Origin of the sequence: Paeniglutamicibacter psychrophenolicus, from assembly GCF_017876575.1 — a bacterium.
In the GTDB taxonomy this organism is placed as follows: domain Bacteria; phylum Actinomycetota; class Actinomycetes; order Actinomycetales; family Micrococcaceae; genus Paeniglutamicibacter; species Paeniglutamicibacter psychrophenolicus.
In genome coordinates, this window is record NZ_JAGIOE010000001.1 from 2855301 (window position 1) to 2911709 (window position 56409).

Annotated in this window: 56 protein-coding genes, 1 tRNA gene and 1 pseudogene (2 of these 58 running past the window's edge); 35 read left to right on the forward strand and 23 right to left on the reverse strand. The window is 67.5% G+C overall.

Going from position 1 to position 56409, the window contains the following annotated elements; translation table 11 throughout:
- Positions 1 to 342 carry the 3' portion of a GNAT family N-acetyltransferase gene (locus JOF46_RS12915; protein ID WP_209907693.1) on the forward strand. It extends 126 nt beyond the left edge of the window, so 342 of the gene's 468 nt are visible here — the last part of the coding sequence; its start codon lies off the left edge, out of view; the stop codon is at positions 340 to 342.
- 28 nt (positions 343 to 370) lie between these two features.
- Here JOF46_RS12915 and JOF46_RS12920 read toward each other — a convergent pair whose 3' ends face one another.
- Genes JOF46_RS12920 through JOF46_RS12930 form a run of 3 tightly spaced genes read right to left on the reverse strand, consistent with a single transcriptional unit; the run spans position 371 to position 2190 of the window.
- Positions 371 to 1297: an SURF1 family cytochrome oxidase biogenesis protein gene (locus JOF46_RS12920; RefSeq protein WP_209907694.1), complete on the reverse strand. Its 927-nt coding sequence runs from the start codon at positions 1295 to 1297 to the stop codon at positions 371 to 373.
- Between the two features lie 15 nt (positions 1298 to 1312).
- The gene (locus JOF46_RS12925; protein ID WP_209907696.1) at positions 1313 to 1570 is read right to left on the reverse strand and encodes an acetone carboxylase; all 258 of its coding nucleotides are present in this window, start codon (positions 1568 to 1570) and stop codon (positions 1313 to 1315) included.
- A complete protein-coding gene (locus JOF46_RS12930) occupies positions 1567 to 2190 on the reverse strand; it encodes a DUF3099 domain-containing protein (protein WP_209907698.1) in 624 nt (207 codons plus the stop codon). Before JOF46_RS12930 ends, JOF46_RS12925 begins: the two co-directional genes overlap by 4 nt.
- A gap of 247 nt (positions 2191 to 2437) precedes the next feature.
- Here JOF46_RS12930 and fabG point away from each other — a divergent pair, with 247 nt between their 5' ends.
- From fabG to JOF46_RS12950, 4 genes are all read left to right on the forward strand, one after another.
- The gene (fabG, locus tag JOF46_RS12935; RefSeq protein WP_209907700.1) at positions 2438 to 3157 is read left to right on the forward strand and encodes a 3-oxoacyl-ACP reductase FabG; all 720 of its coding nucleotides are present in this window, start codon (positions 2438 to 2440) and stop codon (positions 3155 to 3157) included.
- Positions 3158 to 3637: 480 nt separating this feature from the next.
- Entirely contained in the window at positions 3638 to 4102 is a 465-nt protein-coding gene (locus JOF46_RS12940; RefSeq protein WP_209907702.1) for a GatB/YqeY domain-containing protein, read from the forward strand.
- 125 nt (positions 4103 to 4227) lie between these two features.
- Positions 4228 to 6297, forward strand: a complete 2070-nt coding sequence (locus JOF46_RS12945; protein WP_209907704.1) for a hypothetical protein — start codon at positions 4228 to 4230, stop codon at positions 6295 to 6297.
- A gap of 190 nt (positions 6298 to 6487) precedes the next feature.
- Positions 6488 to 7234: an SDR family oxidoreductase gene (locus tag JOF46_RS12950; protein WP_209907706.1), complete on the forward strand. Its 747-nt coding sequence runs from the start codon at positions 6488 to 6490 to the stop codon at positions 7232 to 7234.
- A gap of 111 nt (positions 7235 to 7345) precedes the next feature.
- On the opposite strand, the gene JOF46_RS12955 is transcribed toward JOF46_RS12950, so the two are convergent.
- The 3 genes from JOF46_RS12955 to serB all read right to left on the reverse strand — a co-directional run bounded on the left by JOF46_RS12955 (position 7346) and on the right by serB (position 11243).
- Positions 7346 to 8152 carry an isocitrate lyase/PEP mutase family protein gene (locus JOF46_RS12955; RefSeq protein WP_209907708.1) on the reverse strand — a complete coding sequence of 269 codons (807 nt, stop codon included), beginning with the start codon at positions 8150 to 8152 and terminating at the stop codon, positions 7346 to 7348.
- A 325-nt stretch (positions 8153 to 8477) separates the two neighbouring features.
- Positions 8478 to 10175, reverse strand: a complete 1698-nt coding sequence (locus JOF46_RS12960; RefSeq protein ID WP_209907710.1) for a VanW family protein — start codon at positions 10173 to 10175, stop codon at positions 8478 to 8480.
- A 162-nt stretch (positions 10176 to 10337) separates the two neighbouring features.
- Positions 10338 to 11243, reverse strand: a complete 906-nt coding sequence (gene serB / locus JOF46_RS12965) for a phosphoserine phosphatase SerB (RefSeq protein ID WP_209907712.1) — start codon at positions 11241 to 11243, stop codon at positions 10338 to 10340.
- Positions 11244 to 11405: 162 nt separating this feature from the next.
- On the opposite strand from serB, the gene JOF46_RS12970 reads away from it, so the two are divergent.
- The 5 genes from JOF46_RS12970 (at position 11406) to lplAB (ending at position 15607) form a co-directional block, all read left to right on the forward strand.
- The gene (locus tag JOF46_RS12970) at positions 11406 to 12191 is read left to right on the forward strand and encodes an ABC transporter ATP-binding protein (protein ID WP_209907714.1); all 786 of its coding nucleotides are present in this window, start codon (positions 11406 to 11408) and stop codon (positions 12189 to 12191) included.
- A 96-nt stretch (positions 12192 to 12287) separates the two neighbouring features.
- Entirely contained in the window at positions 12288 to 13091 is an 804-nt protein-coding gene (locus tag JOF46_RS12975; RefSeq protein ID WP_209907715.1) for a sulfite exporter TauE/SafE family protein, read from the forward strand.
- 11 nt (positions 13092 to 13102) lie between these two features.
- Positions 13103 to 13963: a TrmH family RNA methyltransferase gene (locus JOF46_RS12980; protein WP_209911891.1), complete on the forward strand. Its 861-nt coding sequence runs from the start codon at positions 13103 to 13105 to the stop codon at positions 13961 to 13963.
- 162 nt (positions 13964 to 14125) lie between these two features.
- Positions 14126 to 14383, forward strand: coding sequence for a type B 50S ribosomal protein L31 (locus JOF46_RS12985; RefSeq protein ID WP_105551416.1), 258 nt, complete (start codon positions 14126 to 14128; stop codon positions 14381 to 14383).
- Between the two features lie 156 nt (positions 14384 to 14539).
- Complete coding sequence (gene lplAB / locus JOF46_RS12990) at positions 14540 to 15607, forward strand: lipoate-protein ligase LplAB (RefSeq protein ID WP_209907717.1); 1068 nt, start codon at positions 14540 to 14542, stop codon at positions 15605 to 15607.
- Between the two features lie 46 nt (positions 15608 to 15653).
- On the opposite strand, the gene mtnN is transcribed toward lplAB, so the two are convergent.
- From mtnN to JOF46_RS13015, 5 genes are all read right to left on the reverse strand, one after another.
- Positions 15654 to 16424, reverse strand: a complete 771-nt coding sequence (gene mtnN, locus JOF46_RS12995; RefSeq protein WP_209907719.1) for a 5'-methylthioadenosine/S-adenosylhomocysteine nucleosidase — start codon at positions 16422 to 16424, stop codon at positions 15654 to 15656.
- Positions 16421 to 16888, reverse strand: a complete 468-nt coding sequence (locus JOF46_RS13000; RefSeq protein ID WP_209907721.1) for an S-ribosylhomocysteine lyase — start codon at positions 16886 to 16888, stop codon at positions 16421 to 16423. Before JOF46_RS13000 ends, mtnN begins: the two co-directional genes overlap by 4 nt.
- Positions 16889 to 17101: 213 nt before the next feature.
- Complete coding sequence (locus tag JOF46_RS13005; protein ID WP_209907724.1) at positions 17102 to 18475, reverse strand: NAD-dependent succinate-semialdehyde dehydrogenase; 1374 nt, start codon at positions 18473 to 18475, stop codon at positions 17102 to 17104.
- 109 nt (positions 18476 to 18584) lie between these two features.
- The gene (locus JOF46_RS13010) at positions 18585 to 19298 is read right to left on the reverse strand and encodes a VOC family protein (protein WP_209907726.1); all 714 of its coding nucleotides are present in this window, start codon (positions 19296 to 19298) and stop codon (positions 18585 to 18587) included.
- A 109-nt stretch (positions 19299 to 19407) separates the two neighbouring features.
- Positions 19408 to 20061 carry a dihydrofolate reductase family protein gene (locus JOF46_RS13015; RefSeq protein ID WP_209907728.1) on the reverse strand — a complete coding sequence of 218 codons (654 nt, stop codon included), beginning with the start codon at positions 20059 to 20061 and terminating at the stop codon, positions 19408 to 19410.
- A gap of 230 nt (positions 20062 to 20291) precedes the next feature.
- On the opposite strand from JOF46_RS13015, the gene JOF46_RS13020 reads away from it, so the two are divergent.
- From JOF46_RS13020 to JOF46_RS13030, 3 genes are read left to right on the forward strand one after another with little or no spacing between them, the layout of a single operon-like run.
- Positions 20292 to 20735: a hypothetical protein gene (locus JOF46_RS13020; RefSeq protein WP_209907730.1), complete on the forward strand. Its 444-nt coding sequence runs from the start codon at positions 20292 to 20294 to the stop codon at positions 20733 to 20735.
- 59 nt (positions 20736 to 20794) lie between these two features.
- On the forward strand, positions 20795 to 21226 hold the full coding sequence (locus JOF46_RS13025; RefSeq protein WP_209907732.1) for a VOC family protein: 432 nt from the start codon (positions 20795 to 20797) through the stop codon (positions 21224 to 21226).
- Positions 21227 to 21277: 51 nt separating this feature from the next.
- Positions 21278 to 21955, forward strand: coding sequence for an NADPH-dependent F420 reductase (locus tag JOF46_RS13030; protein ID WP_209907735.1), 678 nt, complete (start codon positions 21278 to 21280; stop codon positions 21953 to 21955).
- 67 nt (positions 21956 to 22022) lie between these two features.
- On the opposite strand, the gene pepN is transcribed toward JOF46_RS13030, so the two are convergent.
- Positions 22023 to 24662: an aminopeptidase N gene (gene pepN / locus JOF46_RS13035; protein ID WP_209907737.1), complete on the reverse strand. Its 2640-nt coding sequence runs from the start codon at positions 24660 to 24662 to the stop codon at positions 22023 to 22025.
- Positions 24663 to 25350: 688 nt separating this feature from the next.
- On the opposite strand from pepN, the gene JOF46_RS13040 reads away from it, so the two are divergent.
- Positions 25351 to 26406, forward strand: coding sequence for a beta-propeller fold lactonase family protein (locus JOF46_RS13040; protein WP_209907739.1), 1056 nt, complete (start codon positions 25351 to 25353; stop codon positions 26404 to 26406).
- A gap of 276 nt (positions 26407 to 26682) precedes the next feature.
- Here JOF46_RS13040 and JOF46_RS13045 read toward each other — a convergent pair whose 3' ends face one another.
- The 4 genes from JOF46_RS13045 to JOF46_RS13060 all read right to left on the reverse strand — a co-directional run bounded on the left by JOF46_RS13045 (position 26683) and on the right by JOF46_RS13060 (position 29470).
- Complete coding sequence (locus JOF46_RS13045) at positions 26683 to 26937, reverse strand: putative sulfate exporter family transporter (RefSeq protein ID WP_281070170.1); 255 nt, start codon at positions 26935 to 26937, stop codon at positions 26683 to 26685.
- Positions 26938 to 27079: 142 nt separating this feature from the next.
- A complete protein-coding gene (locus tag JOF46_RS13050; RefSeq protein WP_209907743.1) occupies positions 27080 to 28594 on the reverse strand; it encodes an SDR family NAD(P)-dependent oxidoreductase in 1515 nt (504 codons plus the stop codon).
- Positions 28595 to 28769: 175 nt separating this feature from the next.
- A complete protein-coding gene (locus JOF46_RS13055) occupies positions 28770 to 29102 on the reverse strand; it encodes a helix-turn-helix domain-containing protein (RefSeq protein WP_209907745.1) in 333 nt (110 codons plus the stop codon).
- A gap of 50 nt (positions 29103 to 29152) precedes the next feature.
- Entirely contained in the window at positions 29153 to 29470 is a 318-nt protein-coding gene (locus JOF46_RS13060) for a type II toxin-antitoxin system RelE/ParE family toxin (RefSeq protein WP_209907747.1), read from the reverse strand.
- A 321-nt stretch (positions 29471 to 29791) separates the two neighbouring features.
- Here JOF46_RS13060 and trpS point away from each other — a divergent pair, with 321 nt between their 5' ends.
- Positions 29792 to 30904, forward strand: coding sequence for a tryptophan--tRNA ligase (trpS, locus tag JOF46_RS13065; protein WP_209907749.1), 1113 nt, complete (start codon positions 29792 to 29794; stop codon positions 30902 to 30904).
- Between the two features lie 84 nt (positions 30905 to 30988).
- On the opposite strand, the gene JOF46_RS13070 is transcribed toward trpS, so the two are convergent.
- Both JOF46_RS13070 and JOF46_RS13075 read right to left on the reverse strand, forming a co-directional pair.
- Positions 30989 to 31816: a hypothetical protein gene (locus JOF46_RS13070; RefSeq protein WP_209907751.1), complete on the reverse strand. Its 828-nt coding sequence runs from the start codon at positions 31814 to 31816 to the stop codon at positions 30989 to 30991.
- Positions 31817 to 32037: 221 nt separating this feature from the next.
- Positions 32038 to 32850, reverse strand: a complete 813-nt coding sequence (locus JOF46_RS13075; protein ID WP_209907753.1) for a PspA/IM30 family protein — start codon at positions 32848 to 32850, stop codon at positions 32038 to 32040.
- Between the two features lie 199 nt (positions 32851 to 33049).
- Between JOF46_RS13075 and JOF46_RS13080 the strand changes: the two genes are divergently transcribed.
- On the forward strand, positions 33050 to 33694 hold the full coding sequence (locus tag JOF46_RS13080) for a maleylpyruvate isomerase family mycothiol-dependent enzyme (protein WP_209907755.1): 645 nt from the start codon (positions 33050 to 33052) through the stop codon (positions 33692 to 33694).
- A 165-nt stretch (positions 33695 to 33859) separates the two neighbouring features.
- Here the strand turns inward: JOF46_RS13080 and JOF46_RS13085 are convergent, their stop codons facing one another.
- The gene (locus JOF46_RS13085; RefSeq protein ID WP_209907757.1) at positions 33860 to 35941 is read right to left on the reverse strand and encodes an acyl-CoA dehydrogenase family protein; all 2082 of its coding nucleotides are present in this window, start codon (positions 35939 to 35941) and stop codon (positions 33860 to 33862) included.
- A gap of 108 nt (positions 35942 to 36049) precedes the next feature.
- Positions 36050 to 36763 carry a TetR family transcriptional regulator gene (locus JOF46_RS13090; protein ID WP_209907759.1) on the reverse strand — a complete coding sequence of 238 codons (714 nt, stop codon included), beginning with the start codon at positions 36761 to 36763 and terminating at the stop codon, positions 36050 to 36052.
- A 71-nt stretch (positions 36764 to 36834) separates the two neighbouring features.
- Here JOF46_RS13090 and JOF46_RS13095 point away from each other — a divergent pair, with 71 nt between their 5' ends.
- The 3 genes from JOF46_RS13095 to JOF46_RS13105 are packed head-to-tail and all read left to right on the forward strand — an operon-like array spanning position 36835 to position 40378.
- Entirely contained in the window at positions 36835 to 38133 is a 1299-nt protein-coding gene (locus tag JOF46_RS13095) for an acetyl-CoA C-acetyltransferase (protein WP_209907761.1), read from the forward strand.
- A gap of 2 nt (positions 38134 to 38135) precedes the next feature.
- Complete coding sequence (locus JOF46_RS13100) at positions 38136 to 39473, forward strand: 3-oxoacyl-ACP reductase (RefSeq protein WP_209907763.1); 1338 nt, start codon at positions 38136 to 38138, stop codon at positions 39471 to 39473.
- On the forward strand, positions 39470 to 40378 hold the full coding sequence (locus JOF46_RS13105; RefSeq protein WP_209907765.1) for a MaoC family dehydratase: 909 nt from the start codon (positions 39470 to 39472) through the stop codon (positions 40376 to 40378). Before JOF46_RS13100 ends, JOF46_RS13105 begins: the two co-directional genes overlap by 4 nt.
- 120 nt (positions 40379 to 40498) lie before the next feature.
- On the opposite strand, the gene JOF46_RS13110 is transcribed toward JOF46_RS13105, so the two are convergent.
- Complete coding sequence (locus tag JOF46_RS13110) at positions 40499 to 41737, reverse strand: glycosyltransferase (RefSeq protein ID WP_209907767.1); 1239 nt, start codon at positions 41735 to 41737, stop codon at positions 40499 to 40501.
- 361 nt (positions 41738 to 42098) lie between these two features.
- On the opposite strand from JOF46_RS13110, the gene JOF46_RS13115 reads away from it, so the two are divergent.
- The 9 genes and pseudogenes from JOF46_RS13115 to JOF46_RS22270 all read left to right on the forward strand — a co-directional run bounded on the left by JOF46_RS13115 (position 42099) and on the right by JOF46_RS22270 (position 48688).
- Positions 42099 to 42181, forward strand: a tRNA-Leu gene (locus tag JOF46_RS13115).
- A 161-nt stretch (positions 42182 to 42342) separates the two neighbouring features.
- The gene (locus JOF46_RS13120; protein WP_209907769.1) at positions 42343 to 43668 is read left to right on the forward strand and encodes a M20/M25/M40 family metallo-hydrolase; all 1326 of its coding nucleotides are present in this window, start codon (positions 42343 to 42345) and stop codon (positions 43666 to 43668) included.
- Positions 43669 to 43756: 88 nt separating this feature from the next.
- Positions 43757 to 44914, forward strand: coding sequence for an acyl-CoA dehydrogenase family protein (locus JOF46_RS13125; protein ID WP_209907771.1), 1158 nt, complete (start codon positions 43757 to 43759; stop codon positions 44912 to 44914).
- A gap of 123 nt (positions 44915 to 45037) precedes the next feature.
- Complete coding sequence (locus JOF46_RS13130; RefSeq protein WP_209907774.1) at positions 45038 to 45262, forward strand: helix-turn-helix transcriptional regulator; 225 nt, start codon at positions 45038 to 45040, stop codon at positions 45260 to 45262.
- The gene (locus JOF46_RS13135) at positions 45255 to 46019 is read left to right on the forward strand and encodes a HipA N-terminal domain-containing protein (RefSeq protein ID WP_209907776.1); all 765 of its coding nucleotides are present in this window, start codon (positions 45255 to 45257) and stop codon (positions 46017 to 46019) included. Before JOF46_RS13130 ends, JOF46_RS13135 begins: the two co-directional genes overlap by 8 nt.
- Before the next feature lie 263 nt (positions 46020 to 46282).
- On the forward strand, positions 46283 to 47296 hold the full coding sequence (locus JOF46_RS13140) for a hypothetical protein (protein ID WP_209907778.1): 1014 nt from the start codon (positions 46283 to 46285) through the stop codon (positions 47294 to 47296).
- Positions 47297 to 47482: 186 nt separating this feature from the next.
- Entirely contained in the window at positions 47483 to 48001 is a 519-nt protein-coding gene (locus JOF46_RS13145) for a zinc ribbon domain-containing protein (protein ID WP_209907780.1), read from the forward strand.
- A 59-nt stretch (positions 48002 to 48060) separates the two neighbouring features.
- Positions 48061 to 48477, forward strand: a pseudogene (locus tag JOF46_RS22885) (HipA domain-containing protein); the annotation flags it as partial.
- A gap of 73 nt (positions 48478 to 48550) precedes the next feature.
- Positions 48551 to 48688, forward strand: a complete 138-nt coding sequence (locus tag JOF46_RS22270) for a hypothetical protein (protein ID WP_245348122.1) — start codon at positions 48551 to 48553, stop codon at positions 48686 to 48688.
- A 98-nt stretch (positions 48689 to 48786) separates the two neighbouring features.
- On the opposite strand, the gene JOF46_RS13155 is transcribed toward JOF46_RS22270, so the two are convergent.
- Positions 48787 to 48999 carry a DUF5703 family protein gene (locus JOF46_RS13155; RefSeq protein WP_139194858.1) on the reverse strand — a complete coding sequence of 71 codons (213 nt, stop codon included), beginning with the start codon at positions 48997 to 48999 and terminating at the stop codon, positions 48787 to 48789.
- Between the two features lie 84 nt (positions 49000 to 49083).
- Between JOF46_RS13155 and JOF46_RS13160 the strand changes: the two genes are divergently transcribed.
- The 3 genes from JOF46_RS13160 to mshC all read left to right on the forward strand — a co-directional run bounded on the left by JOF46_RS13160 (position 49084) and on the right by mshC (position 51694).
- On the forward strand, positions 49084 to 49341 hold the full coding sequence (locus tag JOF46_RS13160; RefSeq protein ID WP_209907782.1) for a hypothetical protein: 258 nt from the start codon (positions 49084 to 49086) through the stop codon (positions 49339 to 49341).
- A gap of 139 nt (positions 49342 to 49480) precedes the next feature.
- Positions 49481 to 50305, forward strand: coding sequence for an undecaprenyl-diphosphate phosphatase (locus tag JOF46_RS13165; RefSeq protein WP_113764516.1), 825 nt, complete (start codon positions 49481 to 49483; stop codon positions 50303 to 50305).
- A 111-nt stretch (positions 50306 to 50416) separates the two neighbouring features.
- Positions 50417 to 51694, forward strand: a complete 1278-nt coding sequence (mshC, locus tag JOF46_RS13170; RefSeq protein ID WP_209907784.1) for a cysteine--1-D-myo-inosityl 2-amino-2-deoxy-alpha-D-glucopyranoside ligase — start codon at positions 50417 to 50419, stop codon at positions 51692 to 51694.
- 134 nt (positions 51695 to 51828) lie between these two features.
- Here the strand turns inward: mshC and JOF46_RS13175 are convergent, their stop codons facing one another.
- On the reverse strand, positions 51829 to 52815 hold the full coding sequence (locus JOF46_RS13175; RefSeq protein WP_425355055.1) for a PAC2 family protein: 987 nt from the start codon (positions 52813 to 52815) through the stop codon (positions 51829 to 51831).
- A gap of 85 nt (positions 52816 to 52900) precedes the next feature.
- On the opposite strand from JOF46_RS13175, the gene JOF46_RS13180 reads away from it, so the two are divergent.
- The 4 genes from JOF46_RS13180 to arc form a co-directional block, all read left to right on the forward strand.
- Entirely contained in the window at positions 52901 to 53620 is a 720-nt protein-coding gene (locus tag JOF46_RS13180; protein WP_209907788.1) for an HAD family hydrolase, read from the forward strand.
- Positions 53617 to 54744, forward strand: coding sequence for a site-2 protease family protein (locus JOF46_RS13185; protein ID WP_209907790.1), 1128 nt, complete (start codon positions 53617 to 53619; stop codon positions 54742 to 54744). Before JOF46_RS13180 ends, JOF46_RS13185 begins: the two co-directional genes overlap by 4 nt.
- Positions 54745 to 54815: 71 nt before the next feature.
- Positions 54816 to 55904 (forward strand): tRNA (adenine-N1)-methyltransferase, encoded by a 1089-nt coding sequence (locus tag JOF46_RS13190; protein WP_209907792.1) that lies wholly within the window; start codon positions 54816 to 54818, stop codon positions 55902 to 55904.
- A 165-nt stretch (positions 55905 to 56069) separates the two neighbouring features.
- Positions 56070 to 56409, forward strand: the 5' end (the start) of a protein-coding gene (gene arc / locus JOF46_RS13195) for a proteasome ATPase (RefSeq protein WP_245348123.1). The gene runs 1397 nt beyond the window's last position; 340 of the gene's 1737 nt are visible here — the first part of the coding sequence; its start codon is at positions 56070 to 56072; its stop codon lies beyond the right edge, outside the window.

Here is a 56409-nt window from a genome sequence, read left to right on the forward strand (position 1 = left end):
CACCTGCTGCTGGCGCGCAGCGGGGACGGCGCCGCTGTCGGCTTCGTGTCGGGAGTGGTGATGCGGCACCCGGACAAGGATGCGGAAATGTTCGTCTACGAACTGGGCGTAGACGAACATTTCAGGCAGCGGGGCATCGCCGCGGCATTGTTGCGCGCCTTGGCTGCCTTGGGGCTGGAACTGGGCTGCACCGGCATGTGGACCGGCACCGAACGCGCGAATGCCGCGGCACTGGCGACCTATCGTTCGCTGGGTGCCGTCGTGGACGCCGAATCGGTGTTCATCGAATGGGACTCGCTGGACACATCCTTCGCGCCTTTCAAGACACCCAATTCACCCTGAACCGGTGCAATCTTCCGCCGGCCCGAGGCTACTTGGGTCCTGGGATCCCGGCGTCCCTTTGGGCCGCTTGGCGTTCGAGCTCGTCCAGGTACGCATCCTCGGTGGCCTCGTCGGTGGGGCTGCCGTCGCGGCGGACCAGCTTCTTGGGCTTCTTGCGCATGTGGTGCGCCTGGTGCAGCACCGGTTCCTCGCCGCGCAAGGCGGCCGCGGCGACCTCGTCGCGGTCTTCGCGGTTGATGCGCGCCTGCTGCTTTGCTGCATAGCCGAAGCCCACAAAGACCAGCACGCCGAAGGCGAACCACTGGAACATGTAGGACAGGTGCGGACCCTCGTCCTCCTCGGGACGCTGCAGCTGGATCGGTGCCTCGGCCGCCGCCGGGTCCTCCAAATACATCAGCCCGTAGCTTCCGGTGGCCACCGGGTAGCCGAGCTGCTGCTGGTAGGTGGGCAGGTCGATCGAGGCCAGCTGGCCCTCGGGCGCCCCGCGGTCCAGCTTCGGCTCGCCGGCCTTGAGCCGGACGTCGACCTCGACGGTGCCGGCCGGGGGAGCGGGGATGGCATCCGGGCGCCCGGCGTTGTTGTTGCCGATGGGCAGGAACCCGCGGTCCACGATCACCACTGTCCCCTCGAGGGTGCGGAAGGGAACCAGCACCTCGTAGCCCGGTCGGGAGCCGGAGATCCTGTTGCGCACCACGACCTGGTCCTCGGCAAGGTAGCTGCCGCGCAGCGAAACCGGGGTCCACTTGCCACCGTCCGGCAATTGCTCGAAGAGCTGCCTTGCATCGGTGAAGGGGACCGGATCGGCGTCGTAGTTGCGTTTCACATGGGAAATCTCGGTCAGGGCGCCCTCGCGGCGGTCCATCTGCCATTTGCCCAGGAAGGTGAAGGTGGTGGCGAAGAGGCACACAAGGAGCAACCAGCCGATCCAGCGGGTGCTGGCCAGGAATCGATACACGCTGCTTCGTTCTCCTTAGGAGGTGGTGCCGGGGGCGGTGTCAACGAACGGCAGGCGCTCCTTGAAGAGCAGCCGCTCGGAGAGGTAGTTTTCGAGCCAGTCGGCGTGGTCGTCGCAGGCCAGCCAGGTTTTTCGGCGTTCCGGGGTATGGATTTTGGGGTTGTTCCACAGCAGCTGCACGGTGGCGTCGGCCCGGCATCCCTTGCGCGAGCAGCGTGGTGGACCGGTGGGACCCTGCGGCGATCCGCCGCCCAGGGAGTCGAAGATGCTCAATGGGAGCCGCCGCGGTGATGGTGCCCGGCCAGAGGCTGTTCGGGCCGTTCCGGTTCCTCAACGAAGGACCCGTCGATGGTGGTTGGTGCGTCGGCGGGGAAGGGGCCTGCGGCGTCCGGTTCTTGCGCTTCGCGAGCGGACGGTGCCGGGTGCCCGGCTTCCGGGTTCGCAGCGGGCTCGGTGATGACTTCGCCGTCCTCGTTGACCTCGAAGACGTCCCCGTCGCGGGTCGTGGCATCGGCCGGCCGGGCCCCGGGTGCCCCGGGAGCGTCGGCAGCCGTCGGCTCCCCTTCCGGGGCGGTGGGTCCGGAGGTCAGCAGACGGGGATCATCGCCCTCGAAGAACTCCGCCGCCGGCTGGCGCTTGGTCAGGTCGGCACCGCCGTTGGCGATCACCACCGCAATGTAGGGCAGCACGATGGCCGCGGCCAGGAACACCCACTGCAGCCATCCGTGCACGAAGAAGGCCGCAATGAAGCAGGCCAGGCGCACGGACATCGAGATCGTGTACTTCAGCACGCGGGAATGCTGCTCCGCCGCATGGGACTCTTGGGCCTCGGTGATCCGGTGGACCGGTGGACCCTGGTCATGGTGGTGATGGTTTTTATGTGGCTCGCTCATAGTTCTTCCGTCGATCCGTCACCCACCATTGTCTCACCGACCTGCGCCGGGGTACGAATCGGCCCGGTGCGCGGGCAGCGAACACCCTGGTCGCGGTCCACCGCCCGTGTCGTGGGCATCCCGTGGCCGCCGTCGGGCGCCGGAAACCTGCACGGCGGACGTGGCGCAGGAACTCCTCGGCAGCGCTCGGGCTAGGATTGGATCCGCAGCCCACCACCCTCAACCAACAATTCCTTATGGAGGATCCATGTCCGAAACCCCCACCGGCCGCAGCGTTCTGGTCACCGGCGGCAACCGCGGAATCGGCCTGGCCATCGCGCGGGCCTTCGAAGCCAACGGCGACAAGGTCGCCATCACCTACCGCAGCGGCGAGGTCCCCGAGGGCCTGCTGGGTGTGAAGGCCGACGTGACCGACACCGCTTCCATCGATGCCGCGTTCACCGAGGTCGAGGCCGCACACGGACCGGTCCAGGTGCTGGTGGCCAACGCCGGGGTCACCCGCGACATGCTGCTGCTGCGGATGAACGAGGACGATTTCACCTCGGTCATCGACACCAACCTCACCGGTGCATTCCGCGTCATCAAGCGCGCGTCCAAGGGCATGATCAAGATGCGCAAGGGCCGCGTGGTGCTCATTTCCTCGGTGGTGGGCCTCTATGGCTCCCCGGGACAGATCAACTACGCCGCCTCCAAGGCGGGCCTGGTGGGCATGGCCCGCTCGCTGACCCGCGAACTGGGTTCGCGCGGCATCACCGCCAACGTCGTGGCCCCCGGCTTCATCAACACCGACATGACCGCTGCGCTGCCCGAGGCCACGCAGAAGGGTTACCTGGCATCGATCCCGGCGAACCGCTTCGCCGAGGCCGAGGAGGTTGCAAACGTGGTGCGTTGGGTCGCCAGCGACGAGGCAGCGTACATCTCCGGCGCCGTCATCCCGGTCGATGGCGGCCTGGGCATGGGCCACTGACACCGGGCAAGGCGGGCAGCCCCGGCAGCGGGGGATAGCCAAATGCAGGGATCGACGGCCGTCACGGCATCCGTGGCGGCCGCATCTGCGTGCGCCCAACTTCGTGATAGGTGCACCATCCGGACGGAACCTCGATCCCGCCGCGCCCCGCCGCGCCTTGTTCAAAACCATAAGCATAATTTATATCTAGGTAAATTTTTGAGTTAGTCCGATTTTCCACCGGGTGCGTCATGCGCAAGGCCCACCGCCAATGAATGCCCCGACCAACGGGTGTCTTCCGGCCAAGGACGTACCGGTGGCGGGGGAGATGCGGCCTCGCCGTCCCGGAACCGTGGCGCAAATGCCCGCGTTTTCGGCGGCGCGGTTCGCCGGATGGGACGCGCTTGGGCTGCAACCAATAAACTGTTGGTGATACCGGCATCAAGACGGGTGCAGCCGCACCTCGTGCCTGCCGGGTTACGACGGGAAGAAGACGCCACCATGGAAACCCTCAAGGACCGACTCCGTGCGGACATGACCGCACACCTCAAGGCCGGCAACAAGGTCGAGTTGACCACCGTGCGGAACCTGCTCGGCGAGATCAACACCCGGGAGAAGGGCGGCAAGACGCCCATCGAGCTCGACGATGCCGCCGTGATTTCGCTGCTCCAGAAGGAAGCCGCGCGCCGGCACGAAACCGCCGTCACCTACACCAACGCCGGACAGGCCGATCGTGCGGCCGCCGAGGAGCAGGAAGCGGCCATCATCGAGGCGTACCTGCCTGCCGCATTGAGCGAGGACGATGCCAAGGCCATCGTCGCCGAGGCCGTGGCCACGCTGCGCGCCGAAGGCAACGAGCTGGGCATGCGCCAAATGGGTTCCGTCATGAAGCTGGTCACCGAGAAGGTCGCCGGCCGCTTCGACGGCAAGGCCCTGAGCAACATGGTCCGCGCGGCACTGGCCTAAGCCTTTCCCGTTTCCGCTGCCGGCACGGGGAAGGGCCCTCGCAGCCTGGGCAGTCCGGTGCGGACAAAACCGGAAACGGGCACGGGATTCGGCGCGCCGGGCGGATCGGAATGTGAAAATTCCGCATGCGTGCCCCGGTAGCCTTGATGAGCCGCTGCGGCCACGCACCGGGCAATACTTCGACACGATGCGGGATCTGGATGACTGGCTGGGCCGGAACGAACTGGCAATTTTTTGACGACGAGGACATCCAGACCAGGATCGGCGTCACCTTCGGTTTCGGTTTGCTTGACGAAGAAGTTGCGGCCACCGGCACGCTGTCGATGGCACTGTCGGCATTGCGCACCGAATTGGCGCGGCCCGTGGAGCTGGGCGCCGGGCGCACGGGTTTCCCCGAGGTCATCGCCGAGGCGGGAACCGACACCTCGACACTGCTGATCCGCGGCGCCACGGACACCGTCGCCGCAGCCTGGCGTCGGCTGCCGGGGCTCTTCGACGGCTGGATCGTCACCGACCAGACATCCGCGATGCGACCGGAACACCCGGTGTGGCCGGTGGACCTGGTGCGGCGCACAGGTCGCAACGCGGCGGCACTGGCGGGGATCCAGGTGACGGCGCCCGATGCGCGTGAACGTGCCCGCGTGCTGCTGCCCCGGCTCGACCCCAAATCCGGCCGGATTCGATCGGTGTTCTTCACCACCGAGCGATCGCTGGTGGGTCTCGGGTTCCCGGTCCGCGAAGCGGCCACGGGCACGGAACCTTCCCGGCTGTGGGCCGATGGCACGGCCAAGCACTTCGGCGGTTCGGCACCGGGGCCCCTGCCGGAGGGGCCGGAGACGCTGGTTCGGAGGGCTGCGGGCAACGGGCCCGGATCGCTGCCGGTCAGCGAGGACCCGGTACTGCTCTCCACCCTGGTGCCCCGCTCAGCGGCCGGGCTGGCCGCAGCGGAACTGCTTCGCGCCCAACTTGCGGCAACTGCAGCCAACGCGGGACAGGATCCCGCCGCGATCGGCATCGACATGCTGGGCATCGGCGCCGAGTTCTGCGTCTTCCTTGTTGCGGAGAATCCACTCGGGGAAACGGTCAGGCAGCGCGTCCTCACTGACTTCGGCCGTACCATGGCCCTGGTCCCGGATCCGTGGGTGGAGGATGCGGTGCGCGAGACCCGGCACGGGCTTTCACCGCGGCTGGCTCGCGAACGCAGGGTGGTGGGCCTCGAGGACGATCCGGGCACCGACACCGCCGGAGTGCGCCAGGTACTCACCCAGGCAACACAGTGCCTGCACCTGGCCCTGGAGCCGGGGGAGCCCGTACCGGCCAAGGCGGGGAAATCCGGACGTGAACGCATCTTCCGTTCCCTGCCCGGCGGGGACGTGACCACCGGCAGGTCCGCGACGCTTGCCGTCGGCCAGGTCTCGATCGCCCTGGGCACCCGCTCGGCGGGGCACGGGGGAGGCACCAAGCACGAGACGCGCATTGCGACGACGGCGATCCTTGCCGTCCTGGAGGATCCGGCCGGGACCCTGGCAATCATCGACGAGGACCAGCAGGTGCTCACCTTCAACCCTGAGCTGTTCAAGCGCCACAAGGCGCTGCAACGGTGCCTCGAGCCGGTGCTGGCCGGGCTGCCGCGCCTGCGGATCAACAACGGCGCCGACCCTGCAGCGCTGCGGCGGCGCCGCGGGCGTGCCAAGCGGTGGCCGGCCTGGCTGCTGGCCGGCTCCGTAACGCTCGTTGCCTGCCTGGCGGTGATGATCGCGGTGTCCAACATCGATGACCCGCAGGTCACCGGTCGGATCACCATCGGCGAGACGGCCCAGCTGGGCAACGGAACCACGATCACCGCCACGGGCTTCGAACGCCAGCCGACGGCCCCGACCGACTTGGAGTCCCAGGTGGCCGTCCGGGTGCGCTTCTGCGCCGGCTCCGACACCAAGGGCTCCGAGCATCCACCCGAAACCCAGCGCAGCGTCGCGCCCGCGGACTTTGCGCTGCTCAACCAGCAATACGCGTACGCGCGGCTCGTCGACAGCGACGCGCAGCTGCGCCGGGACACCCTGGCCCCGGGCCAATGCGCCGTCGGGGAACTGGTGTTCAGGGGCGTCGACCTTTCGGTTCCGCGCCTGGCCTACAAGAACGCGTTCGGCGACGACGTGGTTTGGTACAGCCCCGGGCAGGTGCCGCCGGCACAGTAGGCGGCACCCGGCCTGCGCCGGCGCGGGCAGCCCTGGACTAGACTTGTTTGGAGGATTCCTACAAGTCTCCTCCCCATGGAGTGCTGGCAGGATTGAAACCAGCGTCCGGGCATTTGTACGGACACCCCAAGTTCCGGAGCACCGGTGCGGGAACCAATAATTTTCAAGCAGTGATGCACAAGGAGTGTAAATGACCGATCTCACGGGCAAGTCCGCGATCGTCACCGGGTCGTCCCGGGGCATTGGCGCCGAAGTAGCCAAGATCCTCGCCGCACAGGGTGCCGGCGTGGTCATCAACTACCGCCAGAAGGCGCCGCGCGCCAACAAGATCGTTGCCGGCATCACCGAGGCCGGCGGCCGCGCGGTGGCCGTGGGCGCCGACCTGACCGGCCCCGAGGGCCCGGCGGCCCTGGTCGATGCCGCCATCGAGAACTTCGGCTCGCTCGACGTGCTGGTGCTCAATGCCTCCGGCGGCATGGAATCGGGCCTCGGCGAGGACTACGCGCTGCGCCTGAACCGCGACGCCCAGGTCGCGATGCTCGAGGCCGCCACCGCGAAGATGGCCCCGGGCTCCCGCGTCGTGTTCGTCACCAGCCACCAGGCACACTTCATCGACCAGGTCGAAACCATGGACGCCTACGAGCCGGTGGCCCGTTCCAAGCGCGCCGGGGAACTGGCGCTGCGCGAGTTCATCCCGGCACTCGAGGCCAAGGGCATCACCTTCGTGGTGGTTTCCGGCGACATGATCGAGGGCACCATCACCGCGACGCTGCTGGACCGTGCAGAGCCCGGTGCCATCGAGGCCCGCCGCGCCGCCGCCGGCAAGCTGTACTCCGTGGTCGAGTTCGGCGGCGAGGTCGCCGCGATGGCCACCGCAGATGTCCCGACCGGCCACACCGAGTACGTGGGCGGGGCCGGCGACTTCCTCAAGAAGTAGCCCGCAGCTTTTTCCCCCTGCACGGACCGCGGTCCGGCAACACTAGGGTCCCCGCTTCCCGTTATGGAAGCGGGGACCCTAGTGCGTGTGCGCCTTCGGGCCGGCGTCGGTTCAGCTGCCGAGCAGGCCATCGACGTTGGGTAGGCCCTCGAACCGGGTGAAGGTCCCTTCCCCGGCGATCTCCCGCGCGGCCCCCAGGAATCCGGCCCAGGCGGTGCGCGCCAGCGTGCCGCCCACGCTGATCCGGCGCACCCCGAGGCTCGCCGCTTGGGCGACGGTCATGAAGGGGGCGTTGACCAAGAGGTTGACCGGCTTGGGGGCAACCGCGGCAACGATCGCCGAGACATGCTCGATGGATTCGATCCGTGGGGCGTACAGGCAATCGGCGCCGGCCTCGGCAAAGGCACGCAGGCGGCGGATCGTCTCGTCGATGTCGGGGCGGCCATGGACGAAGCCCTCGGAGCGCCCGGTGAGCAGGACCCCGCTCCCGCTGCGGTCGATCGCCTCGCGCGCTGCCCGGATCCGTGCCACGGCCAGGTCAAAGCCGAACAGGGGATCTTCGGGGTCGCCCGAGGCGTCCTCGATGGACAGCCCCGCAACCCCCGTGGACACGGCCCTGGCGACGTTTGCCCCAACCTCGTCGGGATCGACCGCGTAGCCGCCCTCGAAGTCGGCGTTCACCGGGACCCCGACTGAATCCACGATGGTGCGCAGATGCGCGAGCACCTGGTCGACGCTTCCCGAGCGGTCGGGGTGGCCGGTCGTCCAGGCGAACCCCGAGCTGGTCGTCGCCAGCGCCTCAAAGCCCAGCTGTTCCAGGGCGCGGGCACTGCCGGCATCCCACGGGTTGGGCATCACGAAGCACCCCTCGGAGTGCAAGCGGCGGAACGCGGCGATACGGTCATCGGACCTTGACATGGCACACCCCTGATGTGGTTCGGTTCCCAGACTCTACGCGCGGGGCAAGGCCCCGACAAGGAGGTGCCCCCTCCGGTGCCGCTGCGGGGGAGCAGCGGACGGGGGCACCGGGCTCCAATCCCGGGCTCCGGCTGCCTGGACGGGGGAAGAACGGGGCCGTGACCGATGCACTTCAGCGGCCCACGGGTCCAGGCGTGAAACGACCCGTTGCCGACTCGGGGGGCGATGCCGCGATTTGGTCGGTGGGGGCGCAGGTGCAAAAGGAGGCGTCCGCCACCCGTTGTCGGGTGTCGGACGCCTCCTGGGACGGCGCTGCGGGCAGGCGCTAGGGCTTCTTGCCGCAGACGACCTTGTTCCAGGGCTGGTAGGTCCAGGACTTGGTTTCCGCTGGAAGGGTCTTGTCCGCCGAGCTGCGCGAGCGGGTGACGTTGATGGAGAAGCCCTTCTTGCCACCGCTTTCCGGCACGCAGTTCTTCGCCGGGTTGTAGGTGGTGCGCGGGTTGGTGAAGTTGTACTTCGCGCTCGAGGAGGACTTGACGGTCCAGTAGTCGGTGGACCACAGGCGAGTGTGCACCCGGCCGCCGCCGACCCAGGCCTCGATCATGACGGCGTACGGGGTGTTGTTCTTCCACTGCATGTCGACCTGGCCCTCCCAGAGGGTGGCCTCCCGGCCGGCGGGGTAGCGGTCGAACCAGCGGCTGTGGGGCTTGTGCGTGATGTCGTCGTACCCGGCCAGGAACCCGGCGTTGTACATCTGGGTGGAGATCTGCGACAGACCGCCGCCCACCGCCTCGGTGGCGAATCCGTTGACCACGACGCCGGAGCCGAAGTATCCGTTGGCCGCGGTGATCGGCCCCAGTGCCTTCTCCAGCGAGAAGGTCTCCCCGGGCTTCACCAGCACGCCGTTGAGGCGCCTGGAGCCGGCGTAGAGGTTCTTGGTGCGCACGGTGTCGGAGGCCGGGTACGGGGTGGAGAAGTTCACGATGGCTTCCTTCACGCCAAGCTTCTTCGCCGCCTCGGTGGTCAGCTCCGGAACGGTGGTAGCCAGCTTGACGTTGGCGGTGCGGTCCTTGTCCAGGGAGGCGGCCAGCACCAGCTTGTCCAGACCCTTCTCGTCGATGGACTTGCCGTTTTCCGAGGGAACGACGGTGGGCTTGCCGCCGGTGAGCACGATCCGTGCGTCCTTGGCGGAGGACTTGAACCCGTCGGAACCCTCGCTGGCGGCTTCGGCCAGCTTCTTGGGATCCAGGGACATGGCCACCGCGTCGTCGGCGACCTTGAACGATGCGGCGCCGGCCAGCTGCGCCGGGCTCAGCGAGGCGCTGGACTTCCCGTCGGTGAGCGTGATCGGGCCGTCGACCAGCGGCTTGGCCGTCTCGTCGAGCGCCTTTTCGAGCGTCTCCTGGGAGGTCTTGGGGGCGGTGAGCGTGGCCGGAAGCGCGATGGGGTCCGCGGCGTCGAACCAACAGTTGGCAAGCACCGACACCGACTCGTCCAGATTCAGCTCCACGCCGGTGACGGGCTTTTTCAGCACGGGCTTGGCGCCGTCGAAGGCCAGCGTGCCCTCGGTGGTCTTGGCCGCGAACTTCGGTGCCAGCGCCTCTACGGCGCCGCGAAGCTTGGCGTCGTCGACTTCCAGGACCGGCTCGATGTGCAGCTGGCCGGTGACGCGCTTGAGGAGGTTTGCCGGGTTCAGGTCGAAGCCGGTGAGCCCGTCGAGGGTCTGGTCGATGTCCACGCCCAGGCCCGCGGTGGCCGGATCGAGGGTTTCTTCCTTGCCGTTGACCGCCACGGTGATCTTCTTGGCGGCCTCGGGTGCGAGCTTGTGCTCGAGGACCTGGCGTGCTGCCTCGGCCGAGAGCGAGCCGACGTTGACCCCGTGCACCGTGGTGTTGGCGGGGATCTGCGAGCCTACAACGGCGGCGGCACCGGCGTACAGGCCGGCGGCCAGTGCAACGGATGCACCGGCGATGAGCCAGCCGCGACGTGACTTGCGTTCCGGGCCGCGCTGTCTGCGGCCCAATTCTTCACTAAGCAAAACGACTGGTTCTCTTCCATCGGGGGCACGCCGGCGTACCGTGACTTGGGTGGCGACGCACAGCACCATGGCCGTGCCGCCCTTTGCATCCTACCGGTGGGCTCCAAACGACGGAGTAATTAACCGGTGATTAGCAGCAAATTGTTATCAGATCCCTACCAAGTTGGCGATGATGTCCAGTCGCGGCAGGTCAATCCGGGCATCGGCGGCATCGCGCAGCAACGGCTTGGCGTTGAACGCGACCCCAAGCCCCGCGGCGCCGACCATGTCCAGGTCGTTGGCGCCGTCGCCGGCGGCGATGGTGTGTTCCATCGAGATGCCCAGCTCCTTGGCCCAGGTGCGCAACATCACTTCCTTGAAGGCGCGGTCCACGACCGTCCCGTTCACTGCCCCGGTCAGCTTGCCCTCGGCGATGACCAGGTCGTTGGCCCGGGCGAAATCCAGGCCGAGCTCTGCGGCCAGCGGATCAAGGATTTGGGCGAAGCCCCCGGAGACCACCGCGACGTGGTGTCCCGCGGCCTTGAAAGCCGCGATCAGTTCGGCGGCACCGTCGGACAGTTCCAGGCGCGCGCGCACCGCGTCGATCACCGCCGCATCAAGCCCCGCCAGCGTCGCCACGCGGGCGTGCAGCGAGGCGGCGAAGTCAAGCTCCCCGCGCATCGCGGACTCGGTGACAGCTGCAACCTCGGCCTCGCGGCCTGCATGGGCGGCGAGCAGCTCGATGACTTCCTGCTTGATCAGGGTCGAATCCACGTCCATCACCAGCAGCAGCTTCTTGGCGCGCACCAGTTCGGCCGGGACCACTGCGATCGCGGTGCCCCGCACCGCGGGATCCTCGGAGCGGGCCAGCTGGGCGTCCAACGGGTTCACCAGTGCGCGGAGCTGGCGCACCGTCCCGGCAACCTCCCAGCGTGCCCCGCTGCGCCCGGCGCCGGTGAACGCCGTCTCCTCGATGACCTCGTGGCCGGCCGCGGCCAGGGTGCGGCGCAGCCCGACGGGTTCGGGGCAGGAGGATGCGGCGGAATAAAAAACGATGAAGGCGGTGGATTGCATTCCTGTATTCTCCCGTGGCTTGGCGCGTTGGCCCAAAACGGTGTGTGGTTTGTTGCGCGGGGCACCGCGGCAGCAATGGCGCCGACTGGCCCGGGCACCGCGGCGGCGGGCCGGCCGGGTCCGGTTGGGCCAAAGCCGGGTCACTGGCCTAGTGTTTTACCCATGAATGAAGTGCTGGGCCTGGCCGACGTCTCCGTGGTACGCGGACGCAAAGACTTACTGACCGATATCAACTGGCAGGTAAAGGAGGGCGAGCGTTGGGTGGTGCTGGGGCCCAACGGCGCCGGAAAAACCACGCTGCTGCAGATCGCCGGTGCCCGCATGCACCCCACGCGCGGCGTGGCAGGGGTGCTGGGCGAGGTGCTCGGGGCGGTCGACGTCTTTGAGCTGCGCCCGCGCATCGGCCTGTCTTCCGCGGCGCTGGCCAACCACATCCCCGAGGGCGAGAACGTGCTCAACGTCGTGCTGACCGCCTCCTACGGGATGACCGGGCGCTGGCGCGAGGCCTACGAGAAGATGGACGAGCGCCGCGCGTTCGCCCTGCTCCACGACTGGGGCATGTCCACCATGATCAACCGCCCCTTCGCGACCCTTTCCGAGGGGGAGCGCAAGCGCGTGCAGATCGCCCGGGCGCTGATGACCGACCCGGAACTGCTGCTGCTCGACGAGCCCGGAGCCGGACTGGATTTGGCCGGCCGCGAGGACCTTGTCGCGCGGCTTTCCGAACTTGCCGCCGACGAGGAGGCCCCGGCAATGGTGCTGGTGACCCACCACCTCGAGGAGGTGCCGCCGGGCTTCACCCACGTGTTGCTGTTGCGCGAGGGCCGCGTGGTCGCCGCCGGCCCCATCGAGACGACGTTGACCGAGGAGAACCTCTCGGAGACCTTCAACACGCCCCTGAGCCTGCGGGCCGAGGGCGGGCGCTACAGCGCCGTCGCCAAACGCTAGCCCCGGCGGACCTTTGAGGTGTGCCGCATCCCGCTTCCGGGGTGCGGCACACCTGTTCCGAAGCACATTCCAACTATTTCAGGAGCGGTATCCGGCGTGGACTTGTGGCGCGACATCATCATCTTCTTCGCGGGCCTCTGGGCAGGGACCATCAACACCATCGTCGGTTCCGGAACCCTGGTCACCTTCCCGGTGCTGGTCGCCCTGGGGTTCGCCCCGGTCAACGCGGTGGTCTCCAACGCCATGGGCCTGGTCGCCGGCGGCTTCTCCGGGGCATGGGGCTACCGGCGGGAGGCCGCAAGCGTCTGGCGGACGATGCTCAAGCTGGTCCCGGTCTCCCTGGTCGGCGGGCTGATCGGCGCCTGGCTGCTGCTGCACCTTCCCGACACCGTGTTCGGCTACGTCGCCCCGGTGCTGATCGTGCTGGCACTGCTGCTGGTGATCTTCCAGCCGCGGCTCTCGGCCTGGGCGAAGTCGCGGCAGGCCGCCAGCGTCGGGATCAACCCGGCGGAGGCCGACAAGTCGCACGTGAGCATCCTGCTCTACGTGCTGGTCTTCCTCATCGGCATCTACGGCGGCTACTTCACCGCCGCCCAGGGCATCTTGCTGATGGCCGTGTTCGGGATCTTCCTGCACGCCTCGCTGCAGCAGTCCAATGCCATCAAGGTGGTGCTGTCCCTGGTGGTGAACCTGGTCGCGGCGATCTCCTACCTGATCTTCGCCCCGGAACGCATCCACTGGCCGGTGGTGCTGCTGATCGCCGTGGGCTCGCTCATCGGCGGGTTCATCGGGGCCAAGGTCGGGCGCAGGCTCTCCCCGGGCTGGTTGCGCGCGGTCATCGTGGTGCTGGGACTGGTGGCACTGGCCAACATGGTCGCCAAGCTCTTCATGGGTTCCTGATGCCCCCGGGAATGGAGGCCGAGGCGGCAGTCCGCGCGGCAGCCGGCCCCGGCCTGGGTCGGCGGCTGGTGTTCCTGCACACGGCCGGGGACCCGCGGATCGCCGACTACGTGGCGCTCTCCGATGCAGCACTGCGCCAGCAGGCGGACCCGGCCGCCGGGCGCTACATCGCCGAGGGCGCCAAGGTCATCGGCCGCGCCCTGGCCGCAGGGCACAGCCCGCGCTCCTTCTTCATGGCGCCCAAGCGGCTGGCCGGGCTCGCCGACGTGCTGGAGGCGCACCCTCAGGTGCCGGTGTTCGTCGGGCCCGACGAGGTCCTTGAGGCGGTCACCGGGTTCCACCTGCACCGCGGCGCCCTGGCGTCCATGCACCGGCCCGCTCCGCTGGAGCTTGCCGACGTCCTGCGCACGGCAAGCCGGGTCGCGGTGCTCGAGGACATGGTCGACCACACCAACCTGGGCGCGATCTTCCGCTCCGCCGCAGCCCTGGGCATCGATGCGGTGCTGCTGACCCCGCGCAGCGCCGACCCGCTGTACCGCCGGGCCGTGCGGGTGTCCATGGGCGCGGTGTTCCGGGTCCCGTGGGTGCGCCTGGAATCCTGGCCCGGGGACATGCAGGTGCTTTCGGCGGCCGGATTCCAGGTCGCGGCGATGGAACTGACCGAACGTGCCGAGCACATCGACGCCGTGGCCGCGCTGGATATCCCCAGGCTTGCCCTGGTGCTTGGCACCGAGGGCGCCGGGGTCAGCGACGCGGTGCTGGAGGCAGCGGACCGGCACATGATGATCCCCATGCGACCGGGCACCGATTCGCTCAACGTGGCGGCCGCCGCCGCGCTCGCATTCTGGGAACTGCGCCGCCGCACCCCCTGAACCCCGGGGCCGGCGTGCCTGGAACCGTCGTGCGACCTGCGCGCGAATTGCGGAATCCTTGGGTGCTTCGGCTACACTGGAACGTCGGCTTCGTGATCCCGCAAGCCGGTTTTGCACATTTGGTCGCTGGCAAAATCCAGTGACGTGAACAAAGGTTTTTCCATGAAGGCTGATATCCACCCGCAGTACAACACGATCGTGTTCAACGACCTCGCCTCGGGCGAGAAGTTCCTGACGCGCTCGACCGCGAAGAGCAACAAGACCATCGAGTGGGAAGACGGCAACACCTACCCGGTCATCGACGTCGAAATCTCGGCTGCCTCGCACCCGTTCTACACCGGCAAGCAGCGCATCATGGACTCGGCCGGCCGCGTCGAGCGCTTCAACGCACGCTTCAAGGGCTTCGGCGGCAAGAAGTAATTCTTCCCCCGCAACGCCTGCACACGGGACCTTTCCTTCGGGAAGGTCCCGTTGCTGTTTAACCCGCCGCATCCGGCATCGGAAACCGGGCCCCCGGCGGGCCGGCAACGGGGACGGCTTGGCGGGGTGCGGTTCCCGGTGGATAGGATGGAGTCCATGACACAGGGCTATACGCATCATGGTGAATACAAGGTGGTCGGCGGCAAGTTGGTGGTCGTCGACCTGCTGGTGGCGGACGGGAAGATTGCCGTCGCCTCGCTGAACGGGGACTTCTTCCTGGAGCCCGACGAGGCATTGGTCGACCTGAACGAGGCCCTGGCCGGCCTGCCGGAAAACGTCGAACACTCGGTGGTGCGCGATGCCGTGGCCGCGGGGCTGCGCGAGGGAGCGGTGATGTTCGGCTTCGACGCCGACGCCGTGGCCCGGGTGGTGCGCCGCGCACTGGGCCATGCCACGGCCTGGGCCGACCACCGCTGGGAAGTCATCGGACCCGAGACGATGCCGATCATCGAGAACGTGGCCCTCGACGAGGTGCTGGCCCGCCAGATCGCCTCCGGGGAACGCGGCCCGAGCCTGCGCATCTGGGACTGGAACGACTCGGGCGTGGTGATCGGCTCCTTCCAGTCGGTCCGCAACGAGGTCGATGCGCAGGCAGCGGCCGAGCACGGCATCCAGGTCATCCGGCGGATCAGCGGGGGAGGCGCGATGTTCATGGAGGCGGGCAACTGCATCACCTACTCGCTCTACGTGCCCTCTTCGCTGGTCGACGGGATGAGTTTCGCCGATTCCTACCCGTTCCTCGACGCCTGGGTCATGGAGGCGCTGGCCTCGATCGGCATCAAGGCGCACTACAAGCCGCTGAATGACATCGCCACCGCCGCCGGGAAGATCGGCGGGGCCGCGCAGAAGCGGCTGGCCGGCGGAGTGGTGCTGCACCACGTGACCATGAGCTACGACATCGACGCGGAAAAAATGGTCAAGGTGCTGCGCATCGGCCGCGAAAAGATCTCCGACAAGGGCATCACCTCGGCGGTCAAGCGCGTGGACCCGCTCAAGAGCCAGTCGCAGCTCAGCCGGGCGGAAATCATCGCCGCCATGATGGACACGTTCACCCGCCGCTACGAAGCTTCCACCGGCGTGATCGATGCGGCCACGCGGGATGCCGCCCGGGCGCTGGCTGCCTCGAAGTTCGCCACCGAGGCCTGGACCGCACGGGTCCCGTAACCGGTGCCGTCCGCGCAGGCAGTGCACGGACGGGAACCGGAGGGGGTCAGGCCGGGGCCAGCACGCCGTCTTCACGCGGCGACCGTGCACCGTGCCACGACTTCAGGACGGCGCAGGTGATCGCCGCCGAGCGTTCGGCTGCGTCATCGACGTGGGTCAGGAAGTCGGCGTCGGAGGCGGGCCCGCAGAGATCCGAGATCCCGCGGATTGCCAGGAACGGGGCGCCGAACGAGGCACAGGTCTGGGCGATCGCGGAGGATTCCATGTCGGTGGCCAGCACGCCGTCGAACTGCTCCTTGATGACGGCGGAGCGCTCGTGGCCGACGAAGGAGTAGCTGGAGACCAGCAGACCGTGGTGGACGGTGTCCACGATTCCGTGTCCCGGGGTGCCGATGTCGCTGGCCTCGAGCAGGGCCTGCGGCACCGGGTAGGAGGCGGGCATGCCCGGGACCTGCCCGAGCTCGTAGCCGAAGGCGCGTGCATCGGCATCGGCATTGATGACCACCGAGCCGACGACGACGTCTCCCACCCGCACGGTGTTGCCCAGTCCTCCGGCACTTCCGGCGCTGATGACCAGGGGCGCGGGGGCCCCGGGGGCTTCCCGGCCTGCGCGCAGCAGTGCCGCGGTGGCGGCGCCGGTCGCATTGACCAGGCCGATGCCGCCGCGCACGAAGAGCGCATTGAGCCCGTCAAGGGTGCCGGTGCGCTGGATCGAGTTGCCGATGCGCACCTCGTCGCCCAGCGAGGAGGCACGCTCGAGGAACGGGAGGGTTTCCTCCTCCATGGCGGTGATGACCACGACGTCAATCGGGCTCACGCGGTGACCTGTTCCCAGGCGGCACGCTGGGCCAGGAAGGCGCGTGCGGCGTCCTGGGCGTCGGCGAGCGAGTGGTTTTCGCCCCAGCCGCACTGGATCTCGTTGGCCGCGGGGACCTCGGTGGCCTTGAGCACATCGGTGAGGGTGGCCTCGATGAGGTTCGCGGTTCCCGGGACATCGGGTTCGCCCTGCAGGATCAGGTAGTAGCCGGTCTGGCAGCCCATGGGGGAGAAATCGATGACGGAGTCGGAGTGGTTGCGGGAGGACTCGGCGAAAAGGTGCTCGAGGGAGTGGATCGCCTTCATCTCCAGGTGCGCAACATTCGGCTGGGTGAATCGCACGTCATATTTGGTAATGACGTCCCCCTGCGGGAGCACCTTGCGGTCCGCGACGCGCACATAGGGTGCCGCGACCGTGCGGTGGTCGAGGTTGAAGGACTCAACATTCATGCGTTCAGGGTTCATGGTTGCGCTTTCCTGCCGGTGTTTTGGTCCCGGGCCGGCTCGGGCCCGGTTCTTCCACCACCAATTCTATCGGGCACCCGCGGATCGGCCATGGCCGGGCCGCTTGCCTCCGGGCCACGGGGCCCAATTCGCGGGGTGCCGCCGGCGGGCATGGCATGGTTCGAAACTGCCGAACCGCACCATGCCCGCCGGGTCCCGCGGGGAAGCTGCGCGCTAGCCGCGGAAGGTGACCAGCTTGCGGTTCACGAACTCCTCCATGCCGTACTTGCCCAGCTCGCGGCCGACGCCCGAGCGCTTCACGCCGCCGAAGGGAAGCTCGGCGGCGGACCCGCTGGTCTGGTTGATCGAGACCATGCCGACCTCCAGCTGCCGGGCGATTGAGTGCGCCCGGTCCATGTCCTGGGTCTGGATCGAGGCGCCCAGCCCGTAGGCCGAGCTGTTGGCCAGGGCAACGGCCTGCGCGTCGCCGGAGACCTTGTAGAGCACCGCGACCGGGCCGAAGAGCTCCTCGGTGTAGGCGCGCATCTCTTCGGTGACATCGGCCAGCACCGTCGGGGCGAAGAACGATCCGTCGCCCTGGAGGGGAGCGCCGCCGGCGAGCACCGTGGCGCCCTTGTCGATGGCATCTTGCACCTGGGCCGCCAGGGAGTCCCTGGCAGCGGCGGAGGACAGCGGACCCAGGAAGGTTTCCGGGTGTGCCGGGTCCCCGACCTTGATGCCGGCGACAGCGCCGGTGAAGTCCTCGACGAACTCGTCGTAGACCGACGCGTCGACGATGATGCGCTTGGCCGCGTTGCAGGCCTGGCCGGTGTTGCCGAAGCGGCCCGCCATGGCCTGCTTGGCCGCACGCTTCACGTTGGCGTCCTCCAACACCAGGAACGGGTCGGAGCCGCCGAGCTCCAGCACGACCTTCTTCAGGTTGGCCCCGGCAATTGCCGCGACTGCCGATCCGGCGCGCTCGGAACCGGTGAGCGAGACGCCCTGGATGCGGGGATCTGCGATCACGTCGGCGACCTGGTCGTTGGTGGCGAAGACGTTGACGTAGGCGCCGGCCGGGGCACCGGCGTCGGCGAAGATCCGCTCCATGGCCAGCGCGGACTCGGGGCACTGCGGGGCGTGCTTGAGCAGGATGGTGTTGCCGTTCATCAGGTTCGGCGCGGCGAAGCGGGCGACCTGGTAGTAGGGGAAGTTCCACGGCATGATGCCCAGCAGCACGCCCACGCCCTCCTTGCGGATCACCGCGGTGCCGCCGGAGGCCACCTCCAGCTGCTCGTCTTGAAGGAACTTCTCGCCGTTGGCCGCGTAGTACCGGTAGATCGAGACGGTGATGTCGATTTCCTTGCCGGACTGGAAGATCGGCTTGCCCATTTCGCGGGTGATGATCGCGGCAAGCTCGTCTCGGCGTTCCTCGTAGAGGTCCGCGACGCGGTCCAGCAGGGCGGCGCGGGTAGCGATGGCCGAGGTGTTCCAGGTGCCGAAGGCGTCATGGGCGCGGGCCAGGGCGGCCTGGATGTCGGGATCGGTGGCCGAGGGGTAGGTTGCCTCGACGATGCCGGTGGCGGGATTGGTGACAGCGTAAACACTCATGGGCACTCCTTGGAACGGCAGAACAGGGTTGTCCTGCCACCGTATGCCACGTGTGCGCCCGATCACCAACCGGCCGAGGGCGTGCCGTCTCCGCTGCGACGGATCCAGGCTAGCTTGCGGGCAGCACGCAGAATTCGTTGCCCGAGGGATCCTGGTAGATGCGCCAGCGAAGCACGCCCCAGTCCGGGTGCAGTTCCCGCCCGCCGCGTGCAACGATTCCGGCCGCAACCGCCTCGGGGTCCTCGCCAGCTTCCAGGCGCAGATCCAGGTGCGTCCGGTTCTTCGCGCCCGCCTTGGGTGCCGGCTCCTGGCACAGCGCCAGCAGGGGGCCGCACCTCGAGGGGTGGCGAAGGGTCCGCGGGTCATCGTCGAGCGCGGTCCATCCCGTCAGCCAGGCCCAGAAACCGGCGTCCCTCTCGGGGTCGGCGCTGTCCAGGGGAAGGGCGGCGATGGGCCCGGTGTCGCGGTATGCGGCTCGGTCTTCCATCACGCAGAATGCGTTGGATTCCGGATCTCCCAGCACTGCCCACGGGACATCTCCCTGCCCGATGTCCAGGCGCCCGGCCCCGAGCGCCAGCGCCGCGGAAACCACCGAGTCCCGTTCCGCCCCGCCGCGCAGATCCAGGTGCAGTCTCACCGGATCCCGTGGCGGCTCGGGAACCGGCTGGAAGCACAGATCCAGGGTCGGGCCGCCGGGGACCGACATCCGGGTCTCGAAACCTTCCGGGGTGTCGGCGAGCTGTTCGCAGCCCAGCAGTTCCTGCCAAAAGCGCCCGAGGCGCTGTGGGTCGACCGCGTCGAAAACGATGTTTTCCAGATACATGGGGCCAAGACTACTCCCCGAGTGAACCGGTTGTTCGGGCAACCGGCACCTGCCGGCGCAGTTCCCGGGCCGGGGCTTGGGAGGGCCCCGGCGTCCGGGAGGAAGCGAATCAGGCCCGCAGCAGGCGCACGTGGAAGGCTCCCTCGCCCTGTTGCGACTCGGCCACCCGGTAGCCGTCCGCGGCCCAGTTGCCGGTGAACAGCCATTCGCCTGCACCCAGCAGCACCGGGGCGAACGCCAAGTGCAGCTCGTCGACCAGCCCAGCGGCCACCGCCGCGCGCACCGTGGCCACGCCGCCACCGAGCCGGATGTCGCCGCCGTGCGCGGCTCCGCGGGCCGCTTCGAGCGCTGCGGGCAGCCCGTCGGTCACGAAGTGGAAGGTGGTGCCGCCGGACATCGGAAGCGGATCGCGTGGATGGTGGGTGAGCACGAAGACGTCGTGCCCGTAGGGCGGGGATTCGCCCCACCAGCCGCGCCAGGAGGCGGCCTCGTCGTCTGCGTCCCAGGGGCCGCGGATGGGTCCGAACATATTCCGGCCCATGACGGTCGCGCCGATCCCCGCATCCCCGGCCCGCAGCCACGCATCGTCCGTCCCGGAGCTCCCGCCGGGTTCGCCGCTGCGCTCGTGCCAGTATGCGGTGGAGAACACCCACCTGTGCAGCTCTTCCCCGCGCACGCCGAGCGGGTCGTTGACGCCCTGGTTGATGCCGGCGCCGTAGCCATCGATCGAGACGCTGAAATTGTGGACCCTGACCCTTGACATGGTGTCCTCGCTTGGCCGTCGTTGTTGCTGACAGGCGCGGGCCTGCCTATGTCCGCCACCAGCATAGAACCAGACCCTGGTCCAGCCAAGCAGCGAGAACACCCGTCGTTTTGGTGATGTCCGGAATGTGGGGCGCCAGCGGTGTCGCATGGACGAGGTCCATTGGCCCGGACACACGACGTCGTCTTACCCGACCATTCCGTCAGTGGCACTGGGTAATATCTGGAAGCATGGAAAAGCCACTGCAGCCCCTTTACGACGACGAACATTGCGAAGTGAACCGAGAAATTTTCTGGGGCCAAAAAGAATTGGGGCAGGCCCTTGGAATCACGGCCGTTCATGTGGGCGATCTGCTGCGCTCGGTGGGCCTGCTGATGCCGGAGGGGAAAGACGCGACACCGGAAGCCTTGGACTCCCAAGCCGCCATATATGCAACCGTCAAGACCGCCGACGGATTCCACCGGTATCCACGATGGAACAAGGATCTGGTGTTGGAACCCCTGGCCCGGGCCCTGAGGGACATGCCAAAGCCGCTGCCGAGAAACCGACCGCAAGCCAAACAGCCCAGGAGTGTCACAGACTCCAGTCAATCGTTGGTTGAACGCGTCGCCTTGTTGGAACGCCGGCTGGAAACACTGGAGCGTGCCCTGTGGGGCACCGCTGCAAAGCCCTAACGCAAACGCCAATTTGACCGCACCTTGAATCGGGCGCTCTGGCGGAATAGCGTGTGCCCATGGACCTCTCTATTCAAATCACCGTCGACAGCGCCAACCCGCACCGGCAGGCCGTGTGGTGGGCCGAAACGCTGGGCTGGACCGTGGAGCCCAGCGACCCGGACTTCATCCAGAAGATGATCGACGAGGGCCATGCCAGCGAGGACGAGACGCTGATCTTCGACGGCGAGCTGGCGTGGCGCAGCGGGGCCGGGATCTGCCCGCTGGACCAGCTGGGGAAGGTGCCGCGCCAGCGGATCCTCTTCCAGCTGGTGCCCGAGCCCAAGACGGTGAAGAACCGGGTCCACCTCGACCTTGACCTGGGCGACATCGACGAGGTGCGCGGCAAGCTGCTTACCCGCGGGGCGACGTACCTGCACGCCGCGGCGCAGGGTCCCTTCACCTGGTACACGCTGGCCGACCCGGAGGGCAACGAGTTCTGCATCCGGTAGGCCCGCTCGTGGACCTGCCCAAAAATAAAACGCCAAACAGGAAGTTCAGCCATGAAGATTGCAGTGCTGGGAACCGGCACCGTCGGACGCACGTTCGCGGCACGGCTGGCCGAACTGGGCCACGCCGTCACCCTTGGCACCTGCGACCCGGCGGCCACCGCTTCGCGCACCGAACCCGACGCCATGGGCGCCGCTCCGTTTGCGCCCTGGGCGGCGGGGAACCCCGGCATCTTTCTGGCAACATTTGCCGACGCCGCTGCCGGGGCCGAGCTCATCGTCAACGCAACGCACGGGGCCGCGTCCCTGGACGTGCTGGCCCTGGCCGGGGCCGGCAACCTTGGGGGGAAGATCATCCTGGACGTTGCCAACCCGCTGGATTTCGGCCACGGGATGCCGCCGACCCTGCTGGTCAAGGACAGCGATTCGCTGGGAGAACAGATCCAGCGCGCCTATCCGGCGGCACGGGTCGTCAAATCCCTGAACACCGTCACCGCCGGGCTGATGGCACACCCGGAGAGGCTGCCCGAACCGGGCACGGTCTTCGTCTCCGGGAACGATTCCGACGCCAAGGACACCGTCACCGGGATCCTGGCGGACTTCGGCCACCGGGACGTGATCGACCTGGGCGACATCACCACAGCACGCGGCGCAGAAATGCTCATGCCGATCTGGCTGCGCCTCTGGGGCGCATTGGGGAGCGCGGAGTTCAACTTCAAGATCGTCCGCTGAGACGCAGACATCGAGCCGGCCGGACACAGGAATCCGACCGGTTCGATGTTCACGAAACTTCCCGAAGCTAGCCGGCGCTAAGGGCCTGGGCGGCCAGGGAGCGGGCGAGGGAGTCGCGTTGCTCCACCAGGATCCGGCGCAGCGCCCGCGGGGCGTCGGGGGCTTGCTCGAGCCAGGCATCCAGCCGGGCCATGACCGGGTGCACGCCGTCAAGGCCCAGATCCTGGGCGGCGGGGAAGAGCCCGGAAATCACGCGGGTGGCCATGCCGATGCTCATCGACTCCCAGATGCCCTCGAGCGCCGGCCAGTACTCCCGGTAGTGACCGTCGAGCAGCTCGTGGGGCCCGAGCAGGAATCCGGCGGCGGTCGCGGAGACCGCCTCGTTGGACAGGGCCGAGCCGTCGGCGTTCACCCCGGTGAGCACCGCGTTGAACGCGGCCGTCTTCACGGAGCGCTCCGGGCGCGCGGCCAGGGCCAGCAGACGCCCGGCGGTGGCCACGGCCGAGGGGTGCGCGAGCGCGTCGGCCTCGAGCCGGGCCAGGGAAGCCTCGTCCAGGGTTCCTCCGGCGGCCTTGGCCGCCCACAGGGCCCAGCGCAGGTCCTCGTCAAGCTCCAGGCCCGCGAAGCGTTCCTCGCCGGCCAACAGGGAATCGACGATCTCCCCGGCGACCGAACCGCGGGCCAGCACGGCCAGGGCGCGGGCCGCGGCGACCTGCGCGTCGCTTCCCGGTGCGGCGCGATCCAGCCATTCGGTGATGGCGTCGGCCAGGGCCCGGCGCTCGGCATCCCGCAGCGCCGGGGGCAGGTAGTGGGTGATGGCGGTGGTGGCCTGGGTGAGCAGCTGCGCAAAGACCGAGACCTCGGTGACCGATTCGGCGTGGGCGCGCACCGCGGCCAGGAACTCGGGGGCCGGAAGCTTCGCGTCGCGGACCATGTTCCACAGCGCGGCCCAGCAGGTGGCCCGGGCCAGCGGGTCGGCCAGCGTGCCCAGGTTGCCCAGCAGCGTGGCCAGGGAAACCTCGTCGAAGTCCACCATGGCGTAGGTGTCGTCCCCGTCGTTGGGCAGGATCAGATCCGGGCGCGGTTCCCCGGCCAGGAATGGCAGGGCCACGCCGCTTCCAATCAGTTCCACCCGGTGGGTCGCGGTGCGCACCAGGGCGCCGTCGATGATGTTGAACAGGCCCACGTTCAGCACGTGCGGGTGGGTGATGGGGGTCCCGGTGATCGGGTCGGTTCCCGATTGGGTGAGTGTTGCGGAGGTGATCTTCCCGTCGGCCAGTTGCAGGTCCAGCCCCAGGCGCGGGACCCCGGCGGTCTTCAGCCACGCGTCGGCCCACGCGCCCATGTCGCGTCCCGAGGCCGCCTCGAGTGCGGAGAGGAAGTCGGTGAGCGTGGTGTTGGCGTATTCGTGGGCGCGGAAGTAGGTGCGGGCGGCGTCGCGGAAGGCTTCGGCCCCCACGTAGGCGGCCAACTGCTTGAGCACGGATGCGCCCTTGGCGTAGGTGATGCCGTCGAAGTTCTGCTTCGCGGCCTCCAGATCGGTGATGTCCGCGACGATGGGGTGGGTGGAGGGCAGCTGGTCGGCCACGTACGCCCAGCCCTTGCGGCGGTTGGCGAAGGTGGTCCAGGCCGTGGTGAACGTGGTGGCCTCCGCGTTGGCCAGGGTGCCGATGTAGTCGGCGAAGGACTCCTTGAGCCACAGATCGTCCCACCAGGACATGGTGACCAGGTCGCCGAACCACATGTGCACCATCTCGTGCATCAGCGTGTTCGAGCGCTGCTCGTGCTGCGCCTCCGTGGCCCGGGAGGTGAACAGGTAGTGCTCGGTGAAGGTGACCAGCCCGGGGTTTTCCATGGCGCCGAGGTTGTATTCGGGTACGAACGCCGAGTCGTACTTGCCCCACGGGTAGGGGTAGTCGAAGAGCTCGTGGAAGTAGTCAAGCCCGGTCTTGGTCAGCGCCAGGATGTTTTCCGGATCGAAGTGCTCCGCCAGCGAGGCGCGGCAGGTGGCGTTCAGCGGGATCACCAGCTCGGTGCCGTCATCAAGGGTGCGGGAGTAGGAATCGGTGGCCACGAAGTAGGGGCCGGCGAGCACCGTGGTGATGTAGGTGGAGATCGGCAGGGTCGGGGCAAAGTGCGTGGTCGCGGTGCCGTCCCCGTGGTCTTCGACGCGGGCGGGGGCCTGGTTGGAGCCGACGTGCCAGCCTTCGGGGGCCCGCACGATGAAGGTGAAGGGGGCCTTGAGATCGGGCTGTTCGAAGTTCGCGTATACGCGTCGGGCATCTGCTGGTTCGAACTGGGTGTAGCAGTACGTCTGCCCGTCGGCCGGGTCCACGTAGCGGTGCAATCCCTCACCGCTGCGCGAGTACCGTGCGTGGCCATCGACGACAAGGGTGTTGGGGGAGTCCACGCCCTGGACCAGGTCCTCGAGGTAGATGCGCGAGCCGGAGACGGCCTGCCCCGGGTCGACCGGGGCGCCGTTGAGCGTGATCGACTCGATGGATTCATGGATGAAGTCCAGGAAGGTGCCAGTGGTGCCGTTGGCCTCGAGCACCAGCGTCGTCCTGGAACGGTAACCGGACACGGCCGGGTCCTGCACGGCCGAGAGGTCGAGCTCCACCCGGTAGGAGAGCACCTTCAGGGTTTGGGCGCGCCACGCCGCCTCGTCGCGCGAAAGGTTTTCGTTCTGGCCCGGGGTTCTAGTCATGTGATCCACCTGACTATTCAAACATGAAACGAGCGCTTGACAATGTCGTGTCTCAAATTGGTCGCAGGCACGCCCCAAAGTTGCGTGGCGCCGATGTAATTCCGGTGAATGGGTGATGCAGGGTCCCACCTCGTTCCCTCATTCGCCGATCATGCCAACCACGGTGACGTCGAATCGACTCGACCGGCAATTTCATGCCCGGGTGCGATATCAATCATTGGATTTTCGGAAGCGTGCCTCGGCCGACACAAGGCAGAAGTCTTTTGGGGCTCCCGGGCCAGTGACTGCCATTCCGGCTCGGTCCGGGAGGGACTATTTTGTCGAAGGGCCCCACCTGTGGTCCAACGCAGGGCCATTGCCGAGACGATGACCATGCCCGTTCGTGGGCAAGCATTTGGCTGCGGCTTGAGCACGCCGATCCCTTCGGAGTCCACCGTGCTCATTGAACGGGAGCCGAGGGTCCGGATCGTGCGGCGAAACTTTGGATGCAAGTGAACGATCCTGCCCATTTCCTCGTCTTAGTGGGTGGAGGCGGTTCTGGGCGCAATTCTCTGCGCCTTGAGCACGGAGTTGCCATGACTGCGTTCCCTGCGGAACCGGTCAGTCACGTCAGTCGAATCTTTCGACGTGCCTCAGCCGCCACGTCGGTCCTGATCTCAAGAACAAACCCACAGAGGAGCCACACTTCATGAACAAACGGATCATCACGACCATGGCGTCGCTATCCCTGACAGCGCTTGCCCTTACCGGCTGCGGCGCCGCAACAGACACCCCCGGCGCAAAATCCCCATCCACGGGTGCCGCTGCCGGTTCGGACCAGGCGGCTCCCGAATACAGTGGAACAGCGTTTGACGCAAAGATTACCAACAACTCCCTGGCGGTGAGCCCTGATGAGAAGACCGCGGTAGTCTCGGACAGCCGCGAAAATTCGATCCTGGTCTATGACCTGGCCAAAGGTGGGCTGCTCAAGAAAATCGGTGGCTTTGGCACGCCGCGGAACATCGTGTTTATCAATGAAGGCTCGCAATTTGTCGTCTCTGACAGCACCCTGGGAACCCTCCGTTTCTACAGCACGGAGGACCATACATTGCAGGATGAAGTCGTTGTCGGGCCGGGAGCATTCGGAACGGCGGTAAGTCCGGATGGAAAGACCATGTATGTGAACAACCAGGCACATAGCTCCGTCACGGTCGTCGATCTTGAGGCACGGAAAGCGACCGACGTTATCACCGGTTTTTCCCGGCCAAGGCAAGGAATCAAGGTATCCCCGGACGGAAAACGCGTATTTGTGACGAACTTCGAGGGCGACAAGGTCACCGTTGTCGATGCCGACAGCAGGAAGATTCTTCGCGAACTCACCGGTTTCTCCAAGATCCGGGGAATCTCGGTGACGGCTGACGGGAACACGCTGTATGCCGCAAACAGCGGGCGCAACAGTATCTCCGTGGTCGACTCACGGAACGGGGACATAACGAATGAAATTGAAGTCGGCCGCGAACCGTACGGTGCAGCACTGTCGCCGGACGGCACAATACTTTTTGCCAGCAACAAGGCGGACAACACAATCGACGTCATCGACGCCACCAAAAACACGATCGTGAAGACTCTCAAGGGTTTCAAGGAGCCACGACAGGCAATTGTCTTCAGCCGCGGCCAGGATCGTGCGTACGTGTTGAACCGGGACCTTTCTGTTGCCCGTGTCCAACTAGGCGACCTTTCCCTGACGGACACGATCCGGGAATAGACCGGAGAAGGCAGGCCGCTTCCGTACCTGAACGTGCATATTCAAATACGCGTAGGGGCAGGGATAGAGGAAGCCCCCGAGGTGTGGATGGGTATCCCCGAAGGATCCAAACGGATACCCATCCCGGATCTTCAAAAGAACCTGGAAGGCGGGAACGCCACCCTTCCTTTGCATGCGTCGGTGAAGGGACCGCTACCGGCAATTTGGAGTCGGTAAGCAACAGCGACAATTCGATGCCGCGCACAAGTGTTTCTCGAATGGACGTCACGTGGGCAGCTAACAACGCATGAGGACGCGGGAAACCCGCACCCGGACGAACAGGTAGCCGCCGCCGAAGGAACCGGCAATGACCGGTGCCATCGCCCCGACGCACTTCGGGCCCATTTCCAGCACATCGGCAACGGACAGCTGGAAGCCAAGCAGCACGATGCCGGCCCGCATCAGCTGCTTGGCACCCAAGTCCATGCCATGTTCCAAGCCGAGCCGGGCCGAGGGCCGCAAAGTGGTGCCGGCGATCGCACCGAGTACCAGTCACAGCGGGGGCATCGGGCCCACCGGCAACAGCAGGTGCCGGGCGAAGGCCAAGGCCGGCAGTGCCGCCGAAACCACCAGACCCGGTGCCGCCCGCCGGCTCAGGCCGGGGAGCACCGCATCCGGCAGGGGCCACGGGTTTTTACCAGGGGGAGGGTTCGTAATCCTTCAGGAAGCAACCGTAGAGGTCAATGCCGCGTTCCCCGTCGACGATCGGCTGGTAGACGCGTGCCGCGCCGTCGATCAAGTCAAGCGGGGCGTGCCAGCCCTCGGCGACCATGCGGACCTTGGAATCGTGCGGACGCTCGTCGGTGATCCACCCGGTGTCCACCGCCGACATGAGGATCCGGTCGGTCTTGAGCATTTCCTCGGCGCTGGTGCGCGTGAGCATGTTCAGCGAGGCCTTGGCCATGTTGGTGTGCGGGTGCCCTGCACCCTTGTAGCGGCGGGAGAATTGCCCCTCCATGGCCGAGACGTTCACGATGTACTTGCGGTGCGCGTCGGAGGCGGCCAGCGCCGGGCGCAGGCGCGAGGCCAGAAGGAACGGCGCGGTGACGTTGCACAGCTGCACCTCGAGCATTTCCAGCGCGTCCACGTCGCCCAGGATCTGCGTCCAGGAGTTCTCGGTGACGACGTCCGGGACCATTCCGCCGGCGTCGATCGCCGTGCCCGCCGCAATGCGCTCCAGGGTCGCCGAGCCCGCGGTCATGGCCAGGTCGGCAACGGCCTGGGCGTCGTAGTTGGTCGGGGTCGCCGGGACCAGCAGCGCCGAGTCCTCCAGGCGGAAGGCGCTGGCCAGGGCGCGCGGGTGCTCGGCCGGGGGATTGGCCTCGCCCCAGACCTCCGGGCCGCCAGCTCCGAACTCGAGTGCGGCCGGCAGCGGCTGGTTCTCGGATTCGATCAGGTGCAGGTAGGAGTTCGAGGTGCGGCGCACGGTTTGCGCCGCGTTGTTGATCAGGATGTCCAGCGGGCCCTCGGCGGCGACGCGGTCGGCCAGCGAGATCACCTGGGAGGGATCGCGCAGGTCGATGCCGACGATGCGCAGGCGGTGGATCCAGTCCGCGGAGTCCTCCAGCGCGGCAAAGCGGCGTGCGGCATCGCGCGGGAATCGCGTGGTGATGGTGGTGTGGGCGCCGTCGCGCAGCAGACGCAGGGCGATGTGCATGCCGATCTTGGCGCGCCCGCCGGTGAGCAGGGCACGCTTGCCGGTCAAATCCGCCCGCGCGTCGCGGCGTTCGCGGCCAGCAGCGGCGCACTCCGGGCACAGGTAGTGGTGGAATGCGTCCACGGTGGTGTAACGCTGCTTGCAGATGTAGCACCCGCGCGGCTTGATGTATTCGCCGGCGGTGTGCTCGTCGGTCGGGGTACTCAAATCCAGGCCGAGGGTCTCGTCGTCCAGGCGCTGCGGGGAACCGGTGGCGGTCCGCTCGACCACGGCGCGGTCGGCGGCGTTGATCGCCGAGCGCTTCTCGTTCTTGCGGTGCCGCTTGGCGGACTTGAACATCTTGCCGGTGGCCCGGCGCACGGCGACGTGTCGCTCGTCCTCGGCGTCCAACCGGTGCACCTGGCCCAGCACCTTCAGTGCCGTCTCAAGTTCCTCTGCGGTGAAAAGTTCGTCATTGCCGGCCGCATCGGCCGCAGGATAATTCTCAGTCATGTCGACATCAAGTCTACCGGCAGTGGCCCCGGGCGGATTTTCCGCTTTTGGGCGAGAACTGATTGGCCACGCAAACGGTTTGGCCCCGGAGCCTTTCACCCGCATAGTGATCTGTCCGTCGCGGTTCTGGCTGAACCCCTGTCGTGGCAGCCTGGATTTTAGCGCACGGTGGTCATCAGGCGGGTTTTGTGCTGCTCCCTCGCAAGATCAAAAGATCATCTCCGAAAACGGCAGCAATCTGCACGTGTCCGCCCAACGCATCGATGTACCGCGAGACAACATCGACAGTGGATACGTCACCTCGCTCAATCTGCGATACTCGGCTCTTGGTCACCCCCATTCGCTTGGCGACATCTGCCTGTGTAATGCCTAACGACAACCGTCTCGCAGCCAGCCGATGCGCATCGATGCTTGCTTGGTTGAGGCGTCGGGCTTCGGCAACTGCCAGTTCACCGCCGAGTTCTTCGACAACCTCGGGCCGAATATCGGCCCACTTCTGGCTGGTCACGTTTCTTTCCCTTCTTCGCTTGACCGTTCGACTAGATAGATTTCATGGAGTCATTCGGCTTCCGGCACCGCTTCCTGATACCAACGGCTCCATCGCCCTGATTTGTCCCCGCCGACCAAAAGGACAGCTGATCGCATTGGATCGAAAACGAACAAGATTCTGATCTCGCTCCGACCAATCGACGCGGGTCGGAGCTCCTTCAAGTTATGCACGGTGGAACCCTTGATTCGAACGACGAGCGGTCTACCCAAGGATGGACCAGCATCGGCCAGTCGATCGACCGCATCCGTGATCAAGGCCTGGGACGTGCGATCAACCGAACGAAACCACTGCAACCATTCAGTGGTTACACGTACGTCCCATTCCATGCCTTAAGTGTAGGAAATCCTATACACGTTGCCGAGAGTTCGGGAGCAGCCCGACACCGGAAGGCCGTCCCCTTTCCAAATCCTGGGTATCGGCGCGCCCAAGCGATGCCGGTGCGCCAGGTGTGACGCTGAAGACACGCAGATGCGGTAGCGTGTTCCCATGAATCATTCACAGCTGGCTTGGTGGCGTTCCGACTAGGAACAGCCCTGCCTCGTGAAAGACCACGGCCGTTCGCACTGGACGGCCATTTTTGTGCCCTGCAACAAGGGGCGGGATATCGGCCGTCCCGGCGGCAACCTTCCCCCAACAAGGAGCACAACATGCAAGAGCACCCGGAAACCACTCCATCCGAGAAACCCGAAGCACCCCAACACGTGTCCGGTCGGATCGGCACCGATGCCGTCGACCGGAATGACTCCCTCGAACAACGAATCCTCACCGATCCGGGACGGTTCCGGGTCATGACGGGCGACCGGCCAACGGGGCGGCTGCATCTGGGCCACTATTTCGGCACGCTGCAGAACCGGGTCCGGTTGCAGGACCTCGGCGTCGAGTCGTTCGTTCTGGTTGCCGACTACCAGGTGCTGACCGACCGGGACGTGGCCGAGAACCTGGCCGATTCCGTCGAGGGTCTGGTGCTGGACTACCTGGCCGTTGGCATCGACCCGGCCCGCACCACGATCTACACCCATAGTGCCGTCGCCGCGCTGAACCAGCTGCTTCTGCCGTTTCTGTCGCTGGTGTCGGTGGCGGAGCTGGGACGGAATCCCACGGTCAAGGACGAGATCGCTCATTCGAGGCAGGCGGCGGTCAGCGGGCTGATGTTCACCTACCCGGTTCACCAGGCGGCCGACATCTTGTTTTGCAAGGCCAACCTGGTGCCCGTCGGCCAGGACCAGCTTCCCCACCTTGAGCTGACCCGCACCATTGCGCGGCGATTCAATGCCCGATACGCGCCCGAGACCGGTATCTTTCCGGAGCCCGAGGCTTTGCTCTCGGCAGCCCCGCTGCTGTTGGGCACCGACGGCGGCAAGATGAGCAAGAGCCGAGGCAACGCCGTGGCCCTGGCGGACGATGCCGACGACACCGCGCGATTGATCCGCGGCGCAAAGACCGACTCCATCAGGCACATCACCTACGAGCCGGCCACCCGCCCCGAGGTTTCCAGCCTTGTCCTGCTTGCCGCGCTGTGCACGGATCGCGATCCCCGCGAGGTTGCCGATGGGATTGGCACAGGGGGTGCCGGCATGTTGAAACGGACGGTGACCGAGGCCGTCAATGAGTATCTGGCGCCGATCCGTGCACGGCGCACGTCCTACGCGCAGGAGCGCGGCTTCGTGCGCAACATCCTCAAGGAAGGCAACGAACGCGCCGGCGCCGTCGCCGATGAAACCTTGGACGAGGTCAGGCGGGCCATGAAGACTTCCTACTGAAGAGGCCGACGGGGTGCCGGGCCCCGAGGTATTGGTGCCCGGCACCCCGGTCCGTCCGGAGTTTGTCGAAGCCTTCGGTGCCGTTCAGCTTTCCAGCGGTTCGGGCCGCTCCAACCCGATGAAGGGAGCAAGTGCTTCCTTGTAGATGTCCCTGTTTGCCGCGGGAAGCAAGCCGTTGGCGCCGTAGCTGAGGAACAGTGCACTTTGCGCTCCGCCGCCGGCGTCATCGGAGACTTCCTTGGCGGACCTTCCGGTGGGCTTCTTGGAATAATCCGCAAAGGCAAACGACAGCCACTGGCCTTTCGGCCCCTGAACCATCCCTCCCACCATCACCCAGTCGCCGGGATCCAGGCTTCCCCGTTCGGCAACCAGATCGGCCTCGGACCAGCTGTCCGTATCCAGTATCGGACTCTGGTAACCGTATTTGCCCGAGATTTCGCCGATGACGGCCATGGCCTTTTGCTTGCCTGCCCAGGCTTCCGGCACCGAGGTGCTTTGATGCTCCGGAGCGTTTACCGTGGTCAAGAGGGACTGCCCGCCATAGTTGTTGCTTGCTCCAGGAAAAAAGACGTCGGCATCGAGCGCTTCAGCCGCGGCATTCCACTCCAATGCCAGTTCGCTTGAGAGTGCGGATTTGATCTCCGCTATCATTGCCTGGCCGTCGGCATATCCCTGCTCCGGCGTCGGGCCGTCGAGAATTTCCTGTGGATCAAGCTCGGAGGTGGCAGGGTAGTCGCCCCAGTAGATGGTCTGCCTCGAGCCGTCGGTGTGTTCGATGACGGTGGTGCTGCCGATCGTGGTCTTGATGATGTGGCCGGCGATGACCACCGCGGGGACCAGGATGATGGCACCGGCCAGAAGCAGCGATCCGGTGATTGCCCACCAACGCAGCCCACGTTTTTTCGAGCGCACCGCACTGCCCTCCTGGGTTCACTGCCGAAGATAGCAACACTACCGGCTTGAGGGCCGGGGGCTCCCTCGACGACACAACAATGCCCATGCCCTTCGGGCCGACGACATGCGGATGCCGGGAAACGGCGTCCGCGGGGCAAAGCAAAAGTGGCGGATGCGAGTCGTTCGCATCCGCCACCTGTGGTTCCCTGTCCGGGGCCGCGGCCCTCCCGGGTCGGGTGTTACTGGTTCTTGGCCTTCAGCTCCGCCAGGCGGGCTTCGATTTCGGACACCGCCGGGGCATCGTCGATCTGGGCGGCGGCAGGACCCTGTTCCAGGATGTTGTTCTCGGCCTTCATAGCCGCCAGGCGTGCCTCGACCTCGGTGGACTCGCCCAGATCCTCAAGGGAGGCAAACTGCGCATCCAGGGAGGACGAAGCAAGTTCTGCCGCACCGCGCACGCGTGCCTCGTCGGAGCGGATCTTGGCTTCGAAGCGGCCGATCTCGGAGGTCGGGTCGCTCATGTCCAGGGCCTTGACCGCGTCCATCATCTGGCCCTGGGTCTTGGCGTTGCGGGCGCGGGCCACCAGCTCGTCGCGCTTGGCCACCAATTCCTGGCGTTTGGTGGACATGGTGTTCAGGCCGGTCTTGAGCTGCTCGACCACCTGGCGCTGCGAGGCGATGTTCGGCTCGGCGTTCGATGCCTGCTTCTCGCTGGCCATCTGGCGCTGGATGGCCACGGTGGCCAGCTTGTTGAACTTCTCGGCGTTGGCGCTGTCGCCGGCGGCCGAGTATTCCTCGGCCTTGTTCGAGGCGGCCAGGGCCTTTGCGCCCCACTCCCGGGCGTCGTTAACCGCGGTCTTGTAGTCGTCCTCGAGCATGCGCAGGTTGCCGATGGTCTGGGCCACCGCGGTTTCGGCCTTGGCGATGTTGTCGGAGTAGTCGCGCACGTTCTGGTCCAGCATCTTCTGCGGATCTTCGAGTGCGTCCAATGCCGCGTTGGCGTTGGACTTTCCGATGCGGAACAGTCGTGCAAAAATCGAATTCTTCTTCATGGGGGGAGCGTTGCCCTTTCATAAGCCGCGTTGGAATAACTCTATGCGACACGCGGCCCCGACTAAACCCGGGACCATGGATTCCCTGGAGGCGAGGGGCATCCGCGGCGAGCCGGGATGGACGAAGTGGCCGACATCCGGTGGATCGGGCGTCCGGGGGATTGTTGCCTTGGGGCGTCGCAACTGCTTGGGTGGAGCCATGACCCCTCGACCGAGCTCCGTGATCTGGCCCGTCGTTCACCGGGAGCGGCTTGCCTTGGCCAACGACCTGGAAATGCTGGCGCCCGGGCACTGGGAGACGCCGTCGCTGTGCCCCGGCTGGTCCGTGCACGACGTGCTGGCCCACCTCGTCGACACCGCCAAGACCACCCGGCTGGGATTCGTCCGCCGCATGTTCGCTGCGGGCTTCGACTTCGACAGGGACAACGCCGTGGGTCTCGCCGGGGAACGCTGCGCGGACCCGGCACTGACGCTGGCCGCGTTCCGCGGGGTGCTCACGCGTACCAGCACCCCGCCGGCGGCCTTGCCCACGCGCCTGGTGGAGGCATTCGTGCACGGGGAAGACATTCGCCGTCCGTTGGGAATCCGGAGCGACTACCCGGCCACGCACGTGGCCACGGCGTTGGAATACCAGGTGCGGACCAGCACCAAGATGGGTGGCGGCAAGGAACTCGCCGCAGGGTTCAGGCTGGCGGCCTCGGACACACTGTTCGAGCACGGTTCCGGGGACACGGTCCGCGGCCCGACGCTCTCCTTGCTGCTGGCGGTTTCCGGCCGGCCCTTGGGTGTTGGTGAACTCTCCGGGCCGGGCGCGGGGGCCTTCGCGAAGCACACCGGATCCTGAGGCGGGTTAGGGGGTCCTGGAGCACGGGGCTTCACCGCGGGGCACGATTGATGCGGGCCCCCGGAAAGTGCAGGGAAAGCCGAACGGGGAGCGCGGTGCGGACCGAAAGGCAGTTTCCTGCCGGTAGGTCCGCGCCGCACTCCCCATCGGGGGTGTGTGTCGGGGCTACTTCTTGGCCGACGCGTGGTGCGCGGCCTTCTTGGCGGCCTTGTCGCGGGCGATCAGCACCTTCTCGTCAACCGGGGCATCGGCGCTGGCGCGCAGCTTGCGGTAGTACTGGGCGGCCTCGTCCTGGCGTTCGGCTTCCCCGCCGTCGGCGATCTTCGCGCGCAGGTGCTCCGGACCGTAGCCGAAGGCATCGACCAGGTCCTGGGCATGCGGGCGCAGGCGGGCGAGCAGGATGTTGACGTAGCCGGTGAGCGTGCGGGCCCGCTGCATCGACAGGCGCCCGTTCATCAGGTACCAGCCGAGGTTTTCCTCGATCAGGGTCAGCACATACACATCGCGCAGCCAGGTCAGCACCGTGCGGGTCCCGGCGTCGGAGGTGTTGCCCAGGGCGGTGGTGAACGCCTCCCAGCGCAGCAGTTCGCCGTGCGCGCGGGCCGCGGCGATCAGCGCGTCTTGCTTCTCGTTGAAGGCGGCGGCGGAGGCCGCGCGGTCCTTGGTGTTGACCCCGCGCAGCGCGTCGGCGATCTCGGCGACCATGGTGTTGATCCGGTCGGTGAGCAGGGCGCGCTGGTTGGATTCGTCCTTGAAGAAGTTCGCGCTCTTGCGTTCGTCCCCGGTGTCGGCGACGGCCTGGGCGACCGAGCGCAGCCCGGTGCGGTGCAGCGCGACGTTTTCGGCCTGCTTGACCACGTAGCGGGCCAGCACCCCGGCGTCGAGCTTCCGGAATTCCTGGCCGTAGTCGGTCAGCAGCCGCTTGCCCACCAGCTGCAGCAGCACGTTGTTGTCGCCCTCGAAGGTGACATAGATGTCCAGGTCTGCGCGCAGCGCGGTGAAGCGGTTCTCGGCGATGAATCCGGCGCCGCCGCAGGCCTCGCGGGCCTCCTGCAGGGTGTCCAGTGCGTCCCAGGTGCTCAGCGGCTTGAGGGCCGCGGCGAGGGTCTCAAGGTCCTGGCGGTCCGCATCGGTGTCGGTGGCCCCGGAGAAGACGCCGTCGAACTTCTCCAGCAGTTCCTCGTGGGCGAATGACGCGGCGTAGGTGCGGGCCAGGCGGGGGATGAGCCGGCGCTGGTGGCGCTGGTAGTCCATGATGTTTTCCTCCTGCGTGTCGGAGGAGGCGTTGAACTGGCGGCGCTGGTTGGCGTAGGTCACCGCGATCTGCAGGGCGATCTTCGATGCGGCGGTGGCCGCACCGTCGAGCGAGACCCGGCCCTGGACCAGGGTGCCGAGCATGGTGAAGAAGCGGCGTCCGGGGGAGTGGATGGGCGAGGAGTAGGTGCCGTCCTCGGTGACGTTGCCGTAGCGGTTGAGCAGGTTGGTGCGCGGGATGCGGACGTTGGTGAAATGCAGGCGGCCGTTGTCGATGCCGTTGAGTCCGCCCTTGAGTCCGTCGTCCTGCCCGCCGATGCCCGGCAGGAAGCCGTTCTCGTCTCGGATGTCGACGTAGAAGGCGTGCACGCCGTGGTTCACGCCACCGGTGACCAACTGGGCGAAGACCACCGCGGCCTTGCCGTGGACCCCTGCATTGCCCAGGAATTCCTTCCAGGCGGCCTTGAACGGGGTGTTGATGACGAATTCCTGCGCCTGGGCATCATACGTGGCGGTGGTGCCGATGGAGGCGACGTCCGAGCCGTGCCCGATCTCCGTCATCGCGAAGGCCCCGGGGATTTCCAGGTTCATGATGCCCGGCAGCCACTTGTCGTGGTGCTCGGCGGTGCCCAGGTGCAGCACCGCGCAGCCGAACAGGCCCCACTGGACCCCGGCCTTGATCTGCAGGGACGGGTCGGCGGTGACCAGTTCCTCGAAGCTGGCGATGGAGCCGCCGTGGTTGTCTTCGCCGCCGAGGCGCTTGGGGAAGGCCCGGTGCACGGCCTTGGCGTTGACCAGTTCGTGCAACTGGGTGAAGACGCGTTCGCGGTGCTCGTCCATGGACAGCCCCGGGGTGCCGCGCACGGCCTCGGTGCCGGCCAATGCGCGGGCTTCCTTGCGGATCTCCGCCCAGCGGCCCAGCAGCTGTTCGCCGAGGGAGGCCACGTCGATGGTGACGTCGGCGGTGTCGATGGTGATTTGTTCCTGGGTCACTGGCGTTTCTGCCTTTCGGTTGTGCTGCCCTCGCGGTGCGGGGGAACTGACGCTGGATTTCTTGGATTCTTGAAGGTGGTCATCTTGCCGTGCGGCAAGGGGATGGGGCTATGGACGTTCGAGCGTGGCCTGGGAGGCCACGCCGTGGGTGAGCCACAGGGTCAGGCTCCGTGCGAGCTCCTCGATGCCGGGGCGCCCGGGGCCCTCGGGTGCGCGCAACCACAGTTCGCCGGCGGCCCGGACCATGCCGATCGATGCGCGGGGCCAGAGCTCGAGGGCGGGGCTGGCCTGTTCTCCGGGCCCGACGCCCATGTAGGCGTGCATGCGTTCGCGCATCATCGTTGCCAGGTCCTCGAAGAAGTCGTTCAGTGCGCCGTCGCGGACCTGCCCTCCGGCGCCGGCCGGGTCGGTCAGCACATCCGTAGCGGGGCTGGCGGTGACGAAGAAGTAGATGTTCGGGGAAGTTGCGGCCATCTGCAGGTAGGCCAGCACCATGGCGTGCAACGCGTCGCCCTCGCCGCTGGACTTGAGGGCCGCGGAGATCACCTCGGTGCGGAAGTTGGTGATGACGTACTGGCCCAGCGCCTGGCGCAGCCCCTCCTTGTCGCCGAAGTAGCGGTAGAAGACGGACTTGGAGGTGTTCGCCTGCGCGGCGATCTCCTCCATGGAGGCTCCGGGGCCCAGCCGGTGGATGGTGTGCCGGGCGAGCTTGATCAGTTCCAGGCGCCGCGCGGCCCGGTGGGCATCCCAGCGCGCCGAACGGCCATCGCCTGCTGCTTGCGTGGTGGTGCCCGCGGTGTCGGGGGCTTGTGGGTTGTTCACGATACCCAGCGTATCAGGTACGCTGGGTATCAGTAACTCACCTCACATCTGCCCCCAGGAGCGACATCAGCATGTCCGACCAGAACCAAGCCATTCGCCCGGCCGTCATCATCGGCGGAAACCGCATCCCCTTCGCCCGTTCCAACGGTGCGTACTCCAAGGCCAGCAACCAGGACATGCTCACCGCCGCACTCGACGGGCTCATCGCCCGCTTCGGCCTGCAGGGCCAGCGCCTCGGCGCCGTCTCCGCCGGCGCGGTGCTCAAGCACTCCAAGGACTTCAACCTGGTGCGCGAATGCGTGCTCGGCACCTCGCTCTCGGCCCAGACCCCGGCCTACGACGTCCAGATGGCCTGCGCCACCGGCATGGAAGCCATCGGCTCGCTGGCCAACAAGATCAAGCTGGGCCAGATCGACTCGGGGATCGGCGGCGGCGTGGACACCACCTCGGACGCCCCGATCGCGGTCTCCGAGGGCCTGCGCGCGGTGCTGATGGACCTTTCCCGCGCCCGCACCACCGGCGCGAAGCTCAAGGCGGTCTCCAGGTTCCGCCCGCGCGACCTGGCACCGAACGCGCCGGGCACCGGCGAACCACGCACCGGCTTGTCGATGGGCGACCACCAGGCGATCACCACCAAGGCCTGGAACGTGACCCGCGCGGCCCAGGACGAGCTCGCCCTGGCCAGCCACAAGAACCTTGCCGCAGCGTACGAGAGGAACTTCTTCGACGACCTCATGACCCCGTTCGCCGGGGTCTCGAAGGACACCAACATGCGCGCCGACTCGACCCTGGAAAAGCTTGCCACGCTCAAGCCGGCCTTCGGCAAGAACCTGGGTGCCGAGGCCACGATGACCGCCGGCAACTCCACCCCGCTGACCGACGGGGCCTCGGCCGTGCTGCTGGGCTCGGAGGATTACGCCCGCGAGCACGACCTGCCGATGCTGGCGAACTTCGTGGACTTCGAGGCCGCCGCGGTGGATTTCGTGCACGGGGCCGACGGCCTGCTCATGGCACCGACCTACGCCGTGGCGCGCATCCTGAAGCGCAACAACCTCTCCCTGCAGGACTTCGACTTCTACGAGATCCACGAGGCCTTCGCAGGAACCGTGCTGGCCACGCTGGCCGCCTGGGAAGACGCCGAATTCTGCAAGAACAAGCTGGGCCTTGACGCACCGCTGGGCGCCATCGACCGCTCCAAGCTCAACGTCAACGGCTCCTCGCTGGCCGCCGGGCACCCGTTCGCCGCCACCGGCGGCCGCATCGTGGCCTCGCTGGCGAAGATGCTGCACGAAAAGGGATCGGGCCGCGGCCTGATCTCCGTGTGCGCCGCTGGCGGACAGGGCGTCGTGGCGATCCTGGAGGCACGCTGACCATGGCCGACAAGTACCTGGAACTCGTGAACTCCGGCTTCACCAAGAAGCTCGCCAAGTCGCTGGGCGCCCCGCGCCCGGCGATCCTGCGCCGCTACGCACCCGGGGCACCGCTGGTGCCCGGCCCGCTGCTGCTGCTCGGAAACTCCTCCGCCGCACAGGAACTGGCCGACACGCTGCTGGGCTGGGGCCTGGATGTGCGAAGGCACGCCTCCGGCGAGACCACGCTCGGCGGGATCATCCTGCTGCTCGACGAGCTGGCGGCCCCCGCCGAGCTCTCCGAACCCATGCTCGCCGCCGGCGCGGCGCTGCGCCGGCTGGCCCCCGGCGGACGCGTTCTCTCCTTCAGCCGACCCGCACTGGCCACCGACGCACCGGCCGTGGCCGCGGTGCGCCAGGGCATCGACGGAACCGTGCGGTCCATCGGCCGGGAAATGCGCGGCGGGGCGACCGCCAACGGCATCGTGCTCGCCGAGGGCGTCTCGGTCACGGCACCCTCCGCACTGGCGGCCCTGCGCTTCCTGCTCTCCGGGCGCAGCGCCTACGTCGACGGCCAGTTCATCACCGTTGACTCGGCCGACGGGACACTGCCGGAGGACTTCGACAAGCCCCTGGCCGGGAAGGTCGCCGTGGTCACCGGCGCGGCGCGCGGCATCGGGGCGGCCATCGCCGAGACGCTGCACCGCGACGGAGCCACCGTGGTCGTGGTCGATGTCCCGGCCGCCGGGGACGCGCTGGCAAAGGTCGCCAACCGGGTTTCCGGCACCGCCCTGCAGCTGGATGTGACCCGGTCCGACGCCGGGGAAAAGATCATCGAGCACGCGCGCTCCCGCCACGGGGCACTGGACATCGTGATCCACAATGCCGGGATCACCCGCGACAAGCTGCTGGCCAACATGGACGCGGCCCGCTGGGACTCGGTCATCGCGGTGAACATCACCTCGCAGCTGGCCATGAACGAGGCCTTCCTGGCAGCCAAGCTGCCGGGGCTGCGCATCGTATCGCTGGCCTCGACCTCCGGCATCGCCGGGAACCGCGGGCAGACCAACTACGCGGCCTCCAAGGGCGGGGTCATCGGCATGGTGGCCGCCTCCGCGCACGCATTCGCCGCAAACGGCGGGGGCATCAACGCGGTGGCACCCGGTTTCATCGAGACCGACATGACCGCGAAGATCCCGTTGGCCACCCGCGCCGTGGCCCGCATGCTGATGCCCTCGCTGATGCAGGGCGGGCTGCCGCTGGATGTGGCCGAGGCCATCGGATTCCTGGCCTCGGATGCGGCCGCCGGCATCAACGGGCGCACCCTGCGGGTGTGCGGGCAGTCGCTGGTGGGGGCATGAGCACCCGCGAACGGGTGGTCCTGGATGCCGCTCCCTCGCTGGGCGCGCTCTACGCCAAGGCCGCCGGAAGCCGGCTGCGCGCCCTGCTGCCCGGCGGCAAGGCCGAAGGCGGAACGCTGCCGGAAGCCGAGCACCACCTCGAGTCCCTGGCTGCCGATCCAGCACGGCTGGTGGCCTACCAGCGCCTGGTGGGCGACACGGTGCGCGACACCCTGCCCAGCGTCTTCGTGCACGGCATGGTGTTCCCCGTTGCGATGTCGGTGATGGTGCGCGAGGACTTCCCGCTGCCGTTGCTGGGCATGGTGCACCTGTCCAACCAGGTCAACCACCTGCGGCCGATCTCCTCCGCGGCGACGCTCTCGGCCACCGCCTGGGCGGCGGACCTGCGCGAGCACCGCGCCGGCACCCAGCTCGATGTGGTAGTCGAGGTCGCCGAAGGCGGCGAACCGGTGTGGCGCGGGGTCTCGACCTACCTGGCCCGCGGGATCTGGCCCGGCAGCCGGCCCGGTGCCCCCGCCGAGGCCCGGGCGCCCTTCACCATCCCGGGACGCACCGCGTCGTGGAGGCTGGGCGCTGACACCGGGCGCGCCTACGCGGCGGTGCTGGGGGACTACAACCCCATCCACCTCTCGGCGGCCTCGGCCAAGGCGCTGGGCATGAAGCACGCCATTGCCCACGGGATGTACCTGGCCGGGCGGGCGCTGGCCGGCAGCACACCCCACGACACGGGCTACAACTGGGGCATCGAGTTCGCCACCCCGGTGTTCCTGCCATCCACCGTGGATGTCGCCTTCACGGACCGCGGTGACCAAACGGTCTTCAGCGGGTGGGGCGCACGCAGCGGAAAGCCGCATTTCTCCGGATCGATCACCACCACGGCGCAAGCGCCGGGCAGCGGCCGGTAGTCCCGACGGCCATGAACCGCCAGGCCCAAGGGTGCCCCGTGAACCAGGCGCTGGTTTGCGGGGCACCGTAGCTTTTAGCCCGAAGCAACTTCCCCGCGGCGGTCGGTGCCGCCGGGCGCGCTACTCTGCCGGTGAGGTGTGCGGGATGCCAACCGGGCCGCGGGCCATTGCCAGGCGATACGAACCAAGGGCGGCAGCGGCGGTCTTGTCCCAGCCGTGCCCGGCGGCGAATTCGGCGGCCTGGGCGCCCAGCCGACGGCGCAGCGGCACGTCGGCGGCAAGCTTCGCCAGTGCCATCGCCCAGGCTGATGGTTCGGCGCCATCGACCAGGATTCCAGTGTGACCGTCCCGCACCGCATGGGGCAGCCCCCCGACGCGGCGGGCCAGCACCGGGGTGCCGCAGGCCTGGGCCTCCAGCGCCACCAGCCCGAAGGACTCGCTGTAGGAGGGAACCGCTACGACGTCGGCGCCGCGGAACGCCTTGGCCAGGTGCTCCGCGGGCATCGGCAGCGAGAACCGCACCAGGTGCTCCACCTGTTGTGCCTCGACCAGTTTCTGCAGGTCCAGTTCCTTGGCCCCGGAGCGCGCCCCGATCACCGAGAGCTTCACATCGAGGTCCGGGCGGTCGCGGGCGAGGATCCCCAGCGCCCGAACCAGGATCTGCGGGCCCTTCAGCTTCTGGATGCGCCCGGCAAAGACCACGCGCAGGGAATCCGGTGCGCTCTCGCGCTGCTCGCACACCCCGGGATGGAAGGTCGACAAATCCACGCCCGGCTCCACGACGTCAAGTGCCGCGGGCTCCGCGCCGTAGAGGTGGATGAGCTCCTCGACCTCTACGGGGGTGTTGGCGGTGAGCCGGTCGGCCTGCAGGCACAGCAGCATCTCCCCGCGGATGCGGACGGCGGACTCCTCGGTGTGCGCCGAGAGCTTCTTGACCTTGCCCATGGTGTGCATGGTGTGCACCAGCGGCACGCCCCACGCATCCCTCAGCTGCAGCCCGACGATCCCGGAAAGCCAGTAGTGGGAATGGATCGCGTCGTAGGGTCCAAGGCCCGAGGCATAGCCCTGGATCGCCGATGCGGCTTCCGGCAGGTGCCCGGCCAGCTCCTCCTTGGTCAGCTTTCCGGGCGGGCCGGCCTGCACCTCATGGCACACCACGCCCGGCGCCATCTCGGTGGCCCTGGTCTCGGAGCCGCGGACAAAGACATCTACCTGCACCCCGAGATCGGCCAGGGCGAACGCCAGGTTCCTGATGTACACGTTCATTCCGCCGGCGTCCCCGGACCCGGGCTGTTCCAGCGGGGAGGTGTGCAGCGAAATCATCGCGATGCGCTTGGGGGTGTTCGTGGGTTCGGACATCGGTGCTCTGCCGCCTGTAAACGAGAAATGTGCCATCAATCTGCCCGCCCCTTTTCCCCGAGGTGCTCGGGAGGTGAGCGGCAAACACCTTCATCCTACGCAACAAGGCCCACCCCGGATCATGCTCGGCCGGGGCCGAAATCCCCGATTTCCACCTCCGAAATATGACCCTGCTCACAAATACCGGCCCCGACCGGGCATTTTGCCTCCGAGGCGCGCAAATAGCCTTGTAAACACGGGGTTTTTGGGGTGGGGACCCGTCGAATTGAAGTGCGCCCCAAACCCGTGCTAGAGTCTTATCTCGCCGCGGACAACGGAAACAAAGTTCTTCACGAACTTCTTCCGGATGCAGCGGCCACCAGCGAGGGTGGCGGAATGGTAGACGCGCTAGCTTGAGGTGCTAGTCCACGTAAGTGGGTGGGGGTTCAAGTCCCCTCCTTCGCACAGACAGACCCCCGATCGGATGAGAATCCGGTCGGGGGTTTTCTCGTTCCCGGAAAAAGCCCCCGCGGCCGGCCAGTGTCATCTTGCCCCTCGCCTGCGTGCGCCGGGCTGGATAGGGTGGGGGAACCAGGTTTCGTCACGAGAGGCAGAAGGATTCCCCCATGTCAGCTGCGCAGAGCACCCCGGACACCGTTGTCGCCGAGGACGAGGTCGCCGGCATTTGCCAGGCGTTGATCCGGATCGACACCACCAACTACGGCAACAACGAGGGTGCGGGGGAGCGCAAGGCGGCCGAATACGTCTCCGAACTCATCCACGAGGTGGGGCTCGAGGCCACGGTCCTTGAATCCGCCCAGGGCCGCGCCAACGTGGTCACCCGCATCGAGGGCACCGACAAGTCCCTGCCCGCCCTCATCGTGCACGGGCACCTCGACGTGGTCCCGGCGTTCAAGGACGAATGGTCAGTGGACCCGTTCGGGGCCGAGATCAAGGACGGGATGATCTGGGGCCGCGGAGCGGTGGACATGAAGGACATGGACGCGATGATCCTGGCGGTCATGCGCCAGATGCAGCGCGACGGCATCCGCCCGCGCCGCGATTTGGTCTTCGCGTTCTTCGCCGACGAGGAGGCCGGCGGCGACTACGGCGCGCGCTGGATGGTGGAGAACCACCCCGAACTCTTCGAGGGCGCCACCGAGGCCATCAGCGAGGTCGGCGGCTTCTCCGCGACCATCGACGGCAAGCGCGCCTACCTGCTCCAGACCGCCGAGAAGGGCATCGCCTGGCTCAAGCTCACCGCCACGGGCCGGGCCGGGCACGGCTCGCAGATCAACGAGGCGAATGCGGTGACCCGGCTGGCATCGGCCATCACCCGCATCGGCGAGCACGACTGGCCGATTTCCTACACCGACACCACCCGGGCCTTCCTCGAGGGCGTCTCGGAGATGACGGGCATCGAGTTCACCGAGGACAACCCGCAGGTGCTGCTGAATGAGCTGGGCAACGTCGCCCGCTTCGTCGGGGCGACCCTGCAGAACACCGCCAACCCCACGGTGCTCTCGGCCGGGTACAAGCACAACGTGATTCCCGGGGCCGCCGAGGCGCTGCTGGATGTGCGCACGCTCCCCGGGCAGCACGAGGCGGTCATGGAAACGCTGCGCGCGCTGGCCGGGCCGGACGTCGAGCTGTCCTCGTTGCACCTGGACCGCGCGCTGGAGGTTCCCTTTGCCGGGGGACTTGTCGATTCCATGGTCGCCGCGCTGAATCGTGAGGACCCGGAGGCCGTCGTGCTGCCCTACATGCTCTCCGGCGGCACCGACAACAAGGCACTGTCCCGGCTGGGCATCACCGGCTTCGGGTTCGCCCCGCTGCGCCTTCCGGCCGAACTGGACTTCACCGGCATGTTCCACGGCGTCGACGAGCGCGTCCCGGTCGATTCGCTGAAGTTCGGCACCCGGGTCCTGCGCGACCTGTTGACCACCTACTGATACCCGCCCAGGCAATGCCCGGGCCATCCGGTGGCCGGCTGCCCCGGCGTTCCCCGACACACACCACAGGAAGCGAAGCGAACCCCACGTGAAGACGATTGACCAGGTGCTCGGCGCCGAATTGCTCGAAGGATTCCGGGCACGTGCCGGAGGCTACGACGAACAGAACACCTTCTGCACGCAGGACTTTGCCGAACTCGCCGACGCAGGATACCTGCGGGCCATGCTCCCGGAATCGCGTGGGGGCTTCGGCTGGGGCATGGAAACGATGACCGCAGCCCAGCGCCTGCTCGGCTCCTACGCCCCGGCCACGGCACTGGCCGTGAACATGCACCACGTCTGGTGCGGGGTGGCGACGCTCCTCGCCGCCCGTGGGGACCACCGGTTGGACATGGTCCTGGACTGGGTGCAGGCAGGGGAGGTCATGGCCTTCGGCATCTCCGAGGCCGGCAACGACCAGGTCCTCTTCGACTCCGTCACCCGGGCCGTCCCGGCGCCGGACGGCTCCTACTCCTTCACCGGCACCAAGATCTTCACCTCGCTGGCCCCGGTCTGGACCCGGCTGGGGGTCTTCGGCAAGGACGAAAGCGGCGAGGAGCCCAAGCTGGTCCACGGCTTCCTGCACCGGGATGCACCCGGCATCGAGATCCCGCAAAACTGGAACACCCTGGGCATGCGGGCCACCCAGTCGAACTCGACCATCCTCACCGATGCACCGGTGGCGGCCGAGCACATCCACACCACGCTGCCCGTTGGCCCCGTTCCGGACCTGCTGGTCTTCGGCATCTTCGCCTCGTTCCTCTCGCTCACCGCCTCGGTCTACGTGGGCCTGGCCGAGCGCGGCATGCAACTGGCCGCGGCCAACCCGGTCCGGCGGAAATCACTGAAGAACGAGGGGCGGACCTACGACCAGGATCCGGACATCAGGTGGCAGGTCGCCAACGCCGGGATTGAAATCCTGGCCCTCGATGCGATGCTGCGGATGACCACCCGCGACCTCGACGACTTGGTGGACCACGGGGGATCCTGGTTCCCGCGGCTGGTCACGCTGCGCACCGCGGCCGGGGACGCGGCCCGCTCCTGCATCGACATCGCCGCCAAGGTCTCCGGCGGCGGGCAATACTTCCGCGGCTCGGAGCTCGAACGGCTCTACCGCGACGCGCTGGCCAGCCTGTACCACCCATCGGATGCCGAATCGGCGCACTCCACGGTCGCGTCCTGGCTGCTGGGACCGGTCAAGGAATAGGGCGGGGGAGCCCCCGGCCGTTCCGCTGGGACTGAGGCGGATATTGCGAAAACAGGATAAAACTTGGCCTATTACAGATCAGTAATCGACCGGACTGTATCGACTATGCGTAATAGGAGTGCCGTGCACGGAAAGATCGGATCCACAGCAGACCTGGGCAGGGCGCTGCTCGCGGCAAGGATTCAACACCAGCTGACACAGACCCAATTGGCCCAGGCGCTCGGCGTGACCCAGCGCTACATTTCGGAGATCGAGACCGGAAAGCCGAAGAACCTGGGTCCCAAGCTGTTCGAGGTCCTTGACCAGGTGGGGATCGAACTCAGTTTCAGGACCGTGACGCATGGCTGAGAGTCTTCCGGTCCACCTATTCGGTGCCGCGATCGGAAGGATTGAAAGAGCCGGTTCCACCTCGGTCGTCTTTTGCGCCGATCACGAGGGATTGGATGTGTACGGCGTCGGTTCCACCATCCTCTCCGCGAGCCTTCCCTTCTCGGCCGCGCCGTCCCCGGCCGGAGCGTCAACCAACTTCTTTGGCGGATTGCTGCCCGAGGGGCGCGGCCGAACCAACCTGGCGAAGCAGGCCGGCGTGGACAGCACCGACGTCTTCGGCATGCTTGGCTATGCCGGGTGGGATCTGCCGGGTGACGTCAACGTCGGAATGGATCCCGGCCCAACGGCCGAGCACATTCCGGCCAGTGTCGGCGACGTCGAACGACTCCTCACCCGGACCTCCGACTACGCCATGGGTACCGTCGGCGGCGGCGGGTCGCTGCCCGGTGTCCAGCCAAAGGCCACACTGGCCCTCTTTGACGGGCAGTGGCACATTACCAAGGGAGGCGCCGTCTCCACGCACATCGTCAGGCCGGTTGCGGCAGGCGAGGAGTGGGGCGCGCATTGGGAGGCTGGTCAACTGTTGGCAGTTTCCCTTGCACTCGTTGACACTTGCCGGTTGTGCCGCGGGGCCCGTGGCAGCCCGGATGCCGGTCGGCCAGGCATCCGGGCATGTCGGTCGGCGCCCTGCGCAAGGCCGCTCTACCGAAGGGCGGTTGCCCGCGCCGTGGTGGCCGTCGCCGGCCGGCGGAACCTTCCCGCCGGGGATCCGTAAAGGCTCGGCCGGGCTCCGGCGAACCTGCCCGGTGTGTGCCCCGCACCACGGTGTCCTGTGGAACGGCCGGGCCTTCTTTCCCCGACCGTCCGCGCCTGTCCACAGCCCGTGCACGCACGGGCCCGAAGTGTCGGTGGCCCGGAGCACAATGGTGGCATGGACGAGAGCACGCAGGACCACGGTTCCTCGGTCGCCGGGCGGGGAACGGTGCTGCATCGCGGCGCCGCTACCGCGGATGCGGCGGCCGGCAGCGGTGGTCCCCCGTGACCGTCTCCGGGGTGGGCATCCACGTTCCGATGCCCCCGGGCCTGGCCCGCCTGTTCACCCTCACCGACACCGCCGCCACCAAACTTGTGACACAGGGCTTCACCACCACCATCCTGGACCGGCTCGCCGCGGGGACCGATGCCACCGGTCGGCGGCTGCCGGCCAGCGCCCACGTGGCCGCCGTGCGCCTCGACCTGAAACCGGTGCACCGCAAGGGCATGTATGTCCCCTCCCGTGTGGACCGGATGATCCAGGCGAACGTCGTCTCCGTCCTGCGGACCCTCGCCGTGCGGGACACCGCCCTGCAACACCTCACCGGTACCGGGGAGCTGGCCGCCTCCCATCCAAGGGTCCGCGCCGGCATCGCCAAGAACCTGGGCCGCCAGGTCGCCCGACACCTCAAACACCACCCCGACGCCGAGATCGCTTCCCTGCGCCTGCCGATGCTCCAGGACGTACCGGTGCTCCAGGCGCGGCTGGTCCTCGGGGCGGTGGACAAGCAATTCGCGGCCATGGAACCCGACCCCTCGGGCACCTTCCTGGTGTTGGTTCTGCGGCTGCCCACCCGGGCCCGCCCCACGGCCCGCGGGCACTGGGAGGCGACCGAGATCGTCCTGCCGATCCCGAAGCACCTGCGGGGCCGGCCGATCACCCGGTGGCACCTGCCCACCATCACCCTCCACCCGACCAAGCCCGGGACCGCCCGCTTCCACCTCTCCTACACCGAACCAAACCTGCCTCCTCGGGACCCGGAAACCCCGATCACCTCGGTGGTGGGCATCGACTGGTCACCGACCGCCCTGGGCGTCATGTCCCGGGTCACCGCCGCCCCGGAGGGGGAGTTGGTATCGGCGTTCGAGGGGCACCGGTACGATGACCGCGGACTGGGCACCAACCTCGCCCGACTCCAGAACGAGGGAAACATCCTGACCGGGAAGATCGCGCGCACCGGGCACCTCGCCGACGGGCTGCCCGGGGATTCACCGGTGCGCGCGAAGCTGGAAGCATAGATCACCCTCTGGAAGCAGTTACGCAGCCGGCTCGGGGCCAAACGCGCCCGGGTCAACCGGGAACTGGCCTTCCACTTCGCCAACTGGGCCACCGGATACGCCCGCGAGACCGGTGTCACGACCATCGCCATCGAGGACCTTTCCACCCTTCAAGCCGGCGGCATCGGGCGGGCCAACAACAACCGCGTGGCCCAATCGGCACGCCGCAAGGCCGTGCAGTCCACCACGCATCTGGGTGCCCGGGCGGGACTGGAGGTCATCGAGGTCCCGGCCCGGGGCACCAGCGCCCACTGCCCCGGCTGCGATCATGAGCTGACGCGTCCCGGCGGCTACCACCGTGCCCGGTGCCGGCCCTGCGGGCTTCAGCGGAACCGGGACCAGGTCGCCGCGGTGAACATCGCCAAGCGCGCCATCACCGGCCAGGACGGCCTCAAAACCGACAGGAAAACCGGGCGCAAGCGCATCCGCAAGGCCGTGCACGCCCGGGTCAAGCGGATGCGGCCGCCCAAGAACGCGCCGACGCCCAAACGGACCCGCCATAAGCGGGTCAGGCACTCCACGGCCTTGGCGGGGGTGAGAACGGCCATGACCATTTTTCCTGCATCACCAGCGTCGGTGTGGGACACGGAGAAGCCCTCGGGCACTCGTGAACAACGGATTTCTCCCCCTGATGCCCCGGTGTCAGGGAGTGACAGGGATCCGTAGACGCTTACTGCCTGTCACTTGGGCGAAAGCTGGGCCTGCTGGAATTCGAGGCCTCGGTCATGCGTTTCGGGTCCCGCACCGCAATGGTCGTGGAACGCTACGACAGGATCATTCGGGGTGCCGGCGACGTCGAACGGCTGCACCAGGAAGACTCGGCACAGGCCCTTGGCCTCCCTTGGGACGGTGACGCCAAGTTCGAGGCCGTGGACCACAGGGCCACGCTCACCAATATCGCGGGATTGCTGCCGGCCGTGAGAAAACTCTCGCTCAGCCAGGGCGACCGGCATCGTCTGCTGTCCTACACGACCTTCAATGCAGCCATCGGCAATACCGACGCCCACGCGAAGAACTTTTCCATCCTTCATTTCCGGGACGGAAAGGTGGGGCTTGTACCGCTCTACGATGTCACAGCGCTCGCGTTGGCGCCGGACGGACATCAGAACCTTGCGCTGCGCGTCAACGGCGTCTCATACCAGCCGGCGGTGAGGGTTGAACATCTCGTCAACGAGGGCACGGCGTGGGGGATTCCGGAGCCGGCCGCCCGCACAAGTGAAACAGACCCTGGAGAAGCTTTTCGATGCCGTTTCAACCGTCGATCCACTCGAGGCCGGCGAACGGATCGGCCGGTACATCTCGCTTCAGGCCCGCAACCTCCTGGACGGAAAGCCCGCAGCGGTGTCCAACTAGCCCGCCTACCTCGCAAGGTTCTGACCGGGCCTGATCCTTTGGCGGGACGATGCCTGCCCCTCCGCCGCCGTTGATCGTCTGCGGGGTAGCGGCGAAGCTCAGGCGCGGATGTCCAGGGTCGGTTTGACCCGCATGATGCGCCTGCGCATCCAGTACTTCTGCCCGCCGCCCTCGTAGAGGCAGGTGCGCACCAGCTCCCATTTGCCGTATTCGGAGTGCTCCCGCACCGCCGCCCGGGCCACCGACCTGTGCTCGCCGGGGCGGGCGGTGATGACCAGGTATTCGAAGCGATGTCCGGGGTCCCCGGGCATCTGGTCGATCGGGCTTGGTGCCGTGATTTTCTTTTCGATCATGACCCTGTCCATAGTGTGGCTTGTGCATGTAACGTCGAACACATGAGTACAGACCCGCGTGTTGCCCTCAGTGTATTGATCAGCTGCCTCGAAGAACACCTTTCGGCGGTGGCGGCAAAGCGTGGTGCCCAGGACGCCTCGATCAGCGCGGCATTCCTTGCCGTGGCCGACGCCTATGAGGAGTACGAGGACGCACTTTACGAGTCCTACGAGGAGTTCCTGCCGCTGACCGTGGTGGACGAGGACGACGACAACGACCCCTACGACGAGGACGGGCCGCTTCAGGACAGCGAGCAATAGGGCCGGGGCAAGGCCGGTTCGCGGAACCGGTACCCGGGTACCAGTGGTGGCCATCGGAGGGTGGGACCACGGTATTAACTTCGCCTCACCATGGAGAGCCAACGGGCCTTGGCGCGCGTTGGTGAAGTAGTGTCGGTACGTGAATTGGTTTGAAGCGGCATTCCTGGGGCTGATCCAGGGTCTGACAGAATTTCTCCCCATCTCTTCGAGCGCCCACCTGCGCATCGTCGGAGAGCTATTGCCCGGCGCCGCGGACCCCGGCGCGGCGTTCACCGCGATCACGCAGCTGGGCACCGAAACCGCCGTGCTGGTGTTCTTCTGGAAAGACATCGTGCGGATCATCGGCGCCTGGTTCAACGCGTTGCGCGGCCGGATTCCGCACAGCGACCCGGACGCGAAGATGGGCTGGCTGATCATCGTCGGTTCCATCCCGATCGCGGTGCTGGGCCTGCTCTTCGAAACCCAGATCGATACCTCCTTCCGCTCGCTGTGGATCGTGGCGACCACCCTGGTGGTCTTCGGCCTGATCCTGGCCGTCGCGGACTACTACGGCAAGCAGGACCGCGAGCTGGTCTCGCTCACTCCCAAGCACGGCATCCTCTTTGGCTTCGCCCAGGCCCTGGCCCTGATCCCCGGCGTCTCGCGCTCCGGCGGCACCATCACCGCCGGGATGTTCATGGGCTACACCCGCGGCGCCGCGGCCCGCTACTCGTTCCTGCTGGCCATCCCCGCGGTCTTCGCCTCCGGGCTCTACAAGCTGGCGAAGTCCTTCGACGAGCCCGGCGTGTACTCGCTGCCGCAAACGGGCCTGGCCACCCTCATCGCCTTTGTCGTCGGATTCGTGATCGTCGGCTGGTTCCTGAAGTACGTTTCCTCGCACAGCTACCGCCTCTTTGTTTGGTACCGCGTGGCCCTGGGCCTGGCCCTGTACCTGCTGCTGGGCTTCGGTGTGATCAACGCCTAGCAAACCCGGCCCCGCATCGTGGAATAAGCGCGGGGGTCTTTGGACTTGTTCCAAGTAACTGCATTGCGCCCCGGCCCGTCCGGGGCAAAACCCTAAGAGAAAGGACGCCCCGTGCTCGCATGGTCCGCGCCCACCGTCCCGCACGTGCCGGGAAACGCACCGATCCTCCAGGTGCATGACACCGCCACGCAGCGGCTGGTTGACACCGCCCCCGCCGAGAAGTCCAACGAACCGGCGAGCATATACGTCTGCGGCATCACCCCCTACGACGCCACGCACATGGGACACGCCGCCACCTACGTGGCCTTCGACTTGCTGCTGCGCACCTGGCGCGACGCCGGGCGCGAAGTCACCTACGTGCAGAACGTCACCGACATCGACGACCCGCTGCTCGAGCGTGCAGCCGCCACCGGCATGGACTGGCAGGTGCTGGCCAAGGAGCAGACCGACCTGTTCCGCGCCGACATGGAAGCCCTGAACGTGATCCCGCCGCAGCACTACATCGGCGCCGTGGAATCCATCACCTGGCTCGTCCCGCTGGTCGAGGAACTTCTCGCCAAGGACCTGGCCTACGCGGTGCCCGGCGAAAACGGGGAACCGGACGGGGACATCTACTTCGACGCCGCTGCAGCTGCTTCCGACGCCTGGGAACTGGGCACCGTCAGCGGCTACGACCGCGAGACCATGCTCGGCTTCTTCGCCGAACGCGGCGGGGACCCGGCGCGCCCGGGCAAGCGCGACGCCCTGGACCCGCTGCTGTGGCGCGTGGCACGGCCCGGTGAACCGGAATGGGACGGCGGAACCCTGGGCGCCGGGCGCCCGGGCTGGCACATCGAGTGTTCGGTCATCGCCCGCCGCTTCCTGCCCGCCCCCTTCACCGTGCAGGGCGGGGGATCGGACCTGATCTTCCCGCACCACGAATTCTCCGCCGGCCACGCCGCCGCACTGGACGGCAAGGCGCTGGCGCAGTCCTACGTGCACACCGGCATGGTGGGCCTGGACGGCGAAAAGATGAGCAAGTCCCTGGGCAACCTGGTCCTGGTCTCCAAGCTTCGCGCCGCAGGCGTGGAGCCGGTGGCGATCCGCACCGTGCTGCTGGGCCAGCACTACCGCAGCGACTGGTTCTGGACCGACGAGCTGCTCACCGGGGCGCAGGACCGCCTGGCCCACTGGCGCAAGCGCATCGATTCAACCACCCTGGCCGAGGCCACCGCGGTCATCACCCGGATCCGTTCGAAGCTGGCCGACGACATCAACGCACCGGCGGCACTGGCCGTGCTTGACGCCTTCGCCGCACAGGATCCGGCCGAGGACGACGGCCCGCAGGGTGCCGGCGGGCAGCTGCTCACCGATGCGCTCGATGCGCTGCTTGGCCTGAAGATCTCCTAGCGATCCGGGCGCGCTGCCGAGGCGGCGCGCCCGGAAACCCGAACGCGTCCCGCAGCCGCCACACCCCCCTTCCATGGGGCGGTGGCTGCGTGCGGGACGAGTTTTGCGTATCCCGGGGAACCTTGCGGGATCCGCTAGTCGGGAGTGCCCGGGGTCCGGGGGGTATCTGGCGTATCCGGTGATTGCGGGGTCTCGGGCCCCCCGGTGGCCGGATCCTGCCCCTCGGGCGGCTCGTGTTCCTCGTGCGACCCGGCCGCCCCGTGACGGTGCCGGCGCTTGAGGTAGCGCTCGAACTCCCGGGCAATCGCCTCGCCGGTGGCCTCGGGCAGCTCGGTCTCGTCCTGCGCCTGCTCCAGCTGCTGCACATAGGCGGCCACGTCGGCATCCCCGGTGGCCAGCGCGTTGACCCCGCGCTCCCAGGCCAAGGCGTCCTCGGTCAGTTCGTGCAGGTCAAGGGTCAGCGGAAACAGCTCCTCCACCCGGTGCAGCAGCGCCAATTCCGCCTTCGGCGAGGGCGGCTGCGCCACATAGTGGGGGACCGCGGACCAGATCGAGAGCGTGGGCAGCCCGGCGGCCTCGGAAAACTGGGCCAGCACCCCCAGGATCCCGGTCGGGCCCTCGTAGGTCGCCTGACCGGCACCCAGGGCCTCGCGCACCTTCGGGTCGTCGGAGGAGATCGAGGCCTGGATCGGGCGGGTGTGCGGCACATCGGCCAGCAACGAGCCCAGCGCCATGACCCCCTGCACATTCTCCTCCTCGGCGCGGGTGAGGATCTCGGTGATGAACGCCTTCCACCGGTAGGTCGGCTCCACCCCGCGCACCAGCAGCAGGTCCACCGGGGAGTCGGGCAGCGAGGCACGGTAGATGCGCGTGGTGGGCCACTTGATGACCCGCTTGCCGGCGGCATTGCGGCGCACCTGCGGCCGGGAGAACTGGTAGTCGTAGTAGTCGTCGTCGCCGATTCCCGCGACCTTCACCGCCCCGGTGGCCGCCTTGATGGTCTTCAACGCCGAGCTGGCGGCGTCCCCGGCATCGTTCCATCCCTCGAAGGCCACCACCATGATCGCCGGGCGCATGGGCGCGGGCGTCGCGGATGCTGCCACCAGCGAGGAAAGTGTCACTGGTTCATTCATATCTTCGCTCACATCCTCACCCTAGCGCGCGCACCGGTCGCCGGGGCAATGGCACACACACTAGAATTGGCTCATGCCAACCCAGAATTGCGACCCCCTGCCCAGCGCTGCCCTGAACACCGACATCCAGGGCGTGTTGTGGGACATGGACGGAACCCTGCTTGACACCGAACCCCATTGGATGGCCGCCGAGGCGGCCCTCGTGGCCGAATTCGGCGGCCGCTGGTCCGAGGACCAGGCCATGGCCTTGGTCGGCAACGCCCTGCCCGACGCCGCGGCCGCGCTGCAGCACGCCGGGGTCAGGCTCCCGGAGCGCGAGATCATCGACCGGCTCACCGCCGAGGTCCTCGACGGGGTGGCCCGCCACGTCGACTGGCGCCCCGGCGCCCTGGAACTGCTCGAAACCCTGCACCGGGCGAACATCCCCTGCGGGCTGGTGACCATGTCCGAGGAACCGCTCGCGGCCCTGGTGCTGGAACAGCTGCCGCACCCATACTTCGGCTTCCGGGTCACCGGCGACATGGTCTCCCGCGGCAAGCCGCACCCGGACCCCTACCTGCTGGGCCTTGACCTGCTGGGGCGCTCCGTGGCGGATCTCGAGCCGGCGCGGGTCATCGGGTTGGAGGACTCGGCCCCCGGCATCGCCTCGGCCGCGGCCAGCGGCATCACCGCGGTGCTCATCCCGCACATCGCCCCGGTCCCGGACTCCGAATCCTGGCACCGCGTCGGCTCGCTCGAAGAGCTGGACCTGCAGACCCTGGGCGCCCTGGTGTCCGCGGGGGCACGCACATGAGCGAACCGGACACCAAGCGCGCCGGGATCCCGCTCGGATCGATCTTCGGGGTCCCGGTCTCCCTGGCCTGGTCCTGGTTCGTCATCACCGGTGTCGTCGTGCTGCTCTTCGGACCCAGCGTCGCAGGCACCATCCCCGGGCTCGGGGCCATGGCCTACCTGGTGGCCTTCGCCTACGCGGTGCTGCTGGCGGTCTCGGTGCTCATCCACGAACTCGCACACGCCCTGGTCGCCAAGTCCTTCGGCTGGCCCGGGGCGCGGATCACCCTGAACCTGTGGGGCGGGCACACCCAGTTCTCCTCCTTCGATGCCACCCCCGGCCGCTCGCTGGCCGTGGCGATGGCCGGGCCGGCCGCGAACTTCGTGCTTGCCGGGCTCGGCTACTGGCTGCTGCTCTGGGTGCAGCCCACCGGGGTGCTGTACCTGCTGTGGTTCATCCTGGTCTGGGCGAACCTGCTGGTGGCAATCTTCAATGTGCTCCCGGGGCTTCCGCTGGACGGCGGGCGCCTGGTCGAATCGGCCGTCTGGCGCTACACCGGATCCCAGGACCGCGGCACCATCGCCGCCGGCTGGGCCGGGCGCGTGCTGGTGATCCTGGTCGTCGGATACGTCGTGATCGACCCGCTGACCCGCAACCGGCCCCTGGACCTGCAGGTGCTCATCGTCGCGGTGCTGGTCGGCGGCTTCATGTGGGTTGGCGCCTCGCAGGGCATCACCCATGCCAAGCTGCGCCTGCGCCTGCCGCTGGTGAAGGTGCGCGCCCTGATGGAACCGGCCACCGCCATCCGCCAGGACTCGACGCTCGCCCAGGTCGCCGCCCGGCTGGCCAGCCGCGGCGGGCGGGTCATCCTCGTCGACGAGGCCGGCAACCCGGTCGCGGTGATCGACGAGGAGACCCTGGGCTCCATCGACCCGTCGCTGCTGGCCGGGTCCCCGGCATTGTCCGCGGCCCGTGCCCTGGGATCGGGAGCGGTGGTCGATGCCAACGCCGACGGCCGCGCCCTGATCGGGTACCTGGCCACGCTGCAGGGCAGCGAATACGCGGTCATCGACGAATCCCACCGCGTCATCGGGTTGCTTTCCCAGGCGCGCATCGTCGCGGCCATCACCGGCAAGCCGCACTAGCCACGGCGCCGCAAAGCGGTCGCCACCGAAGAACACCCACCTATCCAGAACGTAAGGACATTTCCACCCCCATGAGCGAAAAGCCAGCAACACCCCACGGGGCCGAGAACCGCCGCGGCCCCTTCCGCCCCGGCGACCGGGTCCAGCTCACCGACCAGAAGCGCCGGATCCACACCATCACCCTGACCAAGGGCGGGGAGTTCCACACGCACAAGGGCGTGCTCTTCCATGACCAGCTGATTGGCGCCCCCGAGGGCTCCATCGTGGAGAACACCAACGAGGTCCGCTACCAGGCGCTGCGCCCGCTGCTGAAGGACTTCGTGCTGTCGATGCCGCGCGGCGCCACCGTGGTCTACCCCAAGGATGCCGCACAGATCATCCAGATGGGTGACATCTACCCCGGCGCCCGCGTCGTGGAAGCCGGCGTCGGCTCCGGCGCCCTGTCCATGTCGCTGCTGCGCGCCGTGGGGGATGCCGGCTACCTGCACTCCTTCGAGCGCCGCGAGGAATTCGCCGAAATCGCCCGCGGGAACGTGGACACCGTCTTCGGCGGCCCGCACCCGGCCTGGCAGATCTCCATCGGCGACTTCCAGGAAAAGGTCCTGGAAACCGAGGAACCCGGCTCCGTGGACCGCGTGGTCCTGGACATGCTCTCCCCGTGGGAGTGCGTGGACGCGGTGTCCACCGTGCTGGCACCGGGCGGCGTGTGGGTCAACTACGTGGCCACCGTGACCCAGATGTCCCGCACCGTCGAGGCCATCCGCGCCACCGGGCTGTACACCGAGCCCGAGTCGTTCGAGACCATGGTCCGCGGCTGGCACGTCGAGGGCCTGGCCGTGCGCCCGGACCACCGCATGGTTGCGCACACCGCGTTCCTGATCACCTGCCGCCGGCTGGCCGACGGCGCCGTGGGCATCCCCGGCGCCAAGCGCGTGAAGGAGCACACCTACTCCGCCGAGGACCTGGAAACCTGGACCCGCTCGCAGAACCCGGAGGCCTGGCACCACGAGGCCCTGGGGGAGCGCGGGGTCTCGGACCGCAAGCTGCGCCGCGCCGCCAAGGACGCCAAATCGATGATCCAGCGCGGTTCGCTGCCCGCGGGCACCGAACCTGAATCCACCGCGGACACCGAGCCGGAAACCGGCACCGAGGGCAACTAGCACCGCGCGCCCCCGTGGCCGCGCACCTTTCCGGGCCCACCTGCCCGCGAAGGTGCGCGGTCACATTTCGTTCATTCCGCCGCGCCCATGCCTAGGATGGAAGCAAGGAAAGGTGCCGGTTCACCCCGGCACCCGCAAACCCTCCGGATCAAGCGAAACAGGTGGATGATGGGCGAAGATACGGATCGCGCACGGCTCGAGGGCCAGGTCACGGCGGCCGAGCGGCAGCTGAACATCGTGCGGGACAAGAACCGCCAACTCGACCGGCAGCTGGCCACGGCCGGGGCCAACAACTCCCGCCTGGTCGCCATGCTCGAGCGCACCCGCGAGGAAATCCTGAACCTGAAGTCCGGGCTCGAAAAGGACGGGGACACCCCCTTCAGCCATGGCACCATCACCGACCTGCACCCCCGCACCCACCCGGTGCCAGGGGTCGCGATCTCCTCGACCGGCGTGCAGTCGGCCGACATCGTCCAGGGCGGACGCAAGCTGCGCGTGGGCATCT

Coding starts and splice junctions, on each gene's coding strand:
- JOF46_RS13095 (WP_209907761.1), top strand. CDS start 36,835: ATGTCCGACCAGAACCAAGCCATTCGCCCGGCCGTCATCATCGGCGGA.
- JOF46_RS13040 (WP_209907739.1), top strand. CDS start 25,351: ATGAACAAACGGATCATCACGACCATGGCGTCGCTATCCCTGACAGCG.
- JOF46_RS12950 (WP_209907706.1), top strand. CDS start 6,488: ATGACCGATCTCACGGGCAAGTCCGCGATCGTCACCGGGTCGTCCCGG.
- JOF46_RS13135 (WP_209907776.1), top strand. CDS start 45,255: ATGGCTGAGAGTCTTCCGGTCCACCTATTCGGTGCCGCGATCGGAAGG.
- JOF46_RS13015 (WP_209907728.1), bottom strand. CDS start 20,061: ATGTCAAGGGTCAGGGTCCACAATTTCAGCGTCTCGATCGATGGCTAC.
- JOF46_RS12980 (WP_209911891.1), top strand. CDS start 13,103: ATGGAGGCCGAGGCGGCAGTCCGCGCGGCAGCCGGCCCCGGCCTGGGT.
- JOF46_RS13080 (WP_209907755.1), top strand. CDS start 33,050: ATGACCCCTCGACCGAGCTCCGTGATCTGGCCCGTCGTTCACCGGGAG.
- JOF46_RS13190 (WP_209907792.1), top strand. CDS start 54,816: ATGAGCGAAAAGCCAGCAACACCCCACGGGGCCGAGAACCGCCGCGGC.
- pepN (WP_209907737.1), bottom strand. CDS start 24,662: ATGACTAGAACCCCGGGCCAGAACGAAAACCTTTCGCGCGACGAGGCG.
- JOF46_RS13185 (WP_209907790.1), top strand. CDS start 53,617: ATGAGCGAACCGGACACCAAGCGCGCCGGGATCCCGCTCGGATCGATC.
- JOF46_RS13100 (WP_209907763.1), top strand. CDS start 38,136: ATGGCCGACAAGTACCTGGAACTCGTGAACTCCGGCTTCACCAAGAAG.
- JOF46_RS13160 (WP_209907782.1), top strand. CDS start 49,084: ATGAGTACAGACCCGCGTGTTGCCCTCAGTGTATTGATCAGCTGCCTC.
- serB (WP_209907712.1), bottom strand. CDS start 11,243: ATGCAATCCACCGCCTTCATCGTTTTTTATTCCGCCGCATCCTCCTGC.
- JOF46_RS12955 (WP_209907708.1), bottom strand. CDS start 8,152: ATGTCAAGGTCCGATGACCGTATCGCCGCGTTCCGCCGCTTGCACTCC.
- lplAB (WP_209907717.1), top strand. CDS start 14,540: ATGACACAGGGCTATACGCATCATGGTGAATACAAGGTGGTCGGCGGC.
- JOF46_RS12930 (WP_209907698.1), bottom strand. CDS start 2,190: ATGAGCGAGCCACATAAAAACCATCACCACCATGACCAGGGTCCACCG.
- JOF46_RS12945 (WP_209907704.1), top strand. CDS start 4,228: ATGCGTGCCCCGGTAGCCTTGATGAGCCGCTGCGGCCACGCACCGGGC.
- JOF46_RS12940 (WP_209907702.1), top strand. CDS start 3,638: ATGGAAACCCTCAAGGACCGACTCCGTGCGGACATGACCGCACACCTC.
- JOF46_RS13180 (WP_209907788.1), top strand. CDS start 52,901: ATGCCAACCCAGAATTGCGACCCCCTGCCCAGCGCTGCCCTGAACACC.
- fabG (WP_209907700.1), top strand. CDS start 2,438: ATGTCCGAAACCCCCACCGGCCGCAGCGTTCTGGTCACCGGCGGCAAC.
- JOF46_RS13025 (WP_209907732.1), top strand. CDS start 20,795: ATGGACCTCTCTATTCAAATCACCGTCGACAGCGCCAACCCGCACCGG.
- JOF46_RS13030 (WP_209907735.1), top strand. CDS start 21,278: ATGAAGATTGCAGTGCTGGGAACCGGCACCGTCGGACGCACGTTCGCG.
- trpS (WP_209907749.1), top strand. CDS start 29,792: ATGCAAGAGCACCCGGAAACCACTCCATCCGAGAAACCCGAAGCACCC.
- JOF46_RS13060 (WP_209907747.1), bottom strand. CDS start 29,470: ATGGAATGGGACGTACGTGTAACCACTGAATGGTTGCAGTGGTTTCGT.
- JOF46_RS13120 (WP_209907769.1), top strand. CDS start 42,343: ATGTCAGCTGCGCAGAGCACCCCGGACACCGTTGTCGCCGAGGACGAG.
- JOF46_RS13110 (WP_209907767.1), bottom strand. CDS start 41,737: ATGTCCGAACCCACGAACACCCCCAAGCGCATCGCGATGATTTCGCTG.
- JOF46_RS13020 (WP_209907730.1), top strand. CDS start 20,292: ATGGAAAAGCCACTGCAGCCCCTTTACGACGACGAACATTGCGAAGTG.
- JOF46_RS12970 (WP_209907714.1), top strand. CDS start 11,406: ATGAATGAAGTGCTGGGCCTGGCCGACGTCTCCGTGGTACGCGGACGC.
- JOF46_RS13075 (WP_209907753.1), bottom strand. CDS start 32,850: ATGAAGAAGAATTCGATTTTTGCACGACTGTTCCGCATCGGAAAGTCC.
- JOF46_RS13005 (WP_209907724.1), bottom strand. CDS start 18,475: ATGAGTGTTTACGCTGTCACCAATCCCGCCACCGGCATCGTCGAGGCA.
- JOF46_RS13155 (WP_139194858.1), bottom strand. CDS start 48,999: ATGCCCGGGGACCCCGGACATCGCTTCGAATACCTGGTCATCACCGCC.
- JOF46_RS13010 (WP_209907726.1), bottom strand. CDS start 19,298: ATGTATCTGGAAAACATCGTTTTCGACGCGGTCGACCCACAGCGCCTC.
- JOF46_RS13105 (WP_209907765.1), top strand. CDS start 39,470: ATGAGCACCCGCGAACGGGTGGTCCTGGATGCCGCTCCCTCGCTGGGC.
- JOF46_RS13050 (WP_209907743.1), bottom strand. CDS start 28,594: ATGACTGAGAATTATCCTGCGGCCGATGCGGCCGGCAATGACGAACTT.
- JOF46_RS13000 (WP_209907721.1), bottom strand. CDS start 16,888: ATGAACCCTGAACGCATGAATGTTGAGTCCTTCAACCTCGACCACCGC.
- JOF46_RS12985 (WP_105551416.1), top strand. CDS start 14,126: ATGAAGGCTGATATCCACCCGCAGTACAACACGATCGTGTTCAACGAC.